The sequence below is a fragment of the Flavobacterium sp. 38-13 genome (assembly GCF_001899155.1).
Taxonomy (GTDB): Bacteria; Bacteroidota; Bacteroidia; order Flavobacteriales; family Flavobacteriaceae; genus Flavobacterium; species Flavobacterium lindanitolerans.
The window spans coordinates 346,029-403,699 of sequence record NZ_MKVG01000016.1 but is presented as its reverse complement, the minus strand read 5'-3'; the positions used below and the strand labels follow the sequence as shown (position 1 = coordinate 403,699).

Here is a 57,671-nt window from a genome sequence, read left to right as displayed (position 1 = left end):
AATACTATCATGATCCAAAACCAGCTTTCGCGTTTCATGACAGAAGAAGCTGAAGAAACATTCAATACAGCATTGCGCAAGGCGCTTCTGGTTCGAGCCCAAAAAAATCAGGACATATTCTGGAATCAGTTCCTAAGCTGGTTTTTTGTACAGCAAAAAGATTATGCCAAAGCATTTATCCAGGAAAAGGCCATCTACAGACGTGACCCGGAATCTTTTTCGAATATCGTGAACCTGGCCGAACTGGCAATGGAAGAGAATGAAGAAGAAACAGCAAAGGAAATTTTTGCCTTTGTGTTGGAAAACACGCAGGATTTGGATTTGCAAATCAGGGCGCATTATTTTTTAATGGAATCGAAAATTCAAAAAGCACCCGAAAAAGAATATCCTGCCATAAAAAGCGAACTGGATTTATTGGTTAAAAAATACGGAATAAGTCCTTATACCTTATCATTACAGATATTACAGGCTCATTTTGCAACTTTTAATCTTAAAAATCCGGAAGAAGGAAAAACCATTTTAAAACGCGCATTGGAATTGCCTCTGAATAAATACCAGACCGCAGATGTAAAAATGGAATTGGCCGATATTCTGCTTTATGAAGAAAAATTCAATCAGGCATTGATTTATTATTCCCAGATAGAAGAAGATTTGAAGAACGATGCCGTTGGACATGAAGCAAGCCTGAAAGCGGCTAAAACCAGCTATTTCAAAACCGATTTTGAATGGGCGCTTAAACAATTTAAGGAACTAAAGTCAGCCTCAACACAGCTTATAGCAAATGATGCTTTGGAATTGTTTCTTTTAATTAATGACAATACGGTAGCAGATTCGACACAGGTCGGGTTAAAGAAATTTGCCAGAGGCGATTATTTGCTGTATCAGAATAAAAACAAGGAAGCACTGGAACAATTCCAATCGATATTGAAGGAATACAAAGGCCAGGAAATCGAAGACGAAACACTGTTGCGAATTGGCGAGACTTATGAAAAGCTAGGGGACTACAATGCCGCCTTGGCACAATATCAAGGGATAATCGATAACCACAAAGACGGAATCTATATTGATGAAGCGCTTTATTTTTCGGCAGAGATTTATAATAAAAAACTGAAAGATACTGATAAGGCAAAAGCATTATACGAGCAAATCTTATTCAACCACGAAGACAGTATCTATTTTGTAGAGGCAAGAAAAAAATTCAGGCAGTTGCGGGGCGATACGAATTTATAATTATAGAATTACGAATTACGAATTACGAATTACGAATTACGAATTTTCAAAATAAACCGCTTCATTAGCGGAATCTAAAAATCTAATATTCTAAGAAATGATAATATACAACGTAACCATAAATATTCACGAATCGGTACATGACGAATGGCTTCATTGGATGCAGCACAAGCACATTCCGGAAATTCTCGGAACTGGAAAGTTCTCTTCGGCACGTCTTGTAAAAGTTCTGGTAGAAGAAGAAATGGGTGGAGTAACCTATTCAGTGCAATATTGGGCAGATTCCAGAGAAAATCTGGACAGCTACTATAAGGAACACGCACCCGGATTCAGAGAAGAAGGACAAAGACTGTTTGGCGACAAAATGCTTGCCTTCCGGACAGAACTGGAATTCATTAGTGACCATAAATCGGTTTAGATGAAATTAGAAATCAGATAATAGATGGCAGATGAAAGATAATAGATGTTAGGTAATCTAAAATCATAAATCTAAAATCATAATAAGACAGCAGATAATAGATGATAGATGACAGACAGTTAGGTAATCCGAAATCATAAATCTAAAATCATAAATCTAAAATCGCAAATCATAAATAAGACAGCAGATAATAGATGATAGATAACAGACAGTTAGGTAATCCGAAATCATAAATCTAAAATCACAAATCAAAAATCCCACATCAAAATGGATAAAGTAAAAGCCAAGAAACATCTTGGACAGCATTTCCTTACGGACGAAAACATAGCAAAGAAAATCGCAGATACGCTCCATTTTGAAGGCTATGATAATGTTTTGGAAATAGGCCCGGGAATGGGAGTATTGACAAAATACCTGCTTGAAAAACCGGTAAACACTTATGTGATTGAAATCGATACAGAATCGGTGGATTATCTGAATGCGAATTATCCGAAATTGCAGGGTCATATCCTATCACAGGATTTCCTGAAATACGACATTAATAAAACCTTTGAAGGGAAACAGTTCGCCATCATTGGCAACTTTCCCTATAACATATCTTCACAGATTGTTTTCCGGGCTTTGGAATTGCGAAATCAGGTGGCAGAATTTTCAGGAATGTTCCAGAAAGAAGTAGCCGAAAGAATCTGTGAGAAAAAAGGAACTAAAACCTACGGCATATTATCGGTACTGGCACAGGCGTTTTACGACGCGGAATACCTTTTTACTGTACATGAAAATGTATTCAATCCGCCGCCTAAAGTAAAATCAGGTGTGTTGAGACTTAAAAGAAAAGAAAACTTTACGCTGCCCTGCAATGAAAAGCTCTTTTTTACAGTGGTAAAAACCGCTTTCCAACAACGAAGAAAAACATTGCGAAACAGCTTAAAATCCCTAAATCTTTCGGAAAATTTAAGAGAAGATACTATCTTTGACCTCCGTCCGGAACAGCTGGATGTACAGCAATTCATAGCAATAACCCAAAAAATAGAAGCCGATGCAATTTAAAATCAGTAAGGAGCTTATTCTTCAGATTGAAGAATTAATCTTAAGCAAAAAAGACCAGCAGCTGGAAGCCTTGCTTAACGATATGCACCACGCTGATATTGCCGAAATCCTTGACGAACTGGATTTTGATGAGGCCACCTATATTTTCAAAATCCTTGATAGCGAAAAAACAGCCGAAATTCTTCTTGAATTAGAAGACGACCTTCGTGAAAACATCCTAAGCAGGCTTTCTCCAAAAGAAATTGCAGAAGAGCTTGACGAGTTGGATACGGATGACGCGGCCGACATTATCGCTGAACTTTCTACCGACATTAAAAATGAGGTAATCTCTGAACTTATTGACGTTGAACACGCGAAAGACATTGTTGACCTTTTGCGCTATGACGAAGATACTGCCGGGGGTCTTATGGGAAAAGAGCTCGTGAAGGTAAACGAAAACTGGAACGTATTAACCTGCGTGAAAGAAATGAGAATACAGGCGGAAAATGTTTCCAGAGTACACTCTATTTATGTGGTTGATGATGAAAACAGGCTCAAAGGAAGGCTTTCGCTTAAAGACCTTTTGACGACTTCTACCAAAACACCAATCAGTGAAGTATATATCCCGAAAGTTGATTACGTGCGTGTCGATACGGAAGATGTTGAAGTAGCGCGTATCATGCAGAAATATGACCTGGAAGCTATTCCTGTCGTAGATGAATTGGGACGGCTTGTGGGAAGAATTACGATTGACGATATCGTTGACGTTATCAAGGACGAAGCCGACAAAGATTACCAGTTAGCAGCGGGTATCTCACAGGACGTTGAGGCAGATGACAGTATTCTGGAGCTTACAAAAGCACGCTTGCCATGGCTTGTTCTGGCGCTTTTGGGAGGCTTTATATCTGTTCGTGTACTTGGACTTTTTGAAGGAGCAATGACAGAGCATGGAAACCTGTTTTTCTTTACGCCACTAATTGCGGCGATGGCAGGAAATGTTGGAGTGCAATCTTCTGCGATTATTGTACAGGGTCTTGCCAACAATACGTTGAGTGGCTCGCTTTTTAGCCGATTGATAAAAGAGATTTCCCTGAGCCTTTTAAACGGGGTTATTCTCGCTTCCATATTGTTTATTGGTAGCCATTTCCTTCTGAATGTAGAATTCATAATCGGGGTTATTGTGACCAGTGCCTTGATTTCCGTTATCATTATAGCATCGCTTATCGGAACGTTTGTTCCTCTTTTATTGAATAAGTTTGGAATAGACCCGGCCCTGGCAACAGGTCCGTTTATTACGACCAGTAACGACATTTGCGGAATATTAATCTATTTTTCTATCGCAAAACTTATCCTCGGTTTTTAAAAGCAAATCGCTTCGGTATAGGATTGCATAGTATGTAACCATAAAAATTCTATCGAAGAATGGTGCCTGAAGAAATAAAAATACTACACATTGACAGCAATCATCCTCTGTTGCTAAGTCAGTTGCAAGAAGCCGGTTTCACAAACCACGAAGATTTTAAATCTTCAAAAGAAGAAATAGAAGCCAAAATCCACGACTATAACGGAATTGTAATTCGCAGCCGTTTTAAAATTGACAAAACCTTTTTGGATAAGGCAACCAAACTGCAATTTATTGCCAGAGTAGGAGCAGGTCTTGAAAGTATTGATTGCGATTATGCGCTTTCGAAAAAAATAAGCCTGATTGCGGCTCCGGAAGGAAACCGAAATGCGGTTGGAGAACACGCCTTGGGAATGCTGCTGTCACTTTTCAACAAACTAAACCAGGCCGACAGAGAAATCCGTTCCGGACATTGGAACCGTGAGAAAAACCGCGGACACGAACTGGACGGTAAAACGGTAGGTATCATCGGATATGGCAATATGGGAAAATCCTTTGCCAAAAAACTACGCGGATTTGATGTTGAGGTGCTTTGCTATGATATTCTGGAAAATGTTGGCGATGCCAATGCAAAACAGGTGTCGTTAGAGGAACTTCAGCAAAAATCAGATGTGTTGAGCCTGCACATTCCGTGGACTCCGGAAACGGACAAACTGGTCAATGCAGACTATTTCAATGCTTTTGCTAAACCATTCTGGCTCATCAATACATCAAGAGGCAAAAATGTAGTAACCGCCGATTTGGTACAGGCTTTAGAAACAGGCAAGATTTTAGGAGCCGGATTGGATGTGTTGGAATATGAAAAACTGTCTTTTGAAACGCTGTTTGAAGAAGATAAAATTCCGGAAGCTTTCCAATATCTTCTGGAATCAGACAAAGTCCTGATGTCGCCGCATATTGCCGGTTGGACTTTTGAAAGCCATGAAAAATTAGCGCAGACCATCGCAGATAAAATCAAGGAATTGTATTTTGGTAAAAAGGCAGAGGTAAAAACACCAAACCGCGTTACGGGAATTGGAGGCTTCTTCTTTAAATCCGAAGATCCGAAAGCATTGAGAGATTGGTATAAAAAACATTTAGGATTGAATACAGACGACTATGGCTGTACATTCTGGTGGAAAGATAAAGAAGGATATGACTGTGCTACACAATGGTCGCCGTTTAAAAGTGACACCAATTATTTCAGTCCGTCCGAAAAACAATTCATGCAGAATTTCAGGGTTGAAAATCTGGAAGAACTGTTGGTCACGCTAAAGCAGGAAGGCGTTCAGATTATTGGGGAAATGGAAAGCTATGATTATGGAAAATTCGGATGGATTCTTGATATAGAAAGGAATAAGATTGAATTATGGGAGCCTGTAGATAAAGTCTTTCTTTAATAATGACATAAAATTCATACAAAGAGATTGTCCATCCAATATTTTTGTTAATTTTAGCAATTATAAACATCAAAAACAAAAATAAAATGGAATTAGAAAGACCAGAAAACTATGGTGTTATCCCTGAATTTAGGGTGGACCCAATCGTAGTTTTGCTTTTAGGATTTATCACCTGCGGATTATATTTGATTTATTGGAATATTAAGGTAGCACAAGTATTAAATGCTGTAGCAGGCAAAGAAGTTATTTCTCAGCCAATTGCTATTTTCTCAGGATGCTGTATGCCGGTAAATCTGTATTTCTACTATTTGGCAGGAAAAGAAGGTTTGCCTAAAGTTTATGAAAGAACTGGTGAAAGGGAAAAAGACCAGTCAACACTATTGTTAATTCTTGGTTTCTTGTTCCCAATGGTAGCCGCAATGATTGTTCAAGGTGATATCAACAAGTTATACAAGTAATAGAAAGATTCAACTGAAAATATTTGGAATTATCGGGGCATTATTGACCCTGATAATTCCATTTTTTTTAATGCTGCACAATCACGACAATCATCTGGAAACAGACCAGTCTTTGTGTCCGTTTAAGATGTTGACAGGTTTTCCGTGTCCGGGATGTGGCATCACCAAATCATTGGTCTATTTGTATGAAGGCGATTTGCAAAAAAGCTTATCCTATCATCTCTTTGGACCTTTTGCTTTTGTTTTCTGCATAGTCGTTATCATAGTATTGACGCTGGAGCTAAAAACACAAAAAGAATATTTCAATTCGGTTTTTTACAGTAAAAAGATGGCCTATTTATTAGGAGCAATTTTAATTATATATCATATAGTCAGATTGGTATACTTCGTACGGGAAAATACCTTTGATGACATTTTAAGACAGTCTATCTGGAAGTAGATACCAATAAAAAAGCCTGAGAATTTCTCAGGCTTTTCTTTTATATTGAATTTTTTTGTCCATGCTTTGCGACTCTGTGCCTTTGCGTGAAATACAGCTCGCAAAGACGCTAAGCCGCAAAGTTTTTATGCTTGTTTAAGTTTTAGAACTATAATTTTTCTCCTTTTTCGGCCAGTTTTCTTTCCAACTCTGCCTGAAATTCTTCCATTACCGGTTTCATCGTACTCTCCGGAATGTCCGCAATTCGAATATACATCAATCCATCAACCGCATTGTTAAACAGCGGGTCTACATTAAACGCCACAACCTTGGCGTTCTGCTTGATGTATTTTTTAATCAATACCGGAAGGCGTAGGTTGCCCGGTTCCAGCTCATCGATAAGCTTGTCAAATTTGACAAGGTCGGCTTCGGCTTCATCAAAAATAAAATCCTTATCCGCATCTTTCAGCTTTACTTTGAATTCCTTTTTAGGGTGCACATATTGTGCAATATAAGGGTCGTAATAATGCGATTTCATAAACTCAATCATCAGCGACTTCGTAAAATCAGAAAACTGGTTACTGATACTTACACCACCAATCAGGAATTTATGTTCCGGATAGCGGAGTGTCGTATGCACGATTCCTTTCCAAAGCAGGAACAACGGCATTGGTTTTTGCTGGTATTCTTTGGTGATAAAAGCACGGCCCATTTCTATGGACTTGCTCATCATATCATACAATTCCGGCTCAAATCGGAAAAGCTCCTGAAGGTAAAATCCGTCAATTCCATATTTAGGGAAAATCTCCGCACCAAGTCCCATGCGGTAGGCACCTGCAATTTCTTTGGTATCATCGTCCCATAAAAACATATGGTGGTAGTATTGGTCGAATTGGTCCAAATCCAGTGACTGGTTGGTTCCTTCGCCCACTTCCCTGAAGGTAATCTCCCTCAAACGTCCCAGTTCATGCAGGATGTTTGGAATGTGATTCGCTTCCGTGAAAAACACTTCGTAGTTTTTGCTTTGCAGCAATCGGCAGTCTGTCTGTCTCAAAGCATTCACCTCGTTAACAATCTGCTCATGATTGGCTGGCATGGCAATCTGTTTCGGACTTCTCGGGATTTTTAAGTTCGATGTGTCCAGTAGCTTGGTTTCCTTCTCAAAAGGATTAGCCAGCATATAGGTCTTTTTTCTAAGAAATTCAGAGTATTCTTCGATTTTGTCGTATTCGTTCTGTTCGTTTACAGAAATCGGTTTTCCAATTCGTACTTTGATAACACGGTCTTTCTGTGTCAGCAATTCCGAAGGTAGCTTTGCGGTTCTTAACGTATCGTCAAGTTTGGAAAGAAAATAAAAAAGCTTGCTGTTTTTGGCGTGGAAATAAATAGGAATTACAGGAACTTTAGCTTTTTTAATCAGCTTAATAGCACCTTCTTCCCAAGGCTTGTCTACCACCAGTTTTCCATCTTTATAGGTAGAAACTTCACCGGCAGGAAACATTCCCAAAGGCTTTCCGTCGCTTAAATGGCGTAGTGTTTCTTTGATTCCGATTACGCTCGATTTGGCATCCTTATGATTCTCAAAAGGATTTACGGGCATAATATACGGTTTCATAGGGTCAATCCTATGCAAAAGGAAATTGGCAATAATCTTAAAGTTAGGTTCCCTTTCCAGCATAAGCTTTAAAAGCAGGATACCGTCAATTCCGCCTAGCGGATGGTTTGAAATGGTAATATAGGCGCCGTCTTTTGGGAGGCGTTTTAAATCTTCTTCCGGGATTTCAAATTTAATCTGGAATTCGTCCAATATAGCATTGAGGAATTCTACATTTTGTAGATGTTTGTTCCGGTCGTAGATTTTATTCAGTGTGGAAATTTTAAGTATTTTCATTAGCAGCCAGCCTGAAAAAGTTCCCAAAACTCCGTATTTATCTGTGTTTATTGCTTTTGCAACTTCTTTAGCGGTAACTAACCCCATCTATCATCTGTTTTGTGCGAAAAAAACAAAGATAGCAAAATTGAGTTAACACATCCATTTTTTTCATCCTATCAGACCAGAGATTTTGCCTGTAGAAATAATCTTTTTTTACTTACTTTTGAAAAAGTCAAAATCTACAGCAACTATGAGAATTATCTCCTACAATGTCAATGGAATAAGAGCCGCCATTACGAAAGGCTTCCTGGAATGGCTTCAACATGCCAATCCGGACATTATATGTCTTCAGGAAATCAAAGCAACGCCAGACCAGATTCCGCTGGATGAATTTGAAAAAGCAGGTTATCCTTATAATTATTGGTTTCCGGCGCAAAAAAAAGGCTACAGCGGAGTGGCTGTTTTGTGCAAGACAAAACCCAATAATGTGGTTTTCGGCACCGGAATAGAACACATGGATGCGGAAGGAAGAAACCTTAGGGTTGATTATGACGACTTTTCGGTGATGAGCCTTTACCTGCCTTCAGGAACCAATATCCTCAGATTGGACCATAAGTTTATGTATATGGACGATTTCCAGAACTACATCAACGAACTTAAAAAAGAGATTCCTAACCTTTTGATTTGTGGCGATTATAATATCTGTCACGAAGCTATCGATATCCACGACCCGATTCGAAATGCCAAAGTATCCGGATTCCTTCCGGAAGAAAGAAGCTGGCTGGACCTTTTTATGAAAAGCGGCTTTATCGATTCTTTCAGGCATTTCAACAAAGACCCGCACCATTATACTTGGTGGAGCTACAGAGCCAATGCCCGAAACAATAACAAAGGCTGGAGAATCGATTACATCCTGGCAAGCCGTCCTATCGAAAACAGATTGAAAAGAGCCGTAATATTGCCGGATGCCAAGCATTCTGACCACTGCCCAGTTCTGGTAGAAATCGATTAAATAAGCTAAAAACGAGTAAGAAATAAATAAAACCAATTCAAAATCATGATTAAAAAAGTATCGCTTGGAGTATTAGCCCTGGCATTGACTACTTCCTGTGTTTCGTCAAAAGTTTATAAAGAACTCGAAGACAAATACGCTAACCTGAAAAAAGAAAACAGAAGCCTTTCTGATGAAAACCAGAACCTGACAAAAGCGAAAAACCAGCTCGACCTTGAAAGCAAGGATTTGAAATCGCAGCTCGAAAAACTAAAAGCAGAAAGAGATAAGCTTGCGGCAGACTATGCAGCAGCAAGTGCCAACCTGAATACGTTAAAATCATCATATGCCGCACTGGAGAAAAACAGTGGTGATGCTTTAGATACCAATATGAAGAAAAACCGCGAACTGTTGGCGCAACTTGAAGCAAAAGAAAAAGCCCTGGCGGCAGAACAGGAGCGCTTGAACAAATTGCAGGCAGAATTAAAAGAGCGTTCTTCAAGAGTTGATGAATTGGAAGGAATGATTGCTGCAAAAGAAGAAAGCATGAGAAAGCTAAAAGAAACGCTTTCCAAAGCCTTAAACAGTTTTGAAGGAAAAGGTCTGACAGTAGAGCAGAAAAACGGAAAAGTATATGTTTCTATGGAAAACAAATTGCTTTTTGGTTCAGGAAGCTGGTCTGTTGGAGCAGAAGGAAGAAGAGCCGTTGTAGAAGTAGGGAAAGTATTGGGTGTAAATCCGGATATTTCTGTACTTATTGAAGGACATACAGACAATGTGCCTTATGGCGGAACCGGACAAATCACAGACAACTGGGATTTATCTACAAAACGTGCTACGGCTATCGTAAATATTCTTGCAGAAAACAAAGCCATTGACAAAAAGAATCTTACTGCTGCAGGACGTGGAGAATATGCTCCTTTGGCTTCTAACGAAACAGCAGAAGGAAAAGCCAAAAACAGAAGAATTGAGATTATCCTAACTCCTAAATTGGATGAAATCTCTAAGATGCTGAATGAATTGTAGGAAAAGAGTCTAAGTTGCAGAGGTACTGAGGCACTAAGGTTTTATGTGTCTGGGCGATAAAGCTTTTTGTTTATAATATAAAGACTCAGGACATTTGTCCTGGGTCTTTTTTATTTAAAAAAACTGCCAAACCTTAGCACCTCAATTTTCCAATCCCTTAAAAACTTAGTACCTTAGCGCCTTAAAAGAACCTTAGCAACTTAGCGACTCAGTCACTTAGTACCTTAAAAAAATGAACTACAATACACTTCCAAACACCAACCTGAAAGTTAGTGAACTATGTCTCGGAACCATGACTTTCGGACAGCAAAATACCGAAGCAGAAGGACATGCTCAGATTGATTTTGCGTTGGATAAAGGAATCAATTTTATCGACACGGCAGAAATGTATCCTGTTCCGGCACGCGAAAAAACAACAGGTGAAACCGAAAGAATTATAGGGAGCTGGCTCCGTAAATCAGGAAAAAGAAACGACATTATCCTGGCTTCCAAAATTGCAGGACCAAACCGCGGGATGCAATATATAAGAGAAGATTTGGCATTCAACAAAGAAACCATAAAAGCATCTGTTGAAAAAAGCCTGAAGCGACTTCAGACAGATTATATCGACCTGTACCAATTGCATTGGCCGGAACGAAAATCGAATATGTTTGGGCAACGAGGTTTCAAAATTCAGGAAGATGCCTGGGAAGATAACATGAAAGCTATTCTGGAAGTATTTCAGGAACTCATTCAGGAAGGGAAAATTCGCGCCATAGGCGTTTCCAATGAAACACCCTGGGGTGTGATGCGTTTTTTGGAAGAAAGCAAAAAACACAATCTGCCCAGAATAGCAACCATCCAAAATCCTTATTCTTTGCTCAACCGTACTTTTGAAGTAGGACTTTCAGAAACAGCCTATCGTGAAAATGTAGGTTTATTGGCTTATTCGCCATTGGCATTTGGCGTATTGTCAGGTAAATTCCTGACCGGAGAAAAGCATCCGGATGCAAGATTAAACCTGTTCCCAAACTTTACAAGATACAATTCGCAACAGACCAAAGAAGCTACGGTTTTATATCAGGAAACAGCAACCAGATTCGGACTCACGCTAACAGAAATGTCTTTGGCGTTTATCCGTCAGCAGCAGTTTGTGACGGCAACTATAATAGGAGCGACAAACCTGAAGCAGTTGGAAGAGAATATCAATTCAAGACAAACGGTTCTTTCAGAAGAAGTGCTAAAAGCCATTGATGAGATTCAGTCCATACGTCCTAATCCTGCTCCATAAAATAAAAAAGCCTGTTTTTAAAACAGGCTTTCTTTTTTATATAATCCGGTGTTTATTTTTTTCCCAGTTTTGATGTAAACGTATTTCCTGATGTGTCTTCTATTGTAACAACATAAATTCCTGTTTGTAGCGAACTGATGTTGATCGTATTTACAGGTGTGTTTTCTAGTCTTTGTTCTACAAGTAATTTTCCAGATAAATCAACAATAGAAATTTTTTGAAGTACAATTCCGGTAGTACTTGATAAGAAAAGTTCTGAATCTGCCGGATTAGGATACATAGAGAATCCATTTTTTGTAAAATCGTCATTGCTCAATGCCGTATCAATAACCCTGTAGACAATGTCCTGAGAAGTTCCGGTAACGAACAGTTCGCCGCTGGAGTTTTCTCCAAACGAAGTAAAGGAGTTAGAACCGGAGAAATTGGCAGAATAGGTGATGTTGCCAGACGTATCAACCATTCCAATTCTATTAACACAATAGTCAGCAAAGAAATATTTGTTCTGCATGGCCGGGTAAGTGCTGCCTGTATAAACATAGCCTCCGGTAATAGAACAGCCTCCTGTTGAAGCATGTGTATATTGTGCAACGGGAAAAGTCATGGTTGACATGGCGGCGCAGCCAATTGTATTGTATGCGGCATTGCCTTCATAACATCTCCAGCCATAGTTTAGTCCGGCTGCAGTTGAACTGACCTTGTTGATTTCTTCAATCTGGTCCTGACCTACATCTGCAATCCATAAATCGCCATTAAGTCGGTTAAAAGAAAACTTCCATGGATTTCGTAATCCAATAGCCCAGATTTCATCGGCTCCCGGTGTAGCTCCGGCATAAGGATTGGTTGGCGGAATTCCGTAAGGAGTGCCCGAATCAACATCAATACGCAGCATTTTACCTAAAAGCTCATTGATATTTTGAGCCCTGTTTCCCGGGTCACCACCGCTTCCGCCATCACCCATTCCGATATACAGATAACCGTCAGGACCAAATTTTATGGTTCCGCCATTATGGTTGGAAAAAGGCTGGTTAATTGTCATTAGGATAGTACCGGTTGTATTGGCAACATCAGGATTACTACTTACAGAATAGCGTGCGATTACAGTATTCCCGGCCGTATTGGTGTAATTAACGTAAAAGAAACCGTTAGTGGCATAATTAGGATGGAATGCCAGCCCCAAAAGTCCTCTTTCGCCACAGCAGCTTACAAGGCTTGTGATGTTAAGAAAAGGTGTGGCATTTGTAGTACCATTCGAATTCAAAACTTTGATGACTCCGCTTTGTTCCACAATAAACAATCTCGTGTCACCTGCGTTGGCAATTTCAATAGGATTGTTGAATCCTGTAGCAAAAGGCACTATTCCGATTGTCTGCGAAAACGCAAAGGTTGAGAATAGTAATACTAATAATCGTAGTGTTGTTTTCATTTTATAGCAATTAGGGTTAGGAAGTAAATTTATAAAATAAAATTTGAAATTATTCATAATGAAACGTTTACATTTTTAAAATATAAGTATTTTTTTAATAAAAAAGCCCCGTTATTGTAACGGGGCTCTCTTGTTTTATAGATTGTCAATAATTTTGTTTTTTGGATATTTGACCGTATAGCTAATACGTATTTTCCTGGTTTCATTTGGTTTCAGATTCAAATCCCAGGTCAGGATTCCTGTTTCGGCATTGACTTTTGCATTGTCGCTTTGCTTCAATTCAATTTCAATTTCTTTATCGGTACTCAACGGATATTGGTCTTTGAGTGTTAGCTGTATAGCCTCTTTTTTGTTGTTTCGCACAGTGGTTTCAAAAGTAAATGTCTGCACTTTGTTGGCTGACAAGAACTTTGTCCCCGATTTGTCCACTACCTTTTCTCGTTTGATGGAAATTTTCTTATCTCTTCCCATACTCAGGTTCAGGGTGTCCGAAGTCTGGTTCGGGTCCACAAACGTTTTGCCTACATACATTCCTTCAAAAATAATATTGGCTTCGCCTTTTAGCAGGTTGTATTTAGAATAGTCACTGATTTCCGCGAGAAGAAATGCTTCCTTGTCGGCTGTTGGTGCGGCATAATATTTATAAGTAGCAGGCAGTTTTATTTCTTTTAAAGCAACACTGTGTTTTTTGCCGTTAGACAAAATATCATACGGAATATCAATATCAAACGAAATGTTCAATTGGTTTTCTGTGATAGCGGTAAAGTTGGAAACGGAACCTCTAATCATCACTTTGTCTTTTTTCGCAGTATTATAGCCCTGAACTACCACTTCCTGCAATTCATTGATTGGAGCAGCATTTTGTCTATAATCCTGTACATATCCATATCTTAAAAACCAGGCCTGTAGCAATGGAGCCTGATTATTTTGGTTAGGAAGGCCTGAGGACAAAGTCAGTTTCACATTTTTCCAGTCAATTCCGGTGCTTTGTGTGACTTGTGCCTTATACATCATGTCTATTGGCGAGGCAATGCTGTTGGCTCTCAAATCATAGAACGGAGCCCAGGTTGCACTGTTGGTCAGATACGAAATTTCTAATGGCACATTTCCGGCCACTTCATTCATAACCTGAAGGATTAATTTTCCGGACGAAATTTTTTCTTCGTTTTTGTTGTTGACTTCCAATCTGTCATTTAATTTTTTAAGTACCTCGGCGAGTTTCTGTTCTTTTTCAGTCAAGGCATTTATATTGTTGCTTAATTCTGCCCTTTTTGTCTTGTAATACTCTACCATTTTCATCAATTCAGTCACATTCAACCCGGAATTTTGTCCGGAAACCTGTTGGTTTTTATCCAACAGTTCGATGGTTTTTCCTTCAGAAATTCTGGAATTGGCAAGTTTAGCGATTTCTTTCTGGACAATAAGAATACTGTCTTTCACTTTTTTTACCGAAGGAGAATTGCTGTCAACCTCATATTCAGAAATATAATTGTCTGTGAATTGTACAGACAGTACAGTTAATGTAGGCGATGTCCCAATTTGTATTGAATTTTCGTTGACCCAGTTGGCTACATTTTTGACTACAATTTCGTGGGTTCCTGCCGGAAGGTTTACACTGGCCGTTTGTGAAATTTCTGCCGCATTGAAATAAACGGTTGCCGCTTTTACTTTGGCTGTCGTAAAAACAGGTTTTTGGGCATATAAGGTTGCCTGAAAGAATAAGAATAGTATAAGAAACTTTTTCATAATTGAATTTTAAGGATTAGTCTTTTCTAAGTAAGAGTGCAAAAAGACGGAAAAGGTTGGGACGAAGGGAAAATAAATTTTTTCTTTCTTTGAGACTCTTTGTCTTTGCGTGAAATAGTTGCTCGCAAAGACGCAGTGTCGCAAAAATTCCTAATAATGGAAATAGTGAAGGTTACCTGTCAGGAATAACTTTCCGATATTATTAAAAAATATGCCCCATGAAACGTATGAGGCATATTTCGAGTTAAAGCCTACTTTTCAGCCGTATAGCCTTTAATTTTTGCAAAGCCTAAAATGGACGACGCAATAGCATTTCCTAAATCATCCTGTTTTTTGCCTTTTTTATTTTCGGTATCAATATAGTCCTGACGCTGTTTTGCCAACTGTGCCATTTCTTTTTGTATCGCTTCTCTTTCCTGTGTTTTTTGGTCTACAATCGCTTTGATTTCCTGTGGAGATTTATTCTGCAGTTCTTTAGGAAGTTCTTCTTTTTTGATTTTTTGCAAAGCCGATTTGTCTTCTTTTACACGGTCAACCAAATCCCAGGATTCGTTCTTATACACGGCTTTTGATTTGCTCACGGCGCGTTCTGCATAGTTAGAAGAAGAAACAGACTCTGCATTCTTGTCCTGTGCTGCCTGCATGGCTTTCTTCTCATAACCTTGCGCTCCGTAACCCATATAAGTGGAATTCAGTCTTTCATTGCATTTGCTGATTCTTTCATCATAAGGTGTCACGATATAGCGTACTTTTTCATCCGAGTTGATGTTGAAGTATTTTCCCTGACCTTTGTCCGCGCCATCTTTCCAGAAAGTATCAATACCTTCGATAGCACTGCCACAAAAAATCGTATTGACATAAATGTCGTTTTTCAAAGCATCGCTTATAGCTTCTTTATAGTTGATGCTTCCCTGGTTGAAAGGTTCGTTTCCTGCAATGTATAGCAATTTCATATTTGTTTTGCCTTTTCCCCAGGAAAGCTGTTTTGTAGCGTCCTGAATTACGGCACCACAATATTCCGAGCCTCCGTTGGTTCGAAGTGAAAATAACTTTTCAGAAATGAGGTCCAAATCAGTTGTGAGCGGTGCAACCTGGCGGATATAATTTGAGGTGGCGGACAAGCCGTCGTTTCCATATTCATAGAGTGCAATTTCTATTTTCGGATTTTTTCCTTCATATTTTAAGGTTGTCAAGGTGTTTACGATGTTCCAAAGCCTTGATTTTGCCTGGTCAATCAGTCCGTCCATGCTGTTGGAGGTGTCTAATAACAAGGCTACCTGGATTTTTGTATTATCATCAGCAGTAGTTGTATTCAGAGCCAGTTCAGGACCCGGATTGTTTTCCGGATTGGGATTTTCTTTCGGTTCTTTTTTGAAGAAATCGCAACTGCCAAAGCAGAAGGTTGTACCTAATAATAAGGAAGCAAAAATGATTTTCGTTTTCATGATTTGTGTTTTTTAGGTTATTGCAGTTTTTTAATGTCGTTTTCAACCGTTAAAATCATCAGGCAGGTTGCAGTGCAAAACACCGGACTTGTAATGCAATGGTGTCCGTTCCAGCTTCCGTCATTGTTCTGGATGCTCATGATTCTGCCGCTCACATCGTCATACCATTTTTTCCATTCCTCATCCTGGTTGACAATCATGGATTCTCCGGTTTGCAGGAAGCTTAAAAATTCTTCACCGCCGTTATTGCCGAAACCGCTGATTACTTCTTTATTCATAGCTTTTACTTTTGCAGAATTATACACCTTATCGGCAACATCATAAACTTCGGCCTGTTCTTCTGAAACACCTGCTTTTTTTAGGTTTTCTTTGTTCAGGACGGCATTCTTGTCTAGTTTGCCCTCGCGTTTTGCCTGATTGATAATGGCTTTCGCTTCCTGAGATTCTTTGGCGCTACCGCGTACGGAACTGCTCACGGCATACAATACGATTCCGGCTCCGTCTTCCGCTTTTACACTTTCGCTTTCAGCATTGTAGTTGCTTTTCTGATATTCGCGGGATTTTTGAAGTTTTTCTTTATTGACTTTAATATCCTTGTTTTTTGCAGCAGTTTCCAAACTTGAACTGGCAAAAGACGATTGCAGTACTCCGGCCCATCCGGCACCTTTTACCTTTCCGGTTTCATCATACGACTTCTCAATTTTATTGACGCAAATTTGTATAGCTTCCTTCACTTTTGTTTTTAAGGAGGCATCTTTCAACATTGGATAGACCTGATTCAGAAATTGAAGTGTGAGTACGGCGTCAATGTTTTCACCTAATTTACTTTGTATTTGTGTGCCGCGGACTTCAGTAATGAAATTCGGATTGTTTTTTGTCTTTTCGATTTCTGCCAAAAGATAATTCAGGCTTTTTTTCAGCACATCGCTGTATTTTCCGGATTCCAGATTGTAGCCGCATCGGTATAACGCCATGGCTGTCATTGCGGTAGTAGCCGGGTCAGAACTAACCGCATGTGGGTCCATAACATTTTGTCGTGCATGCGAACCGGCTCCCCATCCGCCATCTTTATTTTGGGCTTTAATAAGCCAAAGCTCACCCTGCATAATTTTGTCGTCAATTTTGGCATCTCTTTTGGCGGCTGCAAACCCTTCAGAAGGCTGTTCGCCCATGACTGTCATAAAAACGCAAGGTTTTTCTTCTTCTTCTTCAATTTTTTCTTTAGGTAAAGAAGCCAAATCTTTTCCTTTTGAAACCTCGTTGTCCTGCAGTATGGAACGATTGTTTATGATTCCTACAGAGACGCAGCATGCTGCCAGAAATACTGCTGCTGAAATAATTCTTGTTTTCATAATTATAAGGTTTTAATTGATTTCTAGAGTAAAATTATGGTTCATCAGGATTGGAATTTTCTACACATGGTGAAACCGCTTTTTCAATTGGTGAAAGGAATAGGATAAGAAGCCAGAATTATTTTACTTTACATTGCAGAAAATTCGCAGAAGCGGCAAGTGATTCTGTAATAGGATAGTTATATGATGAAAACAAAATGGACCTTCTTCTTTTTTCTTTTGCTGTTCGGTATGAAAACCGTTATGGCACAGGACACTATTAAGAAAAAAAGTAAGCAGAGCCAGAAAGAGTATAATTTGAATCAGGCAGCGGCCGAATTAAAGAAATCATTGTCAGAAGATGAAAATGATTTACAGACTGCCCAAAAATATGAAGCACTGGCGAAACAGCTTTCGGCAAAAGGACAGTATGCGAAAGCAGAAGAATACTTGAAGAAAGCCCGTGACATCTATGCAAAGCGGAACAAGAAAAAAGAGGCTGCCATTACGAATCGTGGGATTGCTAAAGTACAGGAGTCACAAAATAAAACACAGGATGCCATTGTGAGTTATGAAATGGCGAGCCAGACTGCAACGGATAAGGTTGCGGAAAAAATTAATTATAATGATGCCGAGCGTTTGAAAAACAGTGCACCGGAACAAAAGAAGGATTATATTTCTTCTAATATTCAAATTCTGGAAAAAGAAGGTGAAAAAGAAGAAGCGGCAGATGCCTATCAGCAAATGGCAAAGGCAGATATTGATAGGAATGATGCTAAAGCGGCGGTTGAAAATTATAAAAAGGCACTTGAAAATGTAAAACACAAACCGGAAGAAGCCATTAAGATTAAAAACGAAATAGCAAAAGTTTATGCTTCAGAAAATGAGTTTGACAAGGCCATCGAGATTAATAAAAAACTAATTAACGAAGCCAAAGAAAAAAATGATTCCGAAACCCAGATTGTGCAGATGCAGGAATTGGCTGCAATTTATTTTAAGCAACAGGAGGCAGAAAAAGGAATCTCTGTTTTGAAAAAGGCCTATGAACTTGCCATACAAAACGGAAAGACGATTTTGGCAAAAAATAGCTTAGACCAGCTTATCAGTGAATATAATGCGAAAGGCAACGGCGAAAAAAGCATTGAACTGTATGAAAATTTCTTTGAGAATTTTGAAAGTCTTATCAAGTCTGATAATTCTCTGGTTGACTCAAAAGTCTTTCAGGTAACGGAAGACCGAATCAAACATTTGGAAAAAGAGCGTGCCTTAAAAGACGAACTGATTAGCAAAAAAAACACGTTTAATTATTTTCTTTTAGGTTCTGTCGTATTGATGGTACTGCTTTTTGTTTTTATTGTCAAAGCCTTGTATTCGATTAAAACCAAGAACAAAAAAATTGCCCTACAGTCGTTGAGAAGAGAAATGAATCCGCATTTCATCTTTAACAGCCTGAATTCTGTAAACCAGTTCATTTCAGAAAACAAAGAACTGGAAGCCAATAAATACCTGACTTCCTATTCGAACCTGATGCGAAACATGATGGAAAATTCCAACAAAGATTTTGTTACGTTGAATAATGAAGTAGAGCAACTCAAAAAATACCTGGATTTGGAACATCTGCGTTTTAATGAAAAATTTGACTACGAAATAACCATAGATGACGCTTTGGATGGTGATGCCGTTTTAGTTCCAAATATGCTTTTGCAACCGCATCTTGAAAATGCAATCTGGCATGGGCTTCGTTACAAAGAAGGCAAAGGATTTTTGAAATTGGATTTCAAGCTTAAAAACAATATGGTAAAGGTAATTGTTGACGATAACGGAATAGGGCTCACCAAAAGCAAGGAATTGAAAACTACCAATCAAAAAGTACATGAATCACGTGGAATGACCAATACGCGCGAAAGGATTAGCCTTTTGAACGAGCTTTACAAAAAGAATATTTCTCTGAAGATTTCAGAAAAAGAAAACCCCGAAACGGGCACGCGAATTGAAATTAGCTTTCCATTAATTGACCGGATTTGATGATGATGTTGCAAAAAATACGAAGTGTTATAGTAGAAGATGAAACGGCAGCCCGTGAGGTCCTAAAAAATTATGTGCAGAAATATTGTCCGCAGATAGAAATTATAGGCGAAGCACAGAATTTTAAGGAAGCGGTTCCGTTGCTTCATGAACTGAAGCCGCAACTGGTTTTTCTGGATGTGGAAATGCCTTTTGGAAATGCTTTTGATGTTTTGGAAGCCTGTAAGGACCTGCAATTTGAAACAATTTTTGTAACGGCTTTTTCAGAATACTCGCTTAAAGCATTAAATCAGAGTGCGGCGTATTATTTGCTAAAACCAATCAGCATTGAAGAACTCATTACGGCGGTAAACAAAGTACAGCAGCATCTCCTGAACCACGAGATTTTTAACAGGAACAGAATTATTGTAGAAAATTTCAGAGAAACGAAGCCGGAAAAACAACAAGTCATTCTTCCTACTTTAGAAGGTTTTGAAGTCGTAAAGATGGAAGAAATCGTCAGGCTTAGGGGGAATGGAAATTTTACAGACCTTTATCTGGCCGACGGGCAGAAAAAAATGGTCTGCCGGTTTTTAAAGCATTTTACTGAAATTCTTCCTTTTCCGTTTGTACGCGTCCATAAGTCGCATATTATCAATGTCAATTCCGTAAAGTCTTACCATAAAGGAGCTGGCGGTTATGTAACGCTGACAGATGGTTCTGAAATAGAAATTTCTCCGAGTTATAAAGAAGAATTTTTGAAAGTATTTAAATAATTTCTTTATCACCCTGCCAGGGTTTGGAACCCTGGCAGGGTGATAAAACTAAAAATCAAACTCTTCATCAATCGCAATTGTATCTACCGCAGTAGAATCCGGAGCTTTTATTCGTAAGAAGGAACGGGCAGGGCCTGTAATTTCTACAGGAAAATGTTTCTGTAATGTATCGTCCTTAGTAAGCAAACCACGTCGAATCATCAGGTTGGTCATGTATTCGTTTCGCTTTTCGGCAAAAGATTTTAATTTCCCCTGATTGTCAAACTGCCACATAAAACCCCGTGGTCTTGGAACGATACTGGCCAAAAATAAAGATTCGTTCAGGTTTAGCTGTGACGGATGTTTTCCAAAATAGAAATAGGCTGCTTCTCCAATTCCGTAAACATTAGGCCCCCATTCTATAATATTGAAATAAACCTCCAGCATTCTTTCCTTACTGGCGATTCTGTTATTTTCCAGGATATAAACCAGGAGAATTTCTTCAAGCTTGCGCGAAAGTGTTTTTTCTCTTGTAAGGAAAACATTCTTGATTAATTGCATGCTGATAGTACTGGCCCCTCGCGAAAAACGTTTGGTTTTGATATTTTTGATGATAGACTGCTTGAAAGCCTCATTGATAAAACCGCGATGTGAGAAGAAAGACGGGTCTTCAGAAGTCAGTACCGCTTTGCGGATGTATGGTGAAATCTGGTCTAAAGGCGTATAATTCGGATTTGACATCCCAACTTCTATCTGTCTTTGGCGAACGCCATTTATGATGGCCCTGTAGGCAAAGTTACCGTTGAGTTTGCTGAGGTTGGCCTCGCCATATTTGGTGATTTTTAGGTTTTCCTTATTCAGCTTGCTGTCAAAAACCAATTCACCAGGCTTGTTTTTATTGTAAAGGAAGTCCAGGTCATAGCTAAAGTTTCCTTCTGCTTCCATGCCTTCAAAATTGGTAAAGAGTCCTTCCGGAAGCGAAACAATAAAGTCCTGTGCTTTCATTTTCGGAATCTTGACCTTTAGCGCATAAATCTGGTTTTTATCTTCTTTGGTTTTCTGATAGAATACATAAGGAGAGAACTTCATCTTGTTTAACGTAACCGAAGAAGTGCTGTCTACTGCTACAAAATCTTCACCAAAGAGCAGGTTATAATCGAATTTTGCCTGTTTTATGACCACATCTTTGTTGGCGATTTTCGGATGGTTCACGGTGAAGTTTACAATAGAAGTAAAACCGTCTATATGCAGCTCGCCACCATCCATTTCAATGTTTGAAACATTCAGTCGGATGGAATCAAACCCGGCTTTCATGTTAAACCGCTCATCAATATAGGGAATGCGGATTTTTCCGGTATCAAGATTAAAGAAGCGAAGGTCTGTTTTTTTACGCCTTGGGTCGGCAAAACCTTTTATTTTCCAATGCTGCTGAAAGTTATCTGCCGTAACGCCAATGGAAGTTTCAAGTTGTTTGTCTTCCAGTCGGAGTTTTTTCAAATCCAGATTTACTTTTCTTCCCATATCGTCCATCCGGAGCGAAACGTTTTCCAGATTCATGTCGGTTGGAACCAGATTTAAAGCCTGGTTCAGCAGGCGGTAAGCTCTTTTGGCGTAGTTGGTTTCAATATTGGTAGTGTCTTCGTTGGATTTTCTTTTTAAAAACGCATCGAAGTTGCGTCCGTTTTCGTCTTTTACCAGTTTTACAAATCCGTTTTTGACATGAAGTGTTCCTAATTGTACATCACCGGTAAGCAATTTCCAGAAATTGATATTGGTCTGTATACTTTCCACATTAAGAAGTGTATCGGCATGTTTTGGAACCAGCAGGACATTTTCTAAGGAAATTCCCGAAAAACCCTGAAATGAGGCTTTTTTTATAGAAAAATTACTGTCGTAATCGTGTTCCATCTTATCAGAAACCTTAGCAATTGCCTTTTGCAATATGGAATTTCTGAAAATAAAGAATGTGCCTATGGAAAGCACAAAAAGCACGCCGACTATTTTTGCGACCAGTATTGCTTTTTGTTTTCTGGATTTCATTTAAGATTTCTTGGTTTATTTAAAAAACAAATATAGCGGATTAATAGAAAACCAAAAGTCAGTTAAAGACTAATTAACAGTTATCAATACAATTGTGCTGTTGTTACTATTGATTTATGGCTTGGCGAAGACAGGGCTTTGAAAAACGCCAGCCCAGATATAGCTCAAATGTTGAGAAGTACAAATGTTCAATTACTTCTATTTGCCCTTCTTTTACAAAACCGATGTTGGTTGTAGTACGGTTGGTTCGGTAAAATACTTATAACTCTTTTCAGAGTGGTAAAGTGGAAAAAACCAAAGTGTAAAAAATTAGTCTAAAACAATTTTTGTGTTTTGATGCGGTTTATTACAGTCTATAAGTTTTTGAAAAACAAAACAATATTAGAATTTAATCAACTTAATTATTAACAAATTTAATATCACAGCATAGAGGCGAAGGAAATTTGTCCTCTTTTTTGTAGGAAGTTCATCCCTAATTGTCATAAATATTTTCTATAATTTAGTTTGTGTTTAAAATTTCACTTTTTTATTCACTATCATTTAACCATTCTTGCGTGCTTCTATTTTCTCCAAGCCCAACTGTGTCAAACTCGTCTTTTCCATCTTTTCTAATTACGCCAAAGTCTTTTAAAACTTTGTTGATTTCCCAATCTCCCCATTCAGACAAATAAATCCTTTTTTGTTCTTCCCAAATTAAAGCTATTTGTCCTCCTTCACCACCAAAATAATCTGCTTCAATATAGGCAATTTTAATGTCACCAACCTGCTTTAATAATTCTACTTCAATATTTTCAGTCAGGTAGTCAAATTTTCCAATCGGCTTAGATTTTTCCAATTTGTTTATTTCATCAAATAATTCTTTTGTAAAAGGAATTAAGCACAATTCCTGACCGATATCCACCATAGTTGCATTTGTGTAAAAATCTATCAAATTTTTATGATTAGATTTTTTTGTTATAAATGCTTGTAAAGTATATCCCATAAGTAAAGATGTTAGTTATAGTTATTCTTTTGTGAGCTCAAAACTCCATTTTAATTCATCTTTTGGGTTATCAAATTCGTCCATAAAACACCAATTGTCGCCCAGTTCGCTTATATCTGTTATACAGTCAAAAGTATATCCTTTCTTTAAATCGGGTGTGTCTTCTATGCCTGATTTAATAAAATTGCATTTAAAAAAAATGGAAAATCGCCCTATATTAACTGCAAAAATTTCTGCTGTATTAGTGTTTAACATAAGGCTATAACCACTTAATGTAAACTTATTTTCCTCAGGAATAAAGGCTCCATAATCTTCAAATAAAATACAGCCACCTTCGTTATAAACTGAATAGGAATCTGCCCATGTTTTAAAAGATTGAATTAAATTATCTTCAATCTTAAGTTTTAAAAATTTTATTAAAGTGTAGTTTTTGGGGTTTTTTAAAACCTTATCTAATAGTTCTTTCATACAAGTATTTGCGTCTAAATCTTCTTTTTTGATGAAAATTTTTGCGTTAAAGAAAGTTTCTTTTGTCAATCAAGTTTAAGGTTGCCAAGCAATATTGGAATTTAAAACACTCATGAAGGGTTTAAAAATTCGTGTTATTTATGTTGTAACAGTTGTTTAATGTTATTGGTTGTCTTGTGTTTACGGTTGGTTCGGTAAAATTGCCACTAACATAATTATTCCCGGAGCATTTTAAGAGAATAAAACGCCATGGCCACAATAATAATTCCCATCAAAATCCAAAGCCAGATTTTATTTTCAAACAGGGGAGATTTTGTTTCGGTTTTAAATTCCGGATTTTGTTCTTCTTTTGAAACTGTAATTACAGATGGATTTTTTGGAATGTTTTCTTCAAAATTTTCAATATCATATTGCGGCTTTTCCGCTTTTTTATTCCCGTAAAACAAGCTGTAATTGCCTTTTTCCGTAAAACGGGCAATCAGGAAATAAATAGCGTTTTTAACTTCGACTCCTTGAATATCTAAGGGTTGGTTGTTATTATTTTCTATCGTGATTCTTAGTTTTTTTGCAAGAGTGTTGTCTATAGAAAATCCTTTTTTCTCTAAAGAACTCAATGTTCCTTGCGTAAGGATGTCGTAATTGTAATGCCATTTATCCTCGATTTTTACACTGTCGCGTAAAATTTCAATAGTGACCGGTCTGTAATAGTCAAAAGTGGTTCCTATGTTGATTTTTATTGACGAAACAGGAACTTTATGGGCTAATTCTACTTCAATTACAGACGTTTTTTTCTTTACATCTATGGTTTTTTTCAGGGTTTTGATAGTAGCAGTTTTAAAGCTGCCTTCTTCTTTTTGTTGTTCCCAGATTTTTGCTTCGGTTAGTTTTGGCTGTTCCGAAGCTTTTATTTTTATTCGGTAGAATTTATATTTTGAATCCGGAAAATCAACTTGGGTGAATTTATAATCGGTCTGGCTGTTTTTTATGGATAGAATACGGTAATCTTTTTGGATTAAAAACCATTCCGTTTGGTTGTTGCTTGCTTCCAAATCTAATTTCCAGTCAAAATTTTCCTGTTCAAAACCCAGTTTAATCTGGTTGATTTCTTTGGCCTGTAATAGTTCAAATGTATAGAAATAGTCAGCGTTTTTATTGGAAACATTGATTGTTTTAAATTGAATTGCAGTTTCAGAAATTCTGTCTGATGCTGTTTTTAAAATATAAGGTGTTTCCGTTTTATTATTTCCGAAGATTCTCACGTCAGAAAAATCAGGATTGAATTTATCAAAAGATTCTTCCGGCAGTATGATTTTATGCCAGGTTTCCGAAACATTTTCAAGTGTCCTCTTGTACTGAAAATCTTGTGTTTGCGAGAAAGATTTCAGGCATAAAAAAAGCATCAGGACCAATCCTATTTTATTTTTTGTCATCATCGAGAATCAGATGTTTGTATTTGTTATATAAAAACGAAATAATCAGAAGCAGAATACCAAGCGATACAAAAACAATTGTTTTTCGGATAGTATTTAGATGTACGATGTCATAGAAGAACAATTTTAATAATGTAATTCCAAAAAGAACGATGGCCAGAATCCGAAGGTGCTTTTTACTTTTCCAGATTCCGTAGCTGATAAGAATCAGTGAATAGCTTCCCCACAAAATGCTCAATCCAAGTTTGTTGTTTTCGTATATATTGAAAGCATTTAGCCAGATTAGCATTTCGGCACTTAAAATCCAGATTACTAAAATAGAAAAGAAGATGTCGAAAAGCATCCTGTTTTTTTCCTGCCTGTTTATAAAATAGATGTAGATTCGATAGACAAAAATTGCCAGAACCAATAACGAAATATAATGGGCGATTATGCCAAAAAATCCTGTGGAGGCGTAGTCTGCCGGATTCATATAACTATGTATCAGACTCGCCTGAGCGAATAGTCCTGTCGAAATAAAAAGGAACAATGTAAGGCCCGAAATCACCAATGTTGTGATTTCTAAAGCAGTATTTCTGATTTTCTTTTCAATTGCAAAGAAGATAGCTGAAAGGTATAAAAGCGTGAAATTTAAGACCCAGACAGTTTTATAATCCATGAATTTCTCATTATAGAGTGTATATCTCTCCACATAGCCATTTCCACTTGTGTCTGCTTTTGAAGTCAGGTATTGTAACTCCCAGTAGTTGCTGATTTCCATTTGAATTGCCTTATAAAGCACAAACAGGAAGACTCCAGGCACAAAATAATTCATGAGCAATACATCAAACTTTAGTTTGGTATTTTCTTCTTCTCTAAATTTTCTTTGGAAGTAGAAGATAAATCCAAATGCTGCAACAAATAAAAGGGAGTTCAGGAAGTCCGCATTGAAAACAGGCGTTGCATTCCTGTAATTCCACCAATCTTCTATGAGGCTGAAAAAAGCCAGAATCATTACCACATAAGAGAGTTTTTCGTAAAGCGGTACTTTTTTACTTCTCCCAAGCCAGAAGAGTAAGGTTGCCTGAAATGCCCAGGCCAGGGTGACCCACTGTCCGTTTAACTGGATTGGAACTGCTATGGTAATGAATGTCAAGACCAGACCCAATATCAAATAAAAGAGACTTTTGTCGCCTAATTTTTTCTTATAGATAAGCGTACTCACGCCAAAATGGATGATGGCATTCAAAAGTGTAAATATTCCCAAATAATTTGTGGCAACCGTATGTTCATTTAAGATTGCAATACCGATACCGTAGAATATAAAAGAGTTTGAAAGAACAGAAAAGATGTCTTTTGCTTCGTAGATTTCTTTTTTTATCAGTTTGTAAGATAAAAATGCGGTATAGAAAATAGCAAAGAAAATGAACAGGAAAGTCAGCCCGATATTGAAGTGTAAACTGACATTGAAGCTCGAAAAATACCAGCTGGCAAAAATCAGCCAGGTGGCAAAAAAGGAAGTCAGGTTAAGCAATCGCCAATATTTTTTGAAAGCTATAATCAGTATTCCGATGTTGATTAGCGTCATGTACGAAAACAGAACCAATACCTTTCCGGAACCGTCACTTAATAAAAATGGTACGGAATAGGCACCCACTAGTCCAATAATGGCAATGACCTGTTGGTCGTATTTCAGAGCCGCAAATACAGTGAAAATCGTAAAGATTACCATGACTATGAAAGCCAACGATTGGGGCATTAAGCCATATAAACTATAAGCAAGAAACGTAATAAAATACATAATTGCCATAGAGCCGCTTAGCAAGACAGCGCTAAAGCTTTCAAATTTCTTTTTTAATTTCAGGGCAAAGCCCAATAATCCGAGTCCCATGAGGTAACCCAAAATGATTCGGGTCAGTGGACTTATCAATTCGTTGTCGATGGCATATTTGGCACCAATTCCAACTCCAATTATTAGCACAAGAACCCCGATTTTATTAATCAGATTCTCGCCAATAAATTTTTCCCAGTTGGATGGTTTTTTGATTTTTGGCTCCGGTCTTGCGGCAATAGGTTTTGGAACAACACGGATATCCTGCTGTACTCTTGGCTTTTCAGGAATTGGTTTTTCCTCTGTATAGGAAACTCTTTCGACTTTAGGAGCAGAAAAAGTTTCCGGCTGTAGTAATTCTATTTCTTTTTTCAGGTCTGAAATTTCCTTTTGAAAGCTGTCCTGTCTTTTGATTAGAAAATCCAGTTTCTGATGAAGCAGGTTGATTCTGTCTTGATTGTCGCTCATAAGTTTCGGATTATATCTTTTAAAGATATATAAAAAATGATAACATTTTGTTGTTATCCAAACAATTCGCTTACGACATCTTCAATTTTTGAAACGAGACGGATTTTTATAAAAGTATTTTTAAGGGTGATTTTATTGTATTTTGAAACAAATATGGTTGAAAATCCTAGTTTTTCAGCCTCCTGAATTCTTTGGTCTACGCGATTGACGGGACGTATTTCACCAGAAAGGCCCACTTCGCCTGCAAAACAAAAATCTTTTCCAACAGGAATGTCTTCGTTAGAGGAAAGTATGGAAGCTACAACGGCCAGGTCAATAGCCGGGTCGTCTACGGAAATGCCACCGGTGACATTCAAAAAAACATCTTTGGCACCGAGTCGGAATCCGGCCCTTTTTTCAAGTACGGCCAAAATCATGTTGAGTCGTTTGGCATTATATCCTGTAGTACTGCGCTGCGGTGTTCCATAAACTGCAGTGCTTACCAATGCCTGAATTTCTATCATTAAAGGACGCATTCCCTCCAGCGTGGTTGCAATTGCGGTTCCGGAAAGTTCTTCTTCTTTGTGAGAAATTAAAATTTCTGACGGATTCGAGACTTCTCTCAATCCGGTGCCTTGCATTTCATAGATTCCCAATTCGGCGGTTGAGCCAAAACGGTTTTTGAGTGAACGCAATATTCTGTAAATATGATTCCTGTCGCCTTCAAACTGCAGGACGGTATCCACCATGTGCTCCAGGATTTTTGGACCGGCAATATTTCCGTCTTTTGTAATGTGTCCAATCAGAATAACCGGAACATTTGATTCTTTGGCAAACTTTATCAGCTCTGCCGTAGTCTCGCGAATTTGTGAAATGCTTCCTGCAGAAGATTCGATATAATCTGTATGAAGCGTTTGTATGGAATCGATGATTACGATTTCAGGTTCAATGGCTTCAATCTGTTTGAAAATATTCTGCGTTTTTGTTTCGGTAAGGATATAGCAGTTGTCATTTAAAGGATTAATCCTTTCTGCCCGCATTTTTATCTGTTTCTGGCTTTCTTCTCCGGAAACGTATAAGGTTTTGTAAGGCAGTTTTAGAGAAATTTGCAACAACAGTGTGCTTTTCCCTATTCCGGGTTCGCCACCTAAAAGAATCAGCGACCCTGGAACAATTCCACCGCCCAGAACGCGGTTTAGTTCGCCGTCTCTGGTGTCAAGTCGTATTTCTTCGGCACTGTCAATTTCATGGATTAATAAAGGTTTTGACACTCTTTTTGAATCCGCTGAAACCGTACTTCTCCAATCCTTTTTGTCTTCTTTCTGTATTATTTCTTCGGCGATAGTATTCCATTCCTTACAGGAATTGCATTGGCCCTGCCATTTAGAATATTGGGCGCCGCAGTTTTGGCAGAAAAAAGTCGTTTTTATTTTTGACATAGAATTATTTGCTCTTCATTTCGTCTGCTTTTTCAAGCATCATATCTTTTGTTAGGTCGCCAATTTCATTTTTAGTATAGGCATTTTGATATGATTTGAATGCCTTTTTGAAATCTCCCGTATGTTCATACATCATTCCCAGTTCATAATCTGCCAGCATGGATTTTGGATAGCTCTTTTTGGCAAGGCCGGATAATTTTTCGAATTCGGCATAAGCCTTGTTTTTTAAGATGGCAGCTTCAATCGCTTTAAAATCATTGACGCGGATAGGCATTTTTATTCCTAATGATTTTTCAATAATCTCATATTTGTTTGCCAGATAATCTACATAGCCGCCAGGAAGTGTTGCAATTTTTTCCTGAAATTCTGTAGTAGAAATAGGCTGGTATGCCGAGAAAATCTGGTACAGGGCATTCGGAATAGCATAAGGTACCAGTGAATAGTGTGTTGCGTTCTTGAACTCGTCAAAACGGTAGTTAAGATTAGGATTGCCTACTTTTTTTATGTTTTCGTCCAGGTCTTTGATTCTTTTCTGCATTTTTTTCAAATCACCGTCGGCAGTAGCCAGATAATAAAAAATAGGCTGTTTGAAAAAGGCCAGTCTTTCTGCAATTCGGGTTTCCATTTCAGGAGCAAATTCCGGGCTAAGGGAAATATAGGCGTTAAACAGCGGTTGGTCTTTATAAAGGTAAAAGTTTAAAAAACCGGCAGTAGTATCATGTCCTGCAATAACTCTAAACGGGGCGATTCGGTATTTTTTCTCCAGAGCAGGAATCAGTTCAGAACCTATGAACTCATAGAAACGGGAACCGCCTTCTTCCGGAAGTCCGCTTTCTTTGTCGAACTGGCTGTCAACAAACCGTTCTCCTTTTTTATTCTGGCTGATACCAACCATTATGACAGGCGGCAGGTCGTCCCAATAATTAGAGTAGGATAAAGTACCGTTAAAAGCGTCAAAAAGATATTCGCCATCCAAAAGAATCACAAGTGGAAATTTTCTATCCGGTTCTTTTTCATAGGCTGGAGGAAGTGAAATAGTAATCTGACGTGTACCGTTGAGTTTTTCTGATTTTACTTCTTCAATGCTTTTTTGGGCAAACAGGCTAAAAGAAAAAATACAAAAAGCAGTGGTAATGAAATTCTTCATTCGTAAGAGTTTTAGGGTTTCGTTAGTTGAGACGGAAGAGCCTCTAATAGGAAAGCAAGATAGTAATTTATTTTTTCCTATTCAGAATAGGCAAAAGCAAAAAAGAAAGCCCTCCTAAAATAATTATCTGAACGGTTTGTGAAGTCCATATAATCCAGCCAAAAGCAGTTCCTGCCTCTTTTGGTACGCCATATAAGGCTAAGATACCGGCAATTAGTACCGGGAAAACACCAAACCCGCCGTTTGAAAATGAAATAGCCAGACTTCCTATTACGAAAGCTGTTACGACCACACCAAAGCTAATGCCGCTTGTTTCTTCCAAAGCAAAAATGGCCGTGTAAAAAGTCAAAACGTAGGCCAGCCATATAATGGTAGTATAGAACAAGAAAGGCCATTTTTTTTCCATTTTCCATACGCTGAAAAGCCCTTCTGTTAATCCGGAAATTTTTCCTTTAATCATCAGAATCCATTTTGATTTTGAATAAATAAAAAGAAGGATGGCTGAAAGGAAAACTACAAAGGCGATAATTCCGTAAACTAATAATTTTTCTACCGGAATGGTGTTCAGAAGGAAAGTCTTTAATATGTCAAACTGCAACAGGACGGCTGTTGCAATAAACAGCAAAAGAATTATAAAATCGATAACCCTTTCGGCAATAATACTGCCAAATGCCTTGTCAAAAGGAATATCTTCATATTTTTTCAAAACAAGAGCCCTTGAAACTTCTCCGGACCTCGGGATTGTCATATTCATAAAATAAGCAACCCAGACAGCCATGAAGTTATTTTTAAACGGAGAATGGTATCCCATGTGTTCCAGCATGAATTTCCATCTGTAGGCTCTTGCTGCGTGGCTGATGAATCCGAAAATTAAGGCAATAAAAATATAAGTGTAATCAGCATTCCTGAAATAGCTTTTCATTTCTTCCAGTTGTTCAGGAGTAAACGAATTATAGGTATATATAGTCAAAAAAACTCCCAATAAAATTGGGAGAAGTATGGATAATGTTTTGCTGATTTTTTTTCTCAAAAGTTTTCTAAGTTAAGGAGTTGTCCTTTTCGTTAGGGAAAACCAGTGTAGGCTTAAAGGTTTTTGCTTCCTCAAAATCTAAAATTCCGTAAGAAATAATGATGATGATGTCGCCTTTTTGTACCATTCTTGCCGCAGGGCCATTTAGGGTGATTTCGCCGCTGTTTCTGTTTCCTTTAATGGCATAAGTTTCTAATCGGGCGCCATTATTGATATTGACGATAGAAACCTTTTCTCCTTCAATAATATTAGAAGCTTCCATCAACGCTTCGTCGATTGTAATGCTTCCTATGTAGTTTAAATCTGCTCCAGTCACCATAACACGGTGAATCTTGGACTTAACAACTTGAATTTGCATGATGCAAAGGTAATTATTTTTTAATTCAATGAAATATTATCTATCAGACGGATACTGTTAATGAACACAGCAATGAAAGCGCGGTATTTTTTAGCATTGTCTTTTTTGCCTATTGGCAATAATTGCTCCTCGTCAGCAATCTGGAAATATTCCAGTCGGAATTCCGGATTTTTTTCAAAAACGCTTTCTACCCAATCGGTAATTTCTTTTGCACTTTCCGTGCCAAACTTTTCTTTGGCAGTTTTTAATGTCTTGTATATCAGGGAAGAATCTTCTTTTTGTTGGGAGGTAAGTCTTTCGTTTCTGGAGCTCATGGCAAGTCCGTTAGACTCTCTGTATATAGGGCATCCAATAACATTTACCGGCATTTGGTGTTTTTCGACCATTTTTTTTACAATCTGAAGCTGTTGGAAATCTTTTTCTCCAAAATAGGCATTGGTCGGGTTTACGATTTCGAAAAGCCGTTTCACAATTGTGCCGACACCGTCAAAATGTCCGGGCCTGTGCTTGCCTTCCATCTGGTTTTCGAGTCCATCGAAATCAAAAGCCTTTGCTGTGGTATTGCCTTCGTAGATGTCCTCTACGCTTGGGGCAAAAATGATGACATCCTTACTGACAGTTTCAATTTTTTGGGTGTCCTTTTCCAGAGTTCTTGGATATTTTTCAAGGTCTTCAGGGTTGTTAAATTGTGTCGGATTTACAAAAATACTGACAACCGTTACCTGATTTTCTGTAAGTGATTTTTCAATCAGTGACAAATGTCCTTGGTGTAGCGCACCCATTGTCGGGACAAATCCAATAGTCGTATTTTCTTTAGTAACCGACCTTAAATGTTTTTTGAGATCTTCCTGTCTGTTGAAAATGAGCATCAGCTTAAGATTAAATTGAATGCAAACTTACCATTTTTGTTAATAACTGCATAAATTTTTGTAATTTTGCATGTTTTTATATGCTATAAATAAAAGTTCAAAACAATATGGAGGATAAGAGGATATTGTATGTATCATCTGAGGTAGTGCCTTATTTGGCTGAAAATGAAGTGTCTATAATGTCGTATGACGTTCCGAAAATGATTAATGATCAGGGAGGACAGATTAGGATTTTTATGCCACGTTATGGAAACATAAACGAAAGAAGGCACCAACTGCATGAAGTTATAAGACTTTCAGGAATGAATCTGGTAGTGAATGATTTAGACATGCCATTGATTATTAAGGTAGCCTCTATACCAAAAGAAAGAATCCAGGTTTATTTCATCGATAATGATGAATATTTCAAACGAAAGGCAACTTTTACAGACGAAGAAGGTGTTTTATATCCTGACAATGATGAAAGGGCCATCTTTTTTGCAAAAGGAGTCGTGGAAACAGTTAAAAAACTGAATTGGGTGCCGGATATTATCCATGTACATGGCTGGTTGGCCGGAATGCTTCCAATCTACATGAAGCATTATTATAAAGATGAGGCTCTCTTTTCTGAAACAAAAATAGTAACCTCTGTTTACAGCCAGGGTTTTGATGGGAATCTGGATATGGAGATGATGAAAAAAGTGGCCTTTGATGGGATTCCAAACGAGTCCATTGAATATCTGGCAGAACCTAACTATGAAAATGTACTTAAGGCATCTATAATGCACTCAGATGCAGTGATAATAGCCTCCGAAGACCTTTCTTCAAGTTTAACAAAATTTATAGAATCATCGGGAAAACCTTTTTTACCTTTCGCCACGAAAGATAAGTTTGCAGAAGCTTATACTAATTTCTATAGAAATCAAGTTTTATAAAAAACATTCAAAAAAAATTATGCTTAATAATTCGACTTTTAAGAAGCTTCTTTTTCTTATCGTGGGTACCGGTTTTCTGATTTCGTGTGATAGCGAATACAATTCTATAGGTGCTGATATTGTAGACGACAACGATCATTTTGGATTTATAAAAAATGATGGAGCGTCAATTGTGGCTTTTAACCAAAAAACAAATGCCGTGCAATCCAATAACCTTCCTGTGAATCCTTTAGGGGTTTTTAACAATGGTATTTTTGGAAAAACCACTGCCAATTTTGTGACACAGGTAGAATTAAAAAGCGAAAATCCGACTTTCAGAGAAGTTCCAAGCGTAGATAAAATAAAATCTGTCGTTTTGAATGTTCCTTATTTTGCAACCTATCTTGAAACCGGAACCGATGGAAGTAATAAGTATGAGTTGGATTCGATATATGGAAATATTGAGAATAAATTAAAGCTCAAAGTTTATGAAAACGGATACTACTTAAGGGATTTTGATCCTAATGGTGGATTTGTTGATGCTCAGAAATTCTATTCCGATCAAAATGCAGTTTTTAATAATGCGAAAGGACAGCAATTGAACGATTCAGAGCTTGTTGAGCAAAATGATCTTTTTGCTTTCAGTCCGGCTGAGCATGTAACCCAGCAGGAAGGTGGAAAGGTCTTGAGAGAAGTGCCTAGTATGAGACTTGACCTAAACAAACAGTTTTTTTATAATAAGCTTATTGCCGGAAGTAGTAATCTGGTTAATAACAACGTATTTAAAAACCATTTTAGAGGTCTGTATTTCCAGGTAGAAGAGATTAATGGAAGTGCCATGTCAATGCTGGATTTTTCCAAAGGAACAATCACCATGACTTATGAAGATAAGAAGATAAAAATCGTAAATGGTGAAGAAGTAGATGATGGTGTTCAGGAAAAAACAATTGTTCTTAATTTAAAAGGGAATACGGTAAGTTTATTGGATTATACCCCTACAGCTGCGAGTCAGACTTATGATAATGTGGTGGCGAACCCTGTTTCAGGCGATCAAAAGCTTTATCTAAAAGGAGGTAATGGTTCTGTAGCGATGATTGATTTGTTTGGTGGAGGAAATTCAGCAGAATTGGAAGCTTTGAGAGCGCAGGCAATATCTGGAAACTGGCTTATTAATGAAGCAAATCTGGTATTTTATGTTGACCGACCTGTCATGCTGAATAATTTTGAGCCCAATAGGATTTACGTCTATAACGCAAAGGATAACCGCCCATTAACAGATTATCTTTTTGATGTTACAATCAACGGAGCGAAACCGAAATATGCAAAAAGGATTTTTGGTGGAATCGCAAAACTAACGGGCAAAGCCGGAGATAATGATAGAAGAACAATCCAATATAAAGTAAGGATTACGGAACATATCAAAAATGTCCTGTTTAAAGATTCAACAAACGTGCGTCTGGGTGTTGCCGTTACAGAAGATATTTCAAAATCGACAAGCATGTCTTTAAGAACGCCTCAAACGGCTTTTACTAAAGTGCCCCTTTCTTCGGTGATGAATCCATTAGGAACTGTGCTGTATGGAACAGCTCCTGTACCTTCAAACGAAGACAAGCGACTAAAGCTTGAGATTTATTATACCAAGCCTAACTAATAATAAGATAGAACTATGTGTGGAATTGTTGGATATATAGGTCATAGGGATGCCTATCCTATAATTATTAAAGGATTAAAGAGATTAGAATACAGAGGTTACGATAGTGCGGGGATTATGCTTTATGATGGCGAATCCATGAAAGTAGCTAAAACCAAAGGTAAAGTTTCTGATCTGGAACAAAAAGCCAAAGAAATTACCATAAACGGAAATATAGGAATAGGACACACGCGTTGGGCAACTCATGGTGTTCCAAATGATGTAAACTCTCACCCGCATCTTTCTAATTCAGGAGATTTGGTAATCATCCATAACGGAATCATAGAAAATTATGAGCCTTTAAAAAAGGAGTTAATTAACAGAGGATACGTTTTTAAATCCGATACAGATACGGAAGTATTGGTTAATCTTATTGAAGACGTACAGAAAAAAGATAACCTTAAATTAGGGAAAGCAGTTCAGATTGCCTTGAATCAGGTGGTAGGAGCTTATGCTATTGCTGTTTTTGATGTTAAAAAACCGGATGAAATTGTGGTTGCCCGTTTGGGAAGCCCTTTAGCGGTTGGTATTGGCGAAGATGAGTATTTTATTGCTTCAGATGCTTCTCCGTTTATCGAATATACATCCAACGCAATTTATCTTGAAGATGAAGAAATGGCCATCGTCAGAAAAAATAAATCGATTAAGGTAAGAAAGATTAAAGACGATTCATTGGTAGATCCTTATATTCAGGAATTACAGATGAACCTTGAGCAAATAGAAAAAGGAGGCTATGAGCATTTTATGCTTAAAGAAATCTATGAGCAACCAAGTGTAATTAAGGATACTTACAGAGGAAGGCTTTTGGCTAACAAGGGAATCGTTCAGATGGCCGGTGTCGAAGACAATATTGAAAAATTCCTCAATGCAGAAAGAATCATTATTGTGGCTTGCGGAACTTCATGGCATGCAGGATTGGTTGCTGAATATATTTTTGAGGAATTTGCAAGAATCCCGGTTGAAGTGGAATATGCTTCTGAATTCAGATACAGAAACCCAATCATCAATCCTAAAGATGTGGTCATTGCTATTTCCCAATCTGGTGAGACGGCAGATACGCTAGCGGCAATCAAGCTGGCAAAAGAAAAAGGAGCATTTGTCTTTGGAGTATGCAACGTAGTAGGTTCGTCTATTTCGCGTGAAACGCATGCAGGTGCTTATACCCATGCAGGACCGGAAATTGGGGTTGCTTCTACAAAAGCATTTACAACCCAGATTACAATCCTTACATTAATATCGCTTCGTCTTGCTAAGGCAAAAGGAACGATGTCTAATTCAGATTTCCATAGGTATCTTCAAGAATTGGAAGTTATTCCTGAAAAAGTAGCAGAAGCATTGGAAACAAATGATATTGCTAAAACTATTGCGTCAATTTATAAAGATGCTCCAAACTGCCTTTATCTGGGAAGAGGTTATAATTTTCCGGTGGCATTAGAAGGTGCCTTAAAGCTAAAAGAGATATCTTACATTCATGCAGAAGGCTATCCGGCTGCAGAAATGAAACACGGCCCAATTGCTTTGATTGATGAAAAAATGCCGGTTATTATTGTAGCTCCAAAACAAGGGCATTATGATAAAGTGGTGAGCAATATTCAGGAAATCAAATCACGAAGCGGAAAGATTATAGCGGTAGTTACAAAAGGAGACACTCAGGTGAAGGAATTGGCAGATCACGTTATCGAAATACCGGATACTGCAGAGGCTTTAACTCCTTTGTTGACAACAATTCCTTTGCAGCTTTTATCTTACCATATTGCCGTAATGAGAGGCTGTAATGTAGACCAACCACGAAACTTAGCGAAATCAGTAACTGTGGAATAGTCAATTTTTTGTGTAAAAAATTATCAAAAGCGAGAAAATTTCTCGCTTTTTTTATTGATACCATGCATGCATATTAAATTTATTTGTAATTTGGCGATATAAACTAACAAATTCAAACCATGAGAGTGTATCTTATTATTTTGTCATTGCTTTTCTGCGGAGTAGCCTTTGCCCAGAATTCAATTTCAGGAGTTGTTACTGATGAGACCAATCAGCCACTTCCCGGAGTAAGCGTTAAGGTAGTTGGAGAGTCAACAGCCTCAATTACGGATGTTGAGGGGAAGTTCCTGCTCAAGCCAACAAAACAGCCCCCGTATATGGTTGAGATTTCGAGTGTTGGCTATGCCACACAAACTATCGAAGTCAAGACATCAGGACAAAAATTAGAAGTGCAGCTTTTGAGTCAGGATATCAATCTTGATGAAATAGTAGTGTCGGCTTCCAGAACACCGGAAAGAATCTTGGAATCGCCTGTAACCATTGAAAGAATGGGAATCAAGGATGTCAAGAATACTTCTTCGGCAACTTTCTATGATGGTTTGGAAAACCTGAAAGAGGTTCATTTTAACACCAGCAGTTTGTCATTCAAATCAATCAACACCAGAGGATTTGCCACAGTTGCCAACACCCGTTTCATGCAGTTGGTTGATGGAATGGATAACTCTTCACCGGCTTTGAACTTTGTTTTAGGAAACCTGATTGGTCTTTCTGAGCTTGATGTGCAAAGCGTTGAATTACTTCCAGGAGCTTCTTCGGCTTTGTATGGTGCAAATGCTTTTAACGGAATCTTGTTTATGAATAGCAAAAGCCCATTTGATTATGAAGGGATAAGCGTTTATGCAAGATATGGTAAAACCAACCAAAAACTGGCAGGAACAAACGATTACTATGACTTTGGTATTCGTGCTGCCCATAAGTTTTCAGATTATTTTGCAGCCAAAGCCAATTTCACTTACCTAAAAGCTACCGAGTGGATTGCAGGTGATGAAAGAAGTATGACAAATGGTGGTCTTGGTCATGGAATCAACCAAAACTATGACGGTTTGAATATTTATGGTGATGAGGTAACTACATTTATTCCAAACGTAGGACAAGTAAGCAGAACCGGTTATTATGAAGAAGATATTAATGATAACTCTATTGAAAGCGTAAAAGCGGATTTCTCATTGCATGTAAAACCGATGAAAGATGACTTCGAGATAATCCTGCAACATAAAGTGGGTATCGGAAGTACTATTTATCAGGGAGCTAACAGATACAGGCTGGAAGATTTCATCATGCAGCAGAGTAAACTGGAAGTTAAAAACAGAAATTTCTTTGTTAGAGCTTATATGACTACAGAAGATGCCGGTAACTCATACGATATGCGTTTTGCGGCATGGAATGTAAACAGGGCATGGAAAACAGACCAGGAGTGGTTCACTAATTATGCAACGGCATATCAATTGTCAAGTGCTGTTATGGGTGCAAGTACAACCCAGGCTGCCGGAATCGCAAGACAATATGCAGATTATAACCAATTGCCAGCAGCGTTAGTTGGCTTGCCTCAGTTTGCTACACAGCCAACGGGAGGTCCAAGATATATGCCGGGATCGCCAGAGTTCAATAATGCATTGGCAACTGTAATCCAAAATCCGGACCTTACAAAAGGAGCGAAATTTATTGACCAGTCACAATTGTACCATGTAGATGGAAACTACAATTTCAAAGAAATTATACAATTTGCGGAAATTCAGGTAGGGGGTTCTTTCAGAAAATATAAATTGGATTCTCAGGGAACTATCTTTACGGATTTTGACGGGCCAATCAAATATGATGAATACGGTATCTATACGCAGGTTCAGAAGAAATTTATGGATGACCGTTTGAAATTTACAGGGTCAATCCGTTACGATAAATCACAGAACTTTGACGGACAATATTCTCCAAGAATCTCTTTCGTATATTCTGCAGGAGAAAGAAAAAATCACAATTTCAGAGTGTCTTTCCAGACAGGTTTCAGAAACCCGACAACTCAGGATCAATACATCGGATTGGATTTAGGGCCATTTGCATTGGTAGGTTCTGCTGAGGATAACTTAGACCGTTATGTGGAAACTATGAATGTAAGTGCTGCGGGTCAGGCTTTAGGAGCTCCGGCTACCGTTACTTTGTCTGGTAGAGATGCCTACAATTCAAATGTATATTCAGTGCCTTCAGTTCAGGCATTTGCATTATCGCAAAATCCTGCAGATTTGGAGATTGTAAATATTAAGTTAGTAAAACCTGAGCAGGTAAAAGCATTTGAAGTAGGATATAAGTCGGTTACAGATAATGGTATTGCTGTTGATTTGAATGCTTACTATAATATTTATAATGATTTCATGAGTACTTCCCGTGTTATCCGTCCTTATTACGGAACAGTTGGTTCTGATTTGTCAGACCAGAATGTTCTTCTAGGTTTGCAGGCATTGTCTAATGGTGACCGTAGAGTATACCAGGTCTATACAAATACTACAGAAAATGTAAATTCTTTTGGTTTTGGTGTGGGACTGTCTAAGAAAATCTACAAAGATTTTGAATTTGGAATCAACTACAACCATGCTCAGTTTGATTTCGACCAGGCAAAAGATCCTTCTTTTATAGCAGGTTTCAACACGCCTAGACATAGAGTAAAGGCTTCTCTTGGAAATCAGAACCTGTTCAAGAATTTCGGGTTTAACCTGAATGCAAGATGGAGTGACGAATATCTTTGGCAATCTTCTTTTGCTGACGGTATGATTCCGGCGGTAACGGTATTTGATGCTCAGATGAACTATGCGGTTCCGTCTATGAAATCAGTATTTAAAATAAGTGCGTCGAACCTTTTCGGAAATGATTACCTACAGGTAATTGGAGCCGGAAGAATCGGGCAGCAGTATTTAGTTTCTTGGATTATCAATCCATAAAAATCAAGGCTAACGTTATAAAAATACAATTATGATAAAAAATTTCAAATGGCTGCTCTTGGCTTCGTTGAGCTTGGGTATTGCCTGTTCAGATGACGATTCTGATTCTACGGGAAATGTTCCTGTTTCGCCGGGATCAGCTGATTTTTCAAAATATGTTGCGTTAGGAGATTCTTTCGCTGCGGGTTATAGTGATAATGCTCTTTTTAAGAGAGGTCAGGAAAACTCGTATCCTAGCTTTTTGGCGCAGCAATTTGCGTTAGTGGGTGGAGGAAATTTTTCCGTGCCTTTTATGGTTGATAATGTTGGGGGATTTTCAATGGGAGGAAATCAAGTGCCTCAATTTCCTACAAGATTATATTTTAATGGAGTTGGGCCTGTAAACGTTTCCGGTGTTTCGGGGACTTCAATTACGGACCAGCTCTCAGGAACGTTTAATAACCTGGGCGTTCCGGGGGCTAAAAGTTTCCACTTAACGGCAGCAGGATATGGGGCTGCAAATCCTTATTTCGGAAGATTTGATTCTTCGGCCTCTGCTTCTGTTATTGGCGATGCCGTGGTTCAAAATCCGACTTTCTTTTCATTATGGATTGGAGGGAATGATGTGTTGAGCTATGCTACTTCCGGCGGTGTTGGAGTTAATAGAACAGGTAATCTGAATCCTTCAACATATGGGCCAAATGATATTACTGATCCAACAGTTTTTGACAATGTATACAACGGATTGGTAAATGCCTTGACGGCAAATGGAGCTAAAGGAGTTGTAGCAAACCTTCCATACATTAATACGCTTCCATATTTCACCACTGTTCCTTATAACCCTGTTCCATTAGATGCGGCAACGGCCAATCAGCTGAATACTCAATTGCTTGGGCCTGTTAAGCAGATATTGACGGCATATGGACAGGGAGATCGTATTGCGACTTTGGCGGCAGGAACTTCAAATCCACTGCTAATCAAAGACGAGTCGCTGGTTGACTATTCGGTTCAGATTACTACAGCTCTGGTAGGTGCCGGCGTACCTGCTCCACAAGCAGGATTAATGGGTAGCTTGTACGGACAGGCACGACATGCAAAAAAACTGGCCAATGGAAGTTTCGTAGATTATATTTTATTGCCAACCCGTACAATCATTGGGACCCCGCAGGCAGGAGTGCCTGCTCCGTTTAATACGGTAGGAGTTACATATCCGCTGCAGGATGGGAATGTATTGACCAATGCTGAGGTTGGAGAGGTAAAAGTAGCTACTGATGCCTACAATGCTACAATTAAAAATGTAGCAGAAGCCAAAGGTTTGGCAATGGTTGACACAAAAGCAATAATGGCGCAGTTGTTGAATGGAGGAATTCGTTTTGGGAACTATCATTTGACTGCGACTTATGTAACTGGAGGAGCTTTCTCTTTAGACGGGGTTCACCCTTCGGCAAGAGGTTATGCATTTATAGCAAATGAGTTTCTTAAAGCTATAGAAGCTACCTATGGAGCCTCTATACCTGAAATTAATATAGGGAATTATCCAATTCAGTATCCGCAGACTCTGAATTAAAATAAATTTCCAGATATAAAAGCCATTATGTGAAAGCATAATGGCTTTTTTTCGTTTTTGGAATTCTGCATACTTGTTGTCGTAATATTCGTTAAACAGACAATCCTGTATTTTTTTCGTATTTTTTTATAAAAACATTATTAATTTTTCATTTTTAAAACTATCTTTGCGCTCTGAAAAAAGAGGTGTTTTTCATAAACCTAAATAGCTATTTAATAAATACATAAGTAATGTCAAAAGTAATAGGAAAAGTTGCTCAAATCATTGGTCCGGTAGTTGACGTAGTTTTCAACGGAAAGGATGTTGAACTTCCAAAAATTTATGATTCGTTAGAAATCACTAAAAAAGACGGTACACTACTAGTACTTGAAGTGCAGTCTCACATTGGAGAAAACACTGTTCGTACAATCTCTATGGACTCTACAGATGGTTTAAGCAGAGGCTATGAAGTTGTTGGTACAGGAAACCCAATCAAAATGCCGGTAGGTCCGGACGTTTACGGACGTTTATTCAACGTAATCGGTGACGCTATCGACGGTTTGGGAGATTTGCCAAAAGATGGCGATAACGGATTGTCAATCCACCGTCAGGCACCAAAATTTGAAGATTTATCTACATCTTCTGAAGTTTTATTCACAGGTATCAAAGTAATCGATTTGATTGAGCCTTATGCAAAAGGAGGGAAAATTGGATTGTTTGGTGGTGCCGGTGTTGGTAAAACAGTATTGATTCAGGAGTTGATTAACAATATTGCAAAAGGTCACGGTGGACTTTCAGTATTCGCTGGAGTAGGTGAAAGAACACGTGAAGGAAATGACTTACTTCGTGAGATGTTGGAGTCAGGAATTATCAAGTATGGTGAGGAGTTCATGCACTCTATGGAAAATGGAGGATGGGACTTGTCTAAAGTTGATAAAGTAGGGATGAGAGAATCGAAAGCAACTTTCGTTTTCGGTCAGATGAATGAGCCACCAGGAGCTCGTGCACGTGTGGCACTTTCTGGTCTTTCTATCGCTGAGTATTTCCGTGACGGTGCTGGTTCAGATCAAGGGAAAGACGTTCTTTTCTTCGTGGACAACATCTTCCGTTTTACACAAGCAGGTTCTGAGGTATCAGCTCTTTTAGGACGTATGCCATCTGCGGTAGGTTACCAACCAACATTAGCAACAGAAATGGGTGCGATGCAAGAGCGTATCACCTCTACAAATAAAGGATCTATTACATCTGTACAGGCGGTTTACGTTCCTGCGGATGACTTAACTGACCCGGCTCCGGCAACAACATTTGCCCACTTGGATGCAACAACAGTATTGTCTCGTAAGATTGCCGAGTTAGGTATTTACCCAGCTGTGGATCCGTTGGATTCTACTTCAAGAATCTTAACACCACACATCTTGGGTGATGAGCACTACAACTGTGCACAGAGAGTAAAAGAGATTCTTCAAAAATACAAGCAGTTGCAGGATATTATCGCGATTCTTGGTATGGAAGAACTTTCTGAAGAAGATAAACTTGCAGTATCAAGAGCTCGTCGTGTTCAACGTTTCTTGTCTCAGCCTTTCCACGTAGCGGAACAGTTTACAGGTATTCCTGGAGTTTTGGTTGATATTAAAGATACTATCAAAGGATTCAACATGATCATTGATGGAGAATTGGATCACCTTCCGGAAGCAGCTTTCAACTTGAAAGGAACTATCGAAGATGTTATCGAAGCTGGACAAAAAATGTTAGCTGAAGCTTAATTTTAATTGCTTCAAGCCTAAAGCTTAAAGCCTAAAGCAAAGAAAAATGTATTTAGAAATTATATCGCCAGAAGCAAAATTATTTTCAGGAACAGTAACTTCTGTTACGGTTCCGGGAGTTGATGGAGAATTCCAAATGCTGAATCATCACGCTGCAATTATTTCTATCCTGACAAAAGGAGATATCAAGATTGCTGCTGACAGCTTTGAATTTTCAAAAGAAGCAGAAGGCAAGTTCTTTTTAGGAGACGATAAAAAATATCATTTATCTATCGAATCCGGAACATTAGAAATGAACGACAATAAAATCAATATTCTTGTAGAGTAGTCTGATTTTATTCCAAGATAAAAGCCTGGCAATTGCCGGGCTTTTTTGTTTTAAATGGTTATGGAGTTTATATTAAAATAAAGCCAATAAGTTTATATATTTTCACTTTGCGCCTCTGCGCCTTTGCGTGAGATAGTTGCTCGCAAAGGCGCAGAGGCGCAAAGAGATTTTTAGTGAAAGGATTTCTTTTTTTTATTGTTTGGTACAAAACTTCTTTACGCTATGTATTAAAATGTACAACTTTCAAACAGCATAAAAGTTGCTTACATTTGCTACTATGAAACGTTTTCCAAAATCCTTGCAGCAAAAAATCGAACAAAGAAAACAGGGCAACTCGTTCAGGGTTTTGCCCGAACCCAATAACCTGATTGATTTTGCTTCCAATGATTATCTGGGATTTTCAAAGTCTGAAGCTATCTTCCAACAGACACATCAGTATCTTTTACACGATAGAATAATTCAAAATGGGGCAACCGGCTCAAGGCTTTTGTCAGGAAACCATGCTCTATATAAGGAATTGGAAGAACATATAGCCCGTTTCCATGATGCAGAAATGGCTTTGGTGTTTAATTCTGGTTATGATGCCAATTTGGGGTTTTTCAGCTCCGTTCCGCAACGCAATGATTTCATACTGTATGATGAATACAGCCATGCATCAATACGGGATGGTATCCGGCTTTCTAATGCCAGGTCGTTTAAATTTGAGCATAACAATCTTGACGAACTGGAAGCATTGATTTTAAAATATAAATCCGAAAATTCAGCTATTTATATTGTTACGGAATCTGTTTTTTCAATGGATGGTGATTCGCCTGATTTAGAAAGGCTCACTATTATTTCAGAACAACACGGTTGCTTTTTGGTTATTGATGAAGCCCATGCCTTAGGCGTTTTTGGAGAATCAGGCCAGGGATTAGTACAGGATTTGGGTGTGCAGGACAAGATTTTTGCAAGGATAGTCACTTTTGGAAAAGGTTTGGGAGCACATGGCGCGGCCATTTTAGGCTCGAAACAACTCAAGGATTTTCTGGTGAATTTTGCCCGTAGCTTTATCTATACTACGGCAATACCGCCTCACTCTGTAGCCGGAATTTTAATTGCCTATAAAAATCTGGAAATCCAAAAGCCGGCAATTGAAAAATTGCGGAACAATATCCTGCATTTTAATCAGGAGAAACAGCGATTAGGATTAAAGCCCGTTTTTGTCCGAAATAAATCAGCCATACAGTCGGCTATAATACCCGGCAATGACAAAGTAAAAGCGATAGCCGGCAAATTACAGCAACACGGATTTGATGTAAAGGCAATCCTTTCGCCTACAGTTCCTGAAAATCAGGAAAGGCTCCGGTTTTGCCTTCATAGTTTTAATTCCGGAGAAGAAATCACCAAAGTTTTGGAAACGCTTGCTAACTGCTTATTTTAGGCTTGCGCCGTTTAAACCATTGTGCATCTTCCTCGCCAAACAGGTAGGCATAAGGTTCTGTATCCGGGCTTAGTTCAAACAGCTTTTTTAATATAGCAATTGTAGGTATAATCAAAATCATTCCCACTACTCCCCAAATAGCTCCTCCTATCAACAGTCCTAAAAAAGTAATAAACGCATTCAGGTTTACATTCGCACCAGTAATTTTAGGTGTCAGGAAACTGCCTTCCATAAACTGAATCAGCGTAAAAGAGACGATAACGGCAAAAGGATAAAATAAGCTGTCTTTGGTTATCAAAGCGTAGGCAAACGGCATTAAGGCACCCATAAAAGGTCCTACATAGGGTATAATGTTCAACAACCCGGCAATCATCCCAAAAAAGATGGCATGTTTGATTCCCAAAGCAAATAAAACAGCCGTATTTACGATTCCCAAAATAATCATCACTTTTCCCGCGCCTACAATATAGGCATGGACAATTTTTCGCATAGAAACCATATGTTCCATAAGTACTTTGTTGCGCTGTTTGTCAAATACTTTCGTAACAAAAACGGCAAGATGGTCTCTGTAAATCAATAAGAAAAAGATAAAAACCGGTAAAAGGATGATGTTGGATAAGGTTCCTATTGTTGTAAAAAGCAGTTCGGAAATATTGGTATTCCCGGATTGGATAAGCTCCATGACTTTTTTAATCTTGAAACCGTCGCCCATACCAATATCATAGCCAATAAAATTCTCAATACTTGTATTGATTTTTATAGCAAAATTATTCAGGCTTTCTTCCATATTCATTTCCACGTCATTTGTAAAACTTTGCAATTGGGAAACAATAAAGAAAATTAATCCCAAAGCCAGCAGAATGATGAGAAGCAGTGCAATAAAGGCACTTAGTGACCTGGGTATTTTCCATCCTTCAAGACGATTGCAAAATGAAGTCATGAGCATGGCTATATAGCCGGAAACAAGCAAAGGAACTAATATTGCTTTCGCCATTATCATAAAAAAAATAATTATGATGATAAGCAAGGAAATATAAACGGCTTTCATGTAAGACGGTACTTTTGCTATGGGCATACTTTTGCAGATTATGAGGTTATTTCTTTCAAATTTAGCAATTAAAAAAGCGGTTGTTTTCAAAAACTATAATAAAATCTTACGGGATTCACATGTTTTGAGGTTAAAATGGCGTAGAAAAACTATAAATTGTCTGTTTGTCGCGGAAATTAATCTCAAGTCGTACCTTTGAAATATTCAATCTGCATTAGGCATAGAACCATCAACATGAAAATTTTTGTCACAGGAATAGGAACCGATGTAGGCAAGACCATTGCCTCAGCAATTATTACAGAAAGTCTGGAGGCCGATTATTGGAAACCGATTCAGGCGGGCGATGCCGATAATTCTGATAGCCATAAATTAGAAAGGCTGTTAACCAATTCAAAAACAAAAATCCATCCCAACAGCTATTTGTTACAGACACCTGCCAGTCCGCATTTTGCAGCGGAAAAGGAAGGTATAACCATCGAACTGGAAAAGATAAAAGAACCAAAAACAAAGAACAGTCTTGTAATTGAAGGTGCCGGAGGTGTATTTGTGCCTTTAAATGAAAAAGATACTGTTATAGATTTGATTCAGAAAGATTACAAAGTTATTGTTGTTTCAAGGCATTATCTGGGAAGTATTAACCATACGCTATTGACTATTGCTGCATTGAGAGATAAAAAACTTGATATTGCCGGAATCGTATTTAATGGAAACGAAAACAAAGCTACAGAAGAAATAATACTAAGTAAAACCGGATTGAAATGCATTGGCAGAATTGAGGACGAGCCTTATTTTGATAAAAATGTAATTCGCGAATATGCCGATTTATTTGCCAATAATTTGAAAGCCTTATAATAAGATAGCGTATGACCCTTTCAGAAAGAGACCAACAGCATAACTGGCATCCTTATACACAACATAAGCTGGCAAAGCCTGCTATTGCAATTACAAGAGGTGAAGGAGCCTTATTATGGGATGAAAACGGAAAAGAATATATTGATGCGATTGCTTCATGGTGGGTGAACCCTTATGGACATAGCAACCGGTTTATAGCCGATGCTATCCACAAACAGCTTACATCCCTGGAACATGTTTTGTTTGGCGGATTTACGCATGAGCCGGCAGTTCTGCTTTCGGAAAAACTTATGGAAATTTTGCCGGACAACCAGAAGAAAATATTTTATTCTGATAATGGCTCGACTGCCGTTGAAGTGGCATTAAAAGTAGCGTTGCAATATTTTTACAATAAGGGAGAGAAACGAACAAAAATTATTGCTTTTGAGAATGCCTTCCATGGTGACACATTTGCGGCAATGGCGGCTAGTGGGATATCTTTTTTTACGGAAGCTTTCCGTGGTTCGCTTATTGAAGTAGTCCGTATTCCCGTTCCCGTAAAAGGAAAGGAGCAGGAATCGTTTAAGGCTTTGGAAAAGCTGGTTAAAACAAATGAATATGCCGCGTTTATTTTTGAGCCACTGGTTCAGGGTGCGGCAGGAATGGTAATGTATGAAACTTTTGCTTTGGATAAATTAATGGCTATCTGTAGGGAGAATTCGGTTTTTAACATTGCTGATGAAGTCATGACCGGATTTGGGAAAACAGGACAAAATTTTGCCTGTAATTATCTTGAAAATGCTCCGGATATGATGTGTCTTTCTAAAGCTTTGACCGGAGGCACAATTCCAATGGCCATAACAACTTTTACTCAAGAATTGTTTGATGGGTTTTATAATGACGATGTTAACAAGGCATTGTTTCACGGACATACTTTTACTGCGAATCCTACAGGCTGTGCTGCTGCTTTGGCAAGTCTGGAATTGTTGCAGAGTAATGAAATGCAGGACAATATCCGGCGGGTACATCAGAAACATACAGAATTTCAGAAAAAAATCAGCAGTCATCCAAGAGTAAAGGAAACGAGAACTCTGGGAGTGATTTTTGCATTGGAAATTAAAACGGAAACATCAGAAAGCTATTATGGCGACTTCCGGAACAAACTATATGATTTTTTTATAAATCAGGGTATCGTCTTGCGTCCTGTTGGCAATATTGTCTATATACTGCCGCCCTATATAATTTCGGATAAGCAATTGGAAAAAGTATATGCTGTTGTGAAAGAAGCCTTAGAAATAGTTTAAATTTGTTCCGAAAACATTCCGGCAAGATTTGCTTTGCCTTAAATAATGATTCTGTTTTGTCTCAAAAAATAGCCATTACGTCCCTGTCTTCGATTTCGCCTTTAGGAAATTCTCCGGAACAAATCTGGCAGAATTATCTAAACGGAGCAACTTCAATTTCAGAATACCCCATAGGGAATACAAAGGCTTTGGCTGCCATGCTTCCCGGATATCTCAAGAATGAAATCGCAAAGTTGAGGGATTCTGAAAGTAAGTATAAAAATTTGGACGAATCTGTTTTATATGCAATACTGGCTTCCCGAAAAGCTATAGAAAATGCAGGATGGAAACAGGGGGACGATTTTGGTATCAATATTGGCTCATCGCGTGGCGCTACCCAACTATTTGAAAAACATTTTCAGGAATTTCTGGAAACCGGAAAAACCCATACTCTGGCATCGCCAACTACTACTCTGGGAAACATTTCTTCCTGGGTAGCCCATGACCTCAATAGTAAAGGTCCGGAAATATCTCATTCCATAACCTGTTCAACAGCCCTACATGCCGTGCTTAACGGAATAGCATGGTTGCGTTCAGGTATGGCAGACAAGTTTTTGGTAGGCGGTAGCGAGGCTCCCCTTACGCCATTTACTATCGCCCAGATGAATGCCCTGAAAATCTATTCCAAAAGCCAGGATGAATTTCCATGCCGTGCTTTTGATAGGGAAAAGAACCAAAATTCTATGGTGTTGGGAGAAGGAGCATCGGTAGCCTGTCTGGAAACAGGAGAAAGGCAAAATGCACTTGCTTATATTGAAGGTGTTGGCTATGCGACTGAAATTTTAGAACATAGCATTTCTATTTCTGCCGAAGCCCAATGCTTCCAGAAATCGATGGCCATGGCTTTAGGAGCAACAGCTATCAAAGATGTAGATGCGATAGTCATGCATGCCCCCGGAACAATCAAGGGTGATTCTTCTGAGCTAAAAGCAATTGAACTGTTGTTTGGAGACCATCTGCCAATGCTAACTACTAACAAATGGAAGATTGGGCATACTTTTGGCGCTTCAGGAATGTTGAGTATTGAAATGGCCTTATTGATGATGCAGCACCAAAAATTTATTGCCGTGCCGTTTGCAGAAAACCAAAAAGAAAAGAAAGCAATACGTAAAGTTTTAGTCAATGCTGTTGGCTTTGGCGGTAATGCGGTCAGCATCTTGTTGGCAAAGCCTTAAACAAAAAAATCCCATAAACAAGACGATTGCTTATGGGATTCTGAAGTGAATTATCTAGTCTTAATTCATGATGACTTTTTTGGAAACTGTTTGGTTGTCATCCAAAGTTATTTTTGCTACAACTACCTGTGTTCCTACATTTATTCCTGTAGTTGTGAACTCATTATTGTTAACTCCTTTTTTGAAGAAGATTTCTTTACCTGTCAAATCAAGAACCTGAACAGTATCGATTGTGAAATTATCTGCTTTGATAGCAATCTGGTCTCCTTTTTTGTAAACGATGATATCATTCGCATTTACTTTAGGAGTATCAATCCCAAGAGCTTCATTTACATAACGGATTTCAAATCTTGAATTGAAAGTACCGGCTGTAGTTGAGAAATAGTATCTGTCATTCTTAATGTTGTGTACTGTTCCAGTCAATCTGTCTACAAGGAAAACTTTCTGATTTTCAAACAAACCGTCAACGCTTTCAATTCCGATGCTGTAATCACCGGCAGTAGCAGCCATATATCCTAAAGGAACAACATCTGCAGTGCTGAAAGGCAATGATCTTCCCTGAATAACCAATTTGTTGGCATCAAGCAATGAGTAAAGAGCAGTTCCGGAAGCATATGTTATTCCGTCATAATCATCATCCATACTGTTTGTAGCTCCTGTAACATAACCTACAAGAATTTCATTGTAAGCGCCTGCAGCATTAGTGATATTCAACCACAATCTGTTCTTTTCAATAACAGTTTCTTCTTCTCCGTTTCCATTTTCGCTGCTTTGAATAGCGTTAGGGTTGCTTCTGTAGAATTGCCCGTTACCTGTTGCTTCTGTAACTCTCATAGCGTTGTTGAAAACGATATCACCGCTGTTTTTTGCCTCTACAAAGAATCCCTGACCTGAAGCAATATTTCCTTTGAACTTGTTTGAAGGATTATTTCCGCAAGTTGTACAGTTGCTTGTATCACCATTACCTGTTGCTCCTGTTGCATTGTAAGAAATGTAGCTGGCAGGATTGTAGTTGTATACTCCGTTAGCATCTGGAGTTGAGCTTACCGCAATATTGTGTGTCCAGAAATAGAATGTACCTTTAATTGTTCCTTTGTTTGCCTCATAGAACTTATCTGCACTGATAGCGGAAGGATATGGATTTCCGATCAGGTTTGATTTTAATGTAGTTCCAACCTTAGCATCGATTTTTTTAACTCCGTTATTTGGAGCTCCAATGAATTTTGTTTCAAAGATAACCGGAGCTGTAAGTGAATACTGTTGAGGAGCTCTCACAATATATCCTTTTCCTGTTTGCATAGCTGCGGCTCCGTTCATTTCTGTAACCCATCCGTTTCCGGCAGCATTATAGCTTAGGTATTTGTCTGCTAATGTGTTTGGAGACAAATCACGCAATGTCCAGTCAGCAGCTGCTACAGGTGAAGACCAGTAAGTAAAGTCATAACGGGTAACAGGAGTTGTATTTCTTCTTACAGTTACTTTTCCGCTGTTTGACGCATTATCATTAACCTGAATAAGGCTTGCATTGTTTTCTACTATAAAGTTTGCAGTTGGAGCAACAACTACTTCATTTTGTACAAGCAGGTTTACACCAGGATTTACTTTTAGAGTCTTATTTGGGTTTACTTTACAAGAACAAACATTCAAATTGCTGTTTAGTTGCAAATCACCATCTATTACAATTGAAGCTCCTTCAGGAGAAGTACTCCATGAGGTTCCGTTATAAGTAGCATTAATTGCTGTCAAAGATAATTTCACGTTAGCATATCCACCTACTTCTCTGGTAACTACTTCAATAGTTGAATTGCTGTCAAGAGCATAAGTTCCCACTACTGTTGGCGTTGGATTGCTTCCGCTCCATCCGCTATTGTAAAATACAACTGTTCCGTTAACATAAACTCTTGTCTCATCATCCCAGTTGTCCATAGAAAGCTGGTATTTTCCACATGGGAATCCTTTTCTTTTGTGAACCATTGTAAAATCGTCAACACGAACAGGGCATCCAATCCATCCGGCAGAGTAAGATGGAGAAGTTTCATTGTTCCATCCGTTGTTTGCCATATCCTGAGTGTTTAACCCTAAAGTGTTTTGTGTATAATATCCGGCATAATTTGCAAGAGCAGGAGTCATACTTCCAACATTATAACCGTAAACATTCCATGCATTGTTTCCAAAAGCGGTTGGGTCTCCTGAAGGTGTTGTTACATTTACAGCTACTGTCACACCGCTTGTTGGCGTAGAACATGGTGTAGAGTTGATTCTTCTAACCCAGTAGGTTGTTGTAGTAGCAGGAGAAACAGTGATTGAAGCTCCTGAACCTGAAATAACGTTAGAACCTATCGCAGTTCCTGTTCCCCATTCGTATGTTGAACCTGAACCTCCGTTAGCAGTCAACGTAGTTGAACCTCCGGCACACAATGTAGTAACTCCTGTGATTGATGTTGGTGCAGTTGCAGTTGGCGCAGCCACTGTAATTTGCAATGTCAATCCTGTAGTTGTAAAATTACACGGAGCAGCACCTTTTCTTCTAACCCAGTATGTAGTTGTAGTTGAAGGAGAAACAGTGATTGAAGCTCCAGTACCGGAAATAACATTTGAACCTACAGTTGTTCCAGTTCCCCACTCATAAGTACTTGTATTTACACTTCCACCACCAGCAGTCAAAGTAACCGAGTTACCGGCACAAATCGTGTTGTTTGTAGCGTTTGAAGTCAATGTTGTTGGAGCTGTTGGTGAATTGCCACAAGTATAGCTGAAAGATACCTGAGAATCACCATTTTTTTCATAATACTCCAAAACAAAATTTACAGTTGTTGAAGTTGCAAATGTTTTTGTAGTTGAACCTGATGTATATCCGTGGTCAGTCCAGTCACTAATAGAATATCCTGACTCTCCGTTGATTTTTAATCTGTATCCGTCATCTCCGCCCACTGTAAAAGTATAAGTTCCGGCAGGGAAGGTTTTGGTCATTTTGTATACGGTATAGAAATTATCCGTTGGCTGTTGGCAAAGAACTGTTGTCTGTCCTGCTACTGCCCCTGAACCTACGTTTCTATCGAAAGTTTCGTTTTCTGTAACATATCCTAAATATGTTGTAGCTGCCGGAGTCCCTGAGTAAGAGTAAACATAACCATTCCATGAACCGTTAGGAGAAACAGAAGGATTTCCTTGTGGTGTACAAGCTGTTGTTACAGTTCCCGTAATTGTTGGTCCTGAAGCATTGTGAGAAGAAGGAGCACTGTCATTATAACCATGTCTTATTCTGATTCTTGGACCAGACCATCCGTTAGTTCTTCCGTAAAATGTTATTCTGATGTAAACTGTTTCACCAGACTGTACAGTGATACCAGTTAATGGAACAGATACTGCATTAAAGTTTGTATTTGTAGTAACTAAGCTGTTGTTGGTAGTTAATACGGTTCCGTTTGATGGAAAACTTGCATCTTTTGAATAGTATACCTGCATTCTGCTAGGACCATTGTTATCATAGTTTTGGTATTCAAAATTGAATTGGTTCAAATCGATTTTGTTTCCACTGTTAGCAGAAATTGATACTTGAACGTATTTTGAATAATCTGGAGTTGTTCCAGAAGGCCATTGAGCCGTATTGAATGCATTTCCGTTGTTATTCCAGTTGTCAACCATAAAATCTACATTCGATCCTGTGATGTTTCCAGCAGAAATATTTGAAGCTATTATATATGGTGAAGCAGTTTTATTAGCTCCATCCCAACGTACTAAAGTTGTCTGTGAAAAACCAAAAAGTGGTAGTAAAAAAACGAATAACAAAAACAATTTTTTCATAGGTCAAGGGGTGTTTGTTCTGATAGGGTAGGGCAAATGTATGTCCGGGATATCTATCAAAAGAAGCTTTCAAAGGCCTATTTTTCAGGTTTTCGATGACGTGTATTTTTTCATCGTCGAAATGCAGAAATCAACGAAAACGTTTTCGTAAAAATTGTGAGAAAAAACTTAGTTTTTTAAAAAATGAGTGTAAAAATGAAGGAATAAAGGTTTAATTCAGTTTTTCCAATTCGATGGCTTTTTCATAAATCAGATTACTTTCGAATCCTTTTCGGAGGAAAAAGTCGCAGAATTTTTTCCGCTTTTTCAAGATGTTTTTTTCCAGAATCGTATCCCAGAATTTTTCTGCGGAAGAATGAAAAGTATCCAGATATTCGTCTGCTATTTCTTTTAGGGCAGTTTCAATGTTGTATTTGGATATGTTTCTTGCTTTCAGCTCATTAATGATTCGTAATCTTCCCCAATGTTTGATTCGGTGTTTGCCACGGGCAAAACTGCACGCAAAGCGTTCCTCGTTTAGGTAATTATTCTCAATCAGATGCACGATTACAGCATCTATAATGGATTGAGAAGAAGTAAGTGTTCGTAGTTTTTGTATAGTTTCCTCATGGCAGCGCTCCTGATAGGCACAATAGGTTTCTGCCTTTTTGGTGATTTCTTCAGGAGTATAGCTTTTCTGTTCGGGTTTTTGGCGCATGAGAAATTGTTTAACGGTTATAAAAGTATAAAAGATATTGTTCTGATGTAAATTTTTAAGAGCATAAACTAATTCAGATTATATGAAAAATCGATGACATGGGGGGTATACTCATTCCGTAAGACGCAAAATAAATATTTGTTTATATTTAATAATTGTTTTATCATAAAGTTTTGATAAACAATGGTAAGCTACACCTTTATCCCTTTTAAAACACTATGCGTATGAAACATTTTTACTTTTTATTCTTCCCTTTTTTGTGCATGGCACAAGCACCTGTTATTGAGTGGCAAAAATCATTGGGCGGTACCGGTAATGATTATGCCAACTCGGTTCATCAAACGGCTGACAGAGGTTATATTGTGGCCGGATATACTTCTTCCAATGATGGTGATGTTTCAGGCAACCACGGTGGTGACGATATCTGGGTGGTTAAACTAACGGCAACAGGAGCAGTAGCCTGGAGCAAAACGTTTGGTGGCTCAGGAAACGATATTGCAAATTACGTTCAGCAAACGGCAGATTTAGGATATGTCATTGCCGGAACGACCTATTCCAATGACGGAGATGTTACAAGAAACCAGGGCAATAGTGATGCCTGGGTAATAAAGCTGGATAATGCAGGAACTATACAATGGCAGAAAACATTTGGCGGAAATCATGTCGATGTTGCTACCTCTATCCGGCAAATAGCAGATGGAGGTTATATTGTAGGATGCTATACCTTATCTGAAAATAATAATAGCGATGTTATTGGTAGTCGAGGAGGATCCGATTTCTGGATAGTGAAGCTGACTTCAACTGGCGATATAGAATGGAGCCGTTGTTTGGGAGGGCAAAGCTACGACTATGCCCGCGCTGTACAACAAACGGAGGATGGCGGCTATGTCATAGGTGGCTACACCTTGTCTGTTGACGGACATGTTTCCGAAAATCACGGCAATGTTGATTATTGGGTGGTAAAGCTAGATAATATGCAAGAAATTGAATGGCAAAAAACATACGGTGGAACGAGCTCGGATATACTTACTTCTCTTGTTCAAACCACAGATGGAGGATATATCGTTGCCGGACATGTGTATTCACAAGATGGAGATATTGCGGGTTCCGGTTTCCACGGCCCTCTTTATGATGATTATTGGGTAGTGAAGTTGAGTAGTACAGGCGCAATACAATGGAAAAAAGCATTAGGGGGTTACGGCAACGATCTTGCCCAGTCTGTCCAACAAACAGCAGATGGAGGATACATCGTATTTGGATATGTCACAAGTAACGACGGCGATGTTTCCGGAAATAACGGATATATGAATTATTGGATTGTAAAACTTAGCAGTCAGGGAGTTATCCAGTGGCAAAAAGCTTTGGGAGGAAGCAATCAGGAAGGATTTAACCCTATTCCCTATGCGACAGATGGTGCACATTCTATACAGCAAACCACAGATTTGGGATATATATTGGCAGGATATTCAAAATCGAATGATGGTGATGTTTCCGGAAATCACGGCGGTTTTGATTATTGGGTGGTAAAACTTGCCAATCCTTTGGGAACAGACGATTTTTTATCAGAAAGCATCAGTGTCTATCCCAATCCCGCTTCAGAACGCGTCTTTGTCCATACAGGCGCGAGTTCTCAATTAAGTCAACTATCGCTTTACGATTTGCTTGGACAACATTTACGTACCACAAAAGAAAATTCAATTTCGGTTTCCGGACTTTCTCAAGGTGTTTATTTACTTCAGATAAAAACAGATAAGGGAGAAGTTACTAAAAAGATGGTGGTGGAATAAAAGTTGCGATAATCCAAACAATTCCCAAGAACTTTTTAAAAAGGTAGCTTTTACCAAGTGCTGCCATGAAATTAAAATATGAAAAGAAATTTTGTCTTACTATTAATAGCAATTGCCTTGATTTCTTGTTCTGTAAACAAGCAACATGTTATTCATTATCGGTCAGAAAGATTGTGTGGAGGGATTAAAAATATGTATGAATATATCAAAAACTCAAATGAAATAAAAGATTACTTTTTTGAAAACCCATTAAGTCCAATACAACTGAATTGTGAAATTGATACCTTAGTAACCGAAGGAATTCCTTTTCCTTTTCTGCAATCTGAAGTTGCGAAAATCATAGAGAAAGAAGAGAAAGTTTCTTTTGCTGAAGCATATAGAAGACTTGAGTTTAAATTTTTGTCAAAACCAACTATAAAACTAAATCTAGCCTGTATAGAACAAATCAATGCTAACAAACCACAAGTCAAAATACAATATTATTATTATCCGGAGTATGCATTATTGACAGCTCAAATTTCAAAAATAAAATATATAGAAGAATATGGAATAGGATACCTAATTTTAGCGAAAATTGACTTGAATGGAGAAATAGCAATACTAAAGACAAGTTCATGGCAAGAATAATACAGAATATACATTAATTTGTGCTGGCAAATGAAGTTGGCTACTATACTTACCTTACTTTAAGATGAAAAACTTTTACTTGTCAATTTTTATGTTTTTAAGCACATTCTATTCATCTGCTCAAACGACAGAAGAAATTGAAAATGATTTTCGTTTTTTATTAACCAGAAACTTTATTTTAAATCATGGGAGTAACCTCTTTGATGAATACCCTTTATTAAAGGGTGAAGCGTGTTATTCAATAACCGGATGTATTTGTCTTTTATATATAAAAGAAGATACAGTTAAAAAAGTGGCTATAGAAAGGCTAACGGGAATTTCTACCCAATTATTCAATGAAGGAAAACCGGTTTTGTTGACCTATGGAATGGATAGTGCTTATTCTGCTATGAAAAAAAATAAAAACGTAGATGATGATGATAATATAATATATCTAAGCATTGCCGATTGCGTTATCTCAGAAGCTGAAAGCATAGCAAGCGATATATTCAATGCACAAACAATAAAGTTACTAGCTCAAAAAAAAGAATGATAAGAGTTGTCTGGTACTATTGCCAACCTAGTTTGAAATCTTTAAATTTTTATGTGTTCTGACAATTGCCTGTTCATTTTTATAATCAATCCAGGCCTGACCTTTCCATTTTCGCATCATGTTGTCAAAGTTCCTCATGATAAAGATATTGTATACTGCTTTTCCCAAATTGCTTATTTTTCTTGGGAAGGCACGAAGACTCATTGAGAATCCCGGCGTTACATATTTCATATAATGCCAATAACCTTCAGGCATATAAAGCATTTCACCATGTTCCAGATTGCATATTAATCCTTTGGCTTTTTTTAATGCCGGCCATTTTTCCAGATCCGGATTGTCAAAATCGATGTCTTCTCTGGAGATTAAAGCGTGGGGTACTTTATACAGATAGGGCGTTTGGTCCGGAGCAAAAAGGATACATTGCTTTTTTCCGTGAAAGTGGAAGTGAAGGATATTTGAATAGTCGATATCGTAATGTATGAATACTTTTGAGTTCTCTCCTCCAAAGAAAAGCATTGGAAGCTGCTTGACGAGTTTCAGCCCGATGTCCGGCCATTTAAAGTCTGATTTAAGGGAAGGTACTTCCTTCATCAGGTTATAAAGAAAAATTCTGTAATTGGTAGGCTTGGTTTGCAGCAGGTCAATATAGTCTGCCATTTTCATTTTGGCATGGGCCTCATTAAAACCATCTTTGTGTGTTACCGGACGGTCATCATACAAAGGAACGGTTTTATCGCCGGCAATCTCTTTGATGTAATTAAGTTTCCATTTTTCGTATGCCGGCCAGTCTTCTGTCAGCTTTTCGATGACCAATGGCTTTTGTTTTTTTACATAATTAGTATAAAAATCTTCTTTTGAGATAGTTTTTACGCGCTCAATTTCAGTCAAATGCAACGGCATACAATACATAGTTTGATAAAAACAAAGTTAATAAAGGATTATCAAAATGTAAAATGCAAGGACTTAAATTTTTTCCATAAAAATACCGCATATCTGATTTTGACATGCGGTACTTTCAAATTTAAAAAACTGAAAAACTAATTTTTAATCAGCTTTTGGGAAAACTGTTTGTCGTTTTGTGTCGTACTATTTACGATATAAATCCCACTGCTTAGTTTTGAAATATTAATCGTATTGCTGGTACTTTCCATCACTTTTTGCCCCGTAATGGAATAGATAGCCGTATTTTTTATTTCGAACTGATTGCCTGAAACACCAACGTTCAGAATGTCATTGGCCGGA

At 38.2% G+C, this 57,671-nt stretch carries 45 protein-coding genes and 1 pseudogene (2 of these 46 cut by a window edge); 26 read left to right on the top strand and 20 right to left on the bottom strand.

Annotated features, from left to right (window positions below; genetic code table 11):
- From BGO88_RS12310 to BGO88_RS12280, 7 genes and pseudogenes are all read left to right on the top strand, one after another.
- Positions 1-1,230, top strand: partial view of a tetratricopeptide repeat protein gene (locus BGO88_RS12310; protein ID WP_273238162.1) — the 3' portion only. Its footprint begins 549 nt before the window's first position; 1,230 of the gene's 1,779 nt are visible here — the last part of the coding sequence; its start codon lies beyond the left edge, outside the window; the stop codon is at positions 1,228-1,230.
- A 97-nt stretch (positions 1,231-1,327) separates the two neighbouring features.
- A complete protein-coding gene (locus BGO88_RS12305; protein WP_056071530.1) occupies positions 1,328-1,648 on the top strand; it encodes a DUF4286 family protein in 321 nt (106 codons plus the stop codon).
- A gap of 267 nt (positions 1,649-1,915) precedes the next feature.
- Positions 1,916-2,695: a 16S rRNA (adenine(1518)-N(6)/adenine(1519)-N(6))-dimethyltransferase RsmA gene (rsmA, locus tag BGO88_RS12300; RefSeq protein WP_101470894.1), complete on the top strand. Its 780-nt coding sequence runs from the start codon at positions 1,916-1,918 to the stop codon at positions 2,693-2,695.
- Positions 2,685-4,037, top strand: a complete 1,353-nt coding sequence (gene mgtE, locus BGO88_RS12295) for a magnesium transporter (protein WP_056071536.1) — start codon at positions 2,685-2,687, stop codon at positions 4,035-4,037. The genes rsmA and mgtE overlap by 11 nt, the downstream gene beginning before the upstream one ends.
- 59 nt (positions 4,038-4,096) lie before the next feature.
- A pseudogene (locus BGO88_RS12290) lies at positions 4,097-5,044 on the top strand (2-hydroxyacid dehydrogenase); the annotation flags it as partial.
- A 497-nt stretch (positions 5,045-5,541) separates the two neighbouring features.
- On the top strand, positions 5,542-5,913 hold the full coding sequence (locus tag BGO88_RS12285) for a DUF4234 domain-containing protein (protein WP_056072496.1): 372 nt from the start codon (positions 5,542-5,544) through the stop codon (positions 5,911-5,913).
- Between the two features lie 70 nt (positions 5,914-5,983).
- Positions 5,984-6,352 (top strand): DUF2752 domain-containing protein, encoded by a 369-nt coding sequence (locus BGO88_RS12280; protein WP_286707061.1) that lies wholly within the window; start codon positions 5,984-5,986, stop codon positions 6,350-6,352.
- Between the two features lie 148 nt (positions 6,353-6,500).
- Here the strand turns inward: BGO88_RS12280 and BGO88_RS12275 are convergent, their stop codons facing one another.
- Entirely contained in the window at positions 6,501-8,309 is a 1,809-nt protein-coding gene (locus BGO88_RS12275; RefSeq protein ID WP_056071542.1) for a GNAT family N-acyltransferase, read from the bottom strand.
- 145 nt (positions 8,310-8,454) lie between these two features.
- Here BGO88_RS12275 and BGO88_RS12270 point away from each other — a divergent pair, with 145 nt between their 5' ends.
- From BGO88_RS12270 to BGO88_RS12260, 3 genes are all read left to right on the top strand, one after another.
- Complete coding sequence (locus BGO88_RS12270; protein WP_056071545.1) at positions 8,455-9,216, top strand: exodeoxyribonuclease III; 762 nt, start codon at positions 8,455-8,457, stop codon at positions 9,214-9,216.
- A gap of 45 nt (positions 9,217-9,261) precedes the next feature.
- Positions 9,262-10,221: an OmpA family protein gene (locus BGO88_RS12265; protein WP_056071548.1), complete on the top strand. Its 960-nt coding sequence runs from the start codon at positions 9,262-9,264 to the stop codon at positions 10,219-10,221.
- A gap of 232 nt (positions 10,222-10,453) precedes the next feature.
- Positions 10,454-11,491: an NADP(H)-dependent aldo-keto reductase gene (locus tag BGO88_RS12260; protein ID WP_286707060.1), complete on the top strand. Its 1,038-nt coding sequence runs from the start codon at positions 10,454-10,456 to the stop codon at positions 11,489-11,491.
- Positions 11,492-11,543: 52 nt separating this feature from the next.
- On the opposite strand, the gene BGO88_RS12255 is transcribed toward BGO88_RS12260, so the two are convergent.
- The 4 genes from BGO88_RS12255 to BGO88_RS12240 form a co-directional block, all read right to left on the bottom strand.
- Entirely contained in the window at positions 11,544-12,914 is a 1,371-nt protein-coding gene (locus BGO88_RS12255) for a PQQ-dependent sugar dehydrogenase (RefSeq protein ID WP_286707059.1), read from the bottom strand.
- Positions 12,915-13,049: 135 nt separating this feature from the next.
- A complete protein-coding gene (locus BGO88_RS12250; RefSeq protein WP_286707058.1) occupies positions 13,050-14,660 on the bottom strand; it encodes a DUF4139 domain-containing protein in 1,611 nt (536 codons plus the stop codon).
- Positions 14,661-14,911: 251 nt separating this feature from the next.
- Positions 14,912-16,105 (bottom strand): VWA domain-containing protein, encoded by a 1,194-nt coding sequence (locus BGO88_RS12245; protein ID WP_286707057.1) that lies wholly within the window; start codon positions 16,103-16,105, stop codon positions 14,912-14,914.
- Positions 16,106-16,122: 17 nt separating this feature from the next.
- Positions 16,123-17,457, bottom strand: a complete 1,335-nt coding sequence (locus tag BGO88_RS12240; protein WP_277014135.1) for a prenyltransferase/squalene oxidase repeat-containing protein — start codon at positions 17,455-17,457, stop codon at positions 16,123-16,125.
- 183 nt (positions 17,458-17,640) lie between these two features.
- Between BGO88_RS12240 and BGO88_RS12235 the strand changes: the two genes are divergently transcribed.
- Complete coding sequence (locus BGO88_RS12235; RefSeq protein ID WP_286707056.1) at positions 17,641-19,461, top strand: tetratricopeptide repeat-containing sensor histidine kinase; 1,821 nt, start codon at positions 17,641-17,643, stop codon at positions 19,459-19,461.
- Positions 19,461-20,216: a LytR/AlgR family response regulator transcription factor gene (locus BGO88_RS12230; protein WP_277014138.1), complete on the top strand. Its 756-nt coding sequence runs from the start codon at positions 19,461-19,463 to the stop codon at positions 20,214-20,216. The genes BGO88_RS12235 and BGO88_RS12230 overlap by 1 nt, the downstream gene beginning before the upstream one ends.
- 48 nt (positions 20,217-20,264) lie before the next feature.
- On the opposite strand, the gene BGO88_RS12225 is transcribed toward BGO88_RS12230, so the two are convergent.
- From BGO88_RS12225 to panC, 10 genes are all read right to left on the bottom strand, one after another.
- The gene (locus BGO88_RS12225) at positions 20,265-22,235 is read right to left on the bottom strand and encodes a transglycosylase domain-containing protein (protein WP_286707055.1); all 1,971 of its coding nucleotides are present in this window, start codon (positions 22,233-22,235) and stop codon (positions 20,265-20,267) included.
- A gap of 526 nt (positions 22,236-22,761) precedes the next feature.
- Complete coding sequence (locus BGO88_RS12220) at positions 22,762-23,217, bottom strand: hypothetical protein (RefSeq protein ID WP_286707054.1); 456 nt, start codon at positions 23,215-23,217, stop codon at positions 22,762-22,764.
- Between the two features lie 21 nt (positions 23,218-23,238).
- Complete coding sequence (locus BGO88_RS12215) at positions 23,239-23,754, bottom strand: hypothetical protein (RefSeq protein ID WP_286707053.1); 516 nt, start codon at positions 23,752-23,754, stop codon at positions 23,239-23,241.
- Between the two features lie 146 nt (positions 23,755-23,900).
- A complete protein-coding gene (locus tag BGO88_RS12210) occupies positions 23,901-25,118 on the bottom strand; it encodes a DUF3999 family protein (RefSeq protein WP_286707052.1) in 1,218 nt (405 codons plus the stop codon).
- Positions 25,102-27,393, bottom strand: a complete 2,292-nt coding sequence (locus BGO88_RS12205) for a DUF2339 domain-containing protein (RefSeq protein WP_286707051.1) — start codon at positions 27,391-27,393, stop codon at positions 25,102-25,104. Before BGO88_RS12205 ends, BGO88_RS12210 begins: the two co-directional genes overlap by 17 nt.
- A gap of 53 nt (positions 27,394-27,446) precedes the next feature.
- Positions 27,447-28,811 (bottom strand): DNA repair protein RadA, encoded by a 1,365-nt coding sequence (radA, locus tag BGO88_RS12200; protein WP_273238145.1) that lies wholly within the window; start codon positions 28,809-28,811, stop codon positions 27,447-27,449.
- Between the two features lie 4 nt (positions 28,812-28,815).
- The gene (locus BGO88_RS12195) at positions 28,816-29,958 is read right to left on the bottom strand and encodes an alpha/beta hydrolase (RefSeq protein WP_056071582.1); all 1,143 of its coding nucleotides are present in this window, start codon (positions 29,956-29,958) and stop codon (positions 28,816-28,818) included.
- 67 nt (positions 29,959-30,025) lie between these two features.
- The gene (locus tag BGO88_RS12190; RefSeq protein ID WP_286707050.1) at positions 30,026-30,988 is read right to left on the bottom strand and encodes a lysylphosphatidylglycerol synthase transmembrane domain-containing protein; all 963 of its coding nucleotides are present in this window, start codon (positions 30,986-30,988) and stop codon (positions 30,026-30,028) included.
- Positions 30,989-30,995: 7 nt separating this feature from the next.
- A complete protein-coding gene (panD, locus tag BGO88_RS12185) occupies positions 30,996-31,346 on the bottom strand; it encodes an aspartate 1-decarboxylase (protein ID WP_056071592.1) in 351 nt (116 codons plus the stop codon).
- Positions 31,347-31,366: 20 nt separating this feature from the next.
- A complete protein-coding gene (gene panC, locus BGO88_RS12180; protein ID WP_286707049.1) occupies positions 31,367-32,215 on the bottom strand; it encodes a pantoate--beta-alanine ligase in 849 nt (282 codons plus the stop codon).
- 107 nt (positions 32,216-32,322) lie between these two features.
- Between panC and BGO88_RS12175 the strand changes: the two genes are divergently transcribed.
- From BGO88_RS12175 to BGO88_RS12140, 8 genes are all read left to right on the top strand, one after another.
- Positions 32,323-33,129: a glycogen/starch synthase gene (locus BGO88_RS12175; protein ID WP_286707048.1), complete on the top strand. Its 807-nt coding sequence runs from the start codon at positions 32,323-32,325 to the stop codon at positions 33,127-33,129.
- A gap of 19 nt (positions 33,130-33,148) precedes the next feature.
- Positions 33,149-34,759 carry a BamH family beta-barrel-assembly machinery protein gene (bamH, locus tag BGO88_RS12170; protein WP_286707047.1) on the top strand — a complete coding sequence of 537 codons (1,611 nt, stop codon included), beginning with the start codon at positions 33,149-33,151 and terminating at the stop codon, positions 34,757-34,759.
- 15 nt (positions 34,760-34,774) lie between these two features.
- Entirely contained in the window at positions 34,775-36,619 is a 1,845-nt protein-coding gene (glmS, locus tag BGO88_RS12165; RefSeq protein ID WP_286707046.1) for a glutamine--fructose-6-phosphate transaminase (isomerizing), read from the top strand.
- A gap of 119 nt (positions 36,620-36,738) precedes the next feature.
- The gene (locus BGO88_RS12160; protein WP_286707045.1) at positions 36,739-39,546 is read left to right on the top strand and encodes a carboxypeptidase-like regulatory domain-containing protein; all 2,808 of its coding nucleotides are present in this window, start codon (positions 36,739-36,741) and stop codon (positions 39,544-39,546) included.
- A 31-nt stretch (positions 39,547-39,577) separates the two neighbouring features.
- Positions 39,578-41,092 (top strand): SGNH/GDSL hydrolase family protein, encoded by a 1,515-nt coding sequence (locus BGO88_RS12155; RefSeq protein WP_286707044.1) that lies wholly within the window; start codon positions 39,578-39,580, stop codon positions 41,090-41,092.
- Positions 41,093-41,322: 230 nt separating this feature from the next.
- Positions 41,323-42,834 (top strand): F0F1 ATP synthase subunit beta, encoded by a 1,512-nt coding sequence (atpD, locus tag BGO88_RS12150; protein ID WP_056071618.1) that lies wholly within the window; start codon positions 41,323-41,325, stop codon positions 42,832-42,834.
- Between the two features lie 46 nt (positions 42,835-42,880).
- Positions 42,881-43,162 carry a FoF1 ATP synthase subunit delta/epsilon gene (locus BGO88_RS12145; protein ID WP_056071620.1) on the top strand — a complete coding sequence of 94 codons (282 nt, stop codon included), beginning with the start codon at positions 42,881-42,883 and terminating at the stop codon, positions 43,160-43,162.
- A gap of 277 nt (positions 43,163-43,439) precedes the next feature.
- A complete protein-coding gene (locus tag BGO88_RS12140; RefSeq protein WP_286707043.1) occupies positions 43,440-44,585 on the top strand; it encodes an aminotransferase class I/II-fold pyridoxal phosphate-dependent enzyme in 1,146 nt (381 codons plus the stop codon).
- Here the strand turns inward: BGO88_RS12140 and BGO88_RS12135 are convergent.
- On the bottom strand, positions 44,569-45,660 hold the full coding sequence (locus tag BGO88_RS12135) for an AI-2E family transporter (protein WP_286707042.1): 1,092 nt from the start codon (positions 45,658-45,660) through the stop codon (positions 44,569-44,571). The two genes, BGO88_RS12140 and BGO88_RS12135, sit on opposite strands and share 17 nt — an antisense overlap.
- 207 nt (positions 45,661-45,867) lie before the next feature.
- Here BGO88_RS12135 and bioD point away from each other — a divergent pair, with 207 nt between their 5' ends.
- From bioD to BGO88_RS12120, 3 genes are read left to right on the top strand one after another with little or no spacing between them, the layout of a single operon-like run.
- Positions 45,868-46,485: a dethiobiotin synthase gene (gene bioD / locus BGO88_RS12130; protein WP_286707041.1), complete on the top strand. Its 618-nt coding sequence runs from the start codon at positions 45,868-45,870 to the stop codon at positions 46,483-46,485.
- 11 nt (positions 46,486-46,496) lie between these two features.
- The gene (gene bioA / locus BGO88_RS12125; RefSeq protein WP_286707040.1) at positions 46,497-47,768 is read left to right on the top strand and encodes an adenosylmethionine--8-amino-7-oxononanoate transaminase; all 1,272 of its coding nucleotides are present in this window, start codon (positions 46,497-46,499) and stop codon (positions 47,766-47,768) included.
- 56 nt (positions 47,769-47,824) lie between these two features.
- Positions 47,825-48,982, top strand: a complete 1,158-nt coding sequence (locus BGO88_RS12120; RefSeq protein WP_286707039.1) for a beta-ketoacyl synthase N-terminal-like domain-containing protein — start codon at positions 47,825-47,827, stop codon at positions 48,980-48,982.
- Between the two features lie 60 nt (positions 48,983-49,042).
- Here BGO88_RS12120 and BGO88_RS12115 read toward each other — a convergent pair whose 3' ends face one another.
- Both BGO88_RS12115 and BGO88_RS12110 read right to left on the bottom strand, forming a co-directional pair.
- Positions 49,043-52,786: a RemA C-terminal-like gliding motility protein gene (locus BGO88_RS12115; RefSeq protein ID WP_286707038.1), complete on the bottom strand. Its 3,744-nt coding sequence runs from the start codon at positions 52,784-52,786 to the stop codon at positions 49,043-49,045.
- Between the two features lie 211 nt (positions 52,787-52,997).
- Complete coding sequence (locus BGO88_RS12110; protein ID WP_286707037.1) at positions 52,998-53,483, bottom strand: regulatory protein RecX; 486 nt, start codon at positions 53,481-53,483, stop codon at positions 52,998-53,000.
- A gap of 224 nt (positions 53,484-53,707) precedes the next feature.
- On the opposite strand from BGO88_RS12110, the gene BGO88_RS12105 reads away from it, so the two are divergent.
- The 3 genes from BGO88_RS12105 (at position 53,708) to BGO88_RS12095 (ending at position 56,429) form a co-directional block, all read left to right on the top strand.
- Positions 53,708-55,270, top strand: a complete 1,563-nt coding sequence (locus BGO88_RS12105) for a T9SS type A sorting domain-containing protein (RefSeq protein WP_286707036.1) — start codon at positions 53,708-53,710, stop codon at positions 55,268-55,270.
- 78 nt (positions 55,271-55,348) lie between these two features.
- Positions 55,349-55,897, top strand: a complete 549-nt coding sequence (locus BGO88_RS12100; protein ID WP_286707035.1) for a hypothetical protein — start codon at positions 55,349-55,351, stop codon at positions 55,895-55,897.
- Between the two features lie 64 nt (positions 55,898-55,961).
- Positions 55,962-56,429 carry a hypothetical protein gene (locus BGO88_RS12095; RefSeq protein ID WP_286707034.1) on the top strand — a complete coding sequence of 156 codons (468 nt, stop codon included), beginning with the start codon at positions 55,962-55,964 and terminating at the stop codon, positions 56,427-56,429.
- 27 nt (positions 56,430-56,456) lie between these two features.
- Here BGO88_RS12095 and BGO88_RS12090 read toward each other — a convergent pair whose 3' ends face one another.
- The gene (locus BGO88_RS12090) at positions 56,457-57,329 is read right to left on the bottom strand and encodes a cupin-like domain-containing protein (RefSeq protein WP_273238124.1); all 873 of its coding nucleotides are present in this window, start codon (positions 57,327-57,329) and stop codon (positions 56,457-56,459) included.
- Positions 57,330-57,466: 137 nt separating this feature from the next.
- Positions 57,467-57,671, bottom strand: partial view of a T9SS type A sorting domain-containing protein gene (locus BGO88_RS12085; protein WP_286707033.1) — the end only. Its footprint extends 2,099 nt past the window's final position; 205 of the gene's 2,304 nt are visible here — the last part of the coding sequence; its start codon lies off the right edge, out of view — the gene reads right to left on this strand; the stop codon is at positions 57,467-57,469.

What these genes read in the sequence shown, in the direction of transcription:
- BGO88_RS12305 (WP_056071530.1), top strand. Translation starts at nt 1,328, where the DNA reads ATGATAATATACAACGTAACCATAAATATTCACGAATCGGTACATGAC.
- rsmA (WP_101470894.1), top strand. Translation starts at nt 1,916, where the DNA reads ATGGATAAAGTAAAAGCCAAGAAACATCTTGGACAGCATTTCCTTACG.
- mgtE (WP_056071536.1), top strand. Translation starts at nt 2,685, where the DNA reads ATGCAATTTAAAATCAGTAAGGAGCTTATTCTTCAGATTGAAGAATTA.
- BGO88_RS12285 (WP_056072496.1), top strand. Translation starts at nt 5,542, where the DNA reads ATGGAATTAGAAAGACCAGAAAACTATGGTGTTATCCCTGAATTTAGG.
- BGO88_RS12280 (WP_286707061.1), top strand. Translation starts at nt 5,984, where the DNA reads ATGCTGCACAATCACGACAATCATCTGGAAACAGACCAGTCTTTGTGT.
- BGO88_RS12275 (WP_056071542.1), bottom strand. Translation starts at nt 8,309, where the DNA reads ATGGGGTTAGTTACCGCTAAAGAAGTTGCAAAAGCAATAAACACAGAT.
- BGO88_RS12270 (WP_056071545.1), top strand. Translation starts at nt 8,455, where the DNA reads ATGAGAATTATCTCCTACAATGTCAATGGAATAAGAGCCGCCATTACG.
- BGO88_RS12265 (WP_056071548.1), top strand. Translation starts at nt 9,262, where the DNA reads ATGATTAAAAAAGTATCGCTTGGAGTATTAGCCCTGGCATTGACTACT.
- BGO88_RS12260 (WP_286707060.1), top strand. Translation starts at nt 10,454, where the DNA reads ATGAACTACAATACACTTCCAAACACCAACCTGAAAGTTAGTGAACTA.
- BGO88_RS12255 (WP_286707059.1), bottom strand. Translation starts at nt 12,914, where the DNA reads ATGAAAACAACACTACGATTATTAGTATTACTATTCTCAACCTTTGCG.
- BGO88_RS12250 (WP_286707058.1), bottom strand. Translation starts at nt 14,660, where the DNA reads ATGAAAAAGTTTCTTATACTATTCTTATTCTTTCAGGCAACCTTATAT.
- BGO88_RS12245 (WP_286707057.1), bottom strand. Translation starts at nt 16,105, where the DNA reads ATGAAAACGAAAATCATTTTTGCTTCCTTATTATTAGGTACAACCTTC.
- BGO88_RS12240 (WP_277014135.1), bottom strand. Translation starts at nt 17,457, where the DNA reads ATGAAAACAAGAATTATTTCAGCAGCAGTATTTCTGGCAGCATGCTGC.
- BGO88_RS12235 (WP_286707056.1), top strand. Translation starts at nt 17,641, where the DNA reads ATGATGAAAACAAAATGGACCTTCTTCTTTTTTCTTTTGCTGTTCGGT.
- BGO88_RS12230 (WP_277014138.1), top strand. Translation starts at nt 19,461, where the DNA reads ATGATGATGTTGCAAAAAATACGAAGTGTTATAGTAGAAGATGAAACG.
- BGO88_RS12225 (WP_286707055.1), bottom strand. Translation starts at nt 22,235, where the DNA reads ATGAAATCCAGAAAACAAAAAGCAATACTGGTCGCAAAAATAGTCGGC.
- BGO88_RS12220 (WP_286707054.1), bottom strand. Translation starts at nt 23,217, where the DNA reads ATGGGATATACTTTACAAGCATTTATAACAAAAAAATCTAATCATAAA.
- BGO88_RS12210 (WP_286707052.1), bottom strand. Translation starts at nt 25,118, where the DNA reads ATGATGACAAAAAATAAAATAGGATTGGTCCTGATGCTTTTTTTATGC.
- BGO88_RS12205 (WP_286707051.1), bottom strand. Translation starts at nt 27,393, where the DNA reads ATGAGCGACAATCAAGACAGAATCAACCTGCTTCATCAGAAACTGGAT.
- radA (WP_273238145.1), bottom strand. Translation starts at nt 28,811, where the DNA reads ATGTCAAAAATAAAAACGACTTTTTTCTGCCAAAACTGCGGCGCCCAA.
- BGO88_RS12195 (WP_056071582.1), bottom strand. Translation starts at nt 29,958, where the DNA reads ATGAAGAATTTCATTACCACTGCTTTTTGTATTTTTTCTTTTAGCCTG.
- panD (WP_056071592.1), bottom strand. Translation starts at nt 31,346, where the DNA reads ATGCAAATTCAAGTTGTTAAGTCCAAGATTCACCGTGTTATGGTGACT.
- panC (WP_286707049.1), bottom strand. Translation starts at nt 32,215, where the DNA reads ATGCTCATTTTCAACAGACAGGAAGATCTCAAAAAACATTTAAGGTCG.
- BGO88_RS12175 (WP_286707048.1), top strand. Translation starts at nt 32,323, where the DNA reads ATGGAGGATAAGAGGATATTGTATGTATCATCTGAGGTAGTGCCTTAT.
- bamH (WP_286707047.1), top strand. Translation starts at nt 33,149, where the DNA reads ATGCTTAATAATTCGACTTTTAAGAAGCTTCTTTTTCTTATCGTGGGT.
- glmS (WP_286707046.1), top strand. Translation starts at nt 34,775, where the DNA reads ATGTGTGGAATTGTTGGATATATAGGTCATAGGGATGCCTATCCTATA.
- BGO88_RS12160 (WP_286707045.1), top strand. Translation starts at nt 36,739, where the DNA reads ATGAGAGTGTATCTTATTATTTTGTCATTGCTTTTCTGCGGAGTAGCC.
- BGO88_RS12155 (WP_286707044.1), top strand. Translation starts at nt 39,578, where the DNA reads ATGATAAAAAATTTCAAATGGCTGCTCTTGGCTTCGTTGAGCTTGGGT.
- atpD (WP_056071618.1), top strand. Translation starts at nt 41,323, where the DNA reads ATGTCAAAAGTAATAGGAAAAGTTGCTCAAATCATTGGTCCGGTAGTT.
- BGO88_RS12145 (WP_056071620.1), top strand. Translation starts at nt 42,881, where the DNA reads ATGTATTTAGAAATTATATCGCCAGAAGCAAAATTATTTTCAGGAACA.
- BGO88_RS12140 (WP_286707043.1), top strand. Translation starts at nt 43,440, where the DNA reads ATGAAACGTTTTCCAAAATCCTTGCAGCAAAAAATCGAACAAAGAAAA.
- BGO88_RS12135 (WP_286707042.1), bottom strand. Translation starts at nt 45,660, where the DNA reads ATGCCCATAGCAAAAGTACCGTCTTACATGAAAGCCGTTTATATTTCC.
- bioD (WP_286707041.1), top strand. Translation starts at nt 45,868, where the DNA reads ATGAAAATTTTTGTCACAGGAATAGGAACCGATGTAGGCAAGACCATT.
- bioA (WP_286707040.1), top strand. Translation starts at nt 46,497, where the DNA reads ATGACCCTTTCAGAAAGAGACCAACAGCATAACTGGCATCCTTATACA.
- BGO88_RS12115 (WP_286707038.1), bottom strand. Translation starts at nt 52,786, where the DNA reads ATGAAAAAATTGTTTTTGTTATTCGTTTTTTTACTACCACTTTTTGGT.
- BGO88_RS12110 (WP_286707037.1), bottom strand. Translation starts at nt 53,483, where the DNA reads ATGCGCCAAAAACCCGAACAGAAAAGCTATACTCCTGAAGAAATCACC.
- BGO88_RS12105 (WP_286707036.1), top strand. Translation starts at nt 53,708, where the DNA reads ATGAAACATTTTTACTTTTTATTCTTCCCTTTTTTGTGCATGGCACAA.
- BGO88_RS12100 (WP_286707035.1), top strand. Translation starts at nt 55,349, where the DNA reads ATGAAAAGAAATTTTGTCTTACTATTAATAGCAATTGCCTTGATTTCT.
- BGO88_RS12095 (WP_286707034.1), top strand. Translation starts at nt 55,962, where the DNA reads ATGAAAAACTTTTACTTGTCAATTTTTATGTTTTTAAGCACATTCTAT.
- BGO88_RS12090 (WP_273238124.1), bottom strand. Translation starts at nt 57,329, where the DNA reads ATGCCGTTGCATTTGACTGAAATTGAGCGCGTAAAAACTATCTCAAAA.